The sequence below is a fragment of the Nostoc sp. NMS9 genome (assembly GCF_017114995.1).
GTDB lineage: Bacteria > Cyanobacteriota > Cyanobacteriia > Cyanobacteriales > Nostocaceae > Nostoc.
This window is the reverse complement of the sequence record NZ_JABXKL010000091.1, coordinates 57,672-115,342: the sequence shown is the minus strand read 5'-3', so window position 1 is coordinate 115,342 and position 57,671 is coordinate 57,672. Positions and strand designations below refer to the sequence as shown.

48 protein-coding genes, 27 tRNA genes and 2 pseudogenes (2 of these 77 cut by a window edge) are annotated in these 57,671 nt (G+C 42.8%); 21 read left to right on the top strand and 56 right to left on the bottom strand.

Translation table 11 applies throughout. The annotated features are described in order from the left end of the window. Positions 1-384: the final stretch of a (E)-4-hydroxy-3-methylbut-2-enyl-diphosphate synthase gene (ispG, locus tag HWQ40_RS29700; protein ID WP_292785278.1), read on the top strand. It extends 843 nt beyond the left edge of the window; the window shows 384 of its 1,227 coding nt (coding positions 844-1,227); its start codon lies off the left edge, out of view; its stop codon occupies positions 382-384. A gap of 268 nt (positions 385-652) precedes the next feature. Beyond that, the gene (ctpC, locus tag HWQ40_RS29695; RefSeq protein WP_292785276.1) at positions 653-1,936 is read left to right on the top strand and encodes a carboxyl-terminal processing protease CtpC; all 1,284 of its coding nucleotides are present in this window, start codon (positions 653-655) and stop codon (positions 1,934-1,936) included. 92 nt (positions 1,937-2,028) lie between these two features. Here the strand turns inward: ctpC and HWQ40_RS29690 are convergent, their stop codons facing one another. From HWQ40_RS29690 to HWQ40_RS29675, 4 genes are all read right to left on the bottom strand, one after another. After that, positions 2,029-2,214 carry a DDE transposase family protein gene (locus HWQ40_RS29690; protein WP_292785274.1) on the bottom strand — a complete coding sequence of 62 codons (186 nt, stop codon included), beginning with the start codon at positions 2,212-2,214 and terminating at the stop codon, positions 2,029-2,031. Between the two features lie 240 nt (positions 2,215-2,454). Continuing rightward, positions 2,455-2,664, bottom strand: coding sequence for a hypothetical protein (locus tag HWQ40_RS29685; RefSeq protein ID WP_292785272.1), 210 nt, complete (start codon positions 2,662-2,664; stop codon positions 2,455-2,457). A gap of 910 nt (positions 2,665-3,574) precedes the next feature. Continuing rightward, positions 3,575-5,302 (bottom strand): succinate dehydrogenase/fumarate reductase flavoprotein subunit, encoded by a 1,728-nt coding sequence (locus HWQ40_RS29680; RefSeq protein ID WP_292785270.1) that lies wholly within the window; start codon positions 5,300-5,302, stop codon positions 3,575-3,577. Positions 5,303-5,522: 220 nt separating this feature from the next. Beyond that, the gene (locus HWQ40_RS29675) at positions 5,523-5,840 is read right to left on the bottom strand and encodes a hypothetical protein (RefSeq protein ID WP_099102821.1); all 318 of its coding nucleotides are present in this window, start codon (positions 5,838-5,840) and stop codon (positions 5,523-5,525) included. Positions 5,841-6,365: 525 nt separating this feature from the next. Here HWQ40_RS29675 and HWQ40_RS29670 point away from each other — a divergent pair. Beyond that, positions 6,366-7,208 (top strand): hypothetical protein, encoded by an 843-nt coding sequence (locus HWQ40_RS29670; RefSeq protein ID WP_292785268.1) that lies wholly within the window; start codon positions 6,366-6,368, stop codon positions 7,206-7,208. Between the two features lie 69 nt (positions 7,209-7,277). On the opposite strand, the gene HWQ40_RS29665 is transcribed toward HWQ40_RS29670, so the two are convergent. The 5 genes from HWQ40_RS29665 to HWQ40_RS29645 form a co-directional block, all read right to left on the bottom strand. Continuing rightward, positions 7,278-8,600, bottom strand: a complete 1,323-nt coding sequence (locus tag HWQ40_RS29665; RefSeq protein ID WP_292785266.1) for an ABC transporter substrate-binding protein — start codon at positions 8,598-8,600, stop codon at positions 7,278-7,280. A 193-nt stretch (positions 8,601-8,793) separates the two neighbouring features. Further along, positions 8,794-8,885: transfer RNA gene (locus HWQ40_RS29660), tRNA-Ser, on the bottom strand. Between the two features lie 133 nt (positions 8,886-9,018). Next, the gene (gene crtB, locus HWQ40_RS29655; protein WP_292785264.1) at positions 9,019-9,951 is read right to left on the bottom strand and encodes a 15-cis-phytoene synthase CrtB; all 933 of its coding nucleotides are present in this window, start codon (positions 9,949-9,951) and stop codon (positions 9,019-9,021) included. Next, positions 9,935-11,374 carry a 15-cis-phytoene desaturase gene (gene pds / locus HWQ40_RS29650; protein ID WP_292785262.1) on the bottom strand — a complete coding sequence of 480 codons (1,440 nt, stop codon included), beginning with the start codon at positions 11,372-11,374 and terminating at the stop codon, positions 9,935-9,937. Before pds ends, crtB begins: the two co-directional genes overlap by 17 nt. Positions 11,375-11,438: 64 nt before the next feature. Continuing rightward, complete coding sequence (locus HWQ40_RS29645; RefSeq protein WP_292785260.1) at positions 11,439-11,564, bottom strand: hypothetical protein; 126 nt, start codon at positions 11,562-11,564, stop codon at positions 11,439-11,441. Between the two features lie 256 nt (positions 11,565-11,820). Here HWQ40_RS29645 and HWQ40_RS29640 point away from each other — a divergent pair, with 256 nt between their 5' ends. Beyond that, on the top strand, positions 11,821-12,909 hold the full coding sequence (locus tag HWQ40_RS29640) for a glycoside hydrolase family 3 protein (protein ID WP_292785258.1): 1,089 nt from the start codon (positions 11,821-11,823) through the stop codon (positions 12,907-12,909). Between the two features lie 101 nt (positions 12,910-13,010). Here HWQ40_RS29640 and HWQ40_RS29635 read toward each other — a convergent pair. From HWQ40_RS29635 to HWQ40_RS29515, 25 genes are all read right to left on the bottom strand, one after another. Beyond that, positions 13,011-13,081, bottom strand: a tRNA-Lys gene (locus HWQ40_RS29635). A 158-nt stretch (positions 13,082-13,239) separates the two neighbouring features. Continuing rightward, positions 13,240-13,322, bottom strand: a tRNA-OTHER gene (locus HWQ40_RS29630). A gap of 7 nt (positions 13,323-13,329) precedes the next feature. Continuing rightward, positions 13,330-13,403, bottom strand: a tRNA-His gene (locus tag HWQ40_RS29625). Positions 13,404-13,409: 6 nt separating this feature from the next. Next, a tRNA-Ala gene (locus HWQ40_RS29620) sits at positions 13,410-13,483 on the bottom strand. Positions 13,484-13,589: 106 nt separating this feature from the next. Further along, positions 13,590-13,663: transfer RNA gene (locus tag HWQ40_RS29615), tRNA-Arg, on the bottom strand. Positions 13,664-13,669: 6 nt separating this feature from the next. Next, positions 13,670-13,745, bottom strand: a tRNA-Val gene (locus tag HWQ40_RS29610). A gap of 108 nt (positions 13,746-13,853) precedes the next feature. Then, positions 13,854-13,924 (bottom strand) — tRNA-Gly (locus tag HWQ40_RS29605). 4 nt (positions 13,925-13,928) lie between these two features. Next, positions 13,929-14,001: transfer RNA gene (locus HWQ40_RS29600), tRNA-Thr, on the bottom strand. A 96-nt stretch (positions 14,002-14,097) separates the two neighbouring features. Next, positions 14,098-14,170: transfer RNA gene (locus HWQ40_RS29595), tRNA-Leu, on the bottom strand. Between the two features lie 26 nt (positions 14,171-14,196). Beyond that, positions 14,197-14,269: transfer RNA gene (locus tag HWQ40_RS29590), tRNA-Pro, on the bottom strand. A gap of 1 nt (position 14,270) precedes the next feature. Next, positions 14,271-14,348 (bottom strand) — tRNA-Leu (locus tag HWQ40_RS29585). Positions 14,349-14,357: 9 nt separating this feature from the next. After that, positions 14,358-14,431: transfer RNA gene (locus HWQ40_RS29580), tRNA-Leu, on the bottom strand. Between the two features lie 6 nt (positions 14,432-14,437). After that, positions 14,438-14,513, bottom strand: a tRNA-Gln gene (locus tag HWQ40_RS29575). A gap of 3 nt (positions 14,514-14,516) precedes the next feature. Continuing rightward, a tRNA-Gln gene (locus HWQ40_RS29570) sits at positions 14,517-14,589 on the bottom strand. Between the two features lie 5 nt (positions 14,590-14,594). Beyond that, positions 14,595-14,669 (bottom strand) — tRNA-Asn (locus HWQ40_RS29565). Positions 14,670-14,675: 6 nt separating this feature from the next. Then, positions 14,676-14,750: transfer RNA gene (locus tag HWQ40_RS29560), tRNA-Phe, on the bottom strand. Between the two features lie 81 nt (positions 14,751-14,831). Then, positions 14,832-14,906, bottom strand: a tRNA-Arg gene (locus tag HWQ40_RS29555). 4 nt (positions 14,907-14,910) lie between these two features. Then, positions 14,911-15,000, bottom strand: a tRNA-Ser gene (locus tag HWQ40_RS29550). Between the two features lie 4 nt (positions 15,001-15,004). Continuing rightward, a tRNA-Tyr gene (locus HWQ40_RS29545) sits at positions 15,005-15,087 on the bottom strand. A gap of 7 nt (positions 15,088-15,094) precedes the next feature. Then, positions 15,095-15,166 (bottom strand) — tRNA-Glu (locus tag HWQ40_RS29540). 9 nt (positions 15,167-15,175) lie between these two features. Then, positions 15,176-15,247 (bottom strand) — tRNA-Trp (locus HWQ40_RS29535). Positions 15,248-15,250: 3 nt separating this feature from the next. Next, positions 15,251-15,322, bottom strand: a tRNA-Met gene (locus HWQ40_RS29530). Positions 15,323-15,329: 7 nt separating this feature from the next. Beyond that, a tRNA-Cys gene (locus HWQ40_RS29525) sits at positions 15,330-15,402 on the bottom strand. 3 nt (positions 15,403-15,405) lie between these two features. Beyond that, positions 15,406-15,482, bottom strand: a tRNA-Glu gene (locus HWQ40_RS29520). Positions 15,483-15,486: 4 nt separating this feature from the next. Next, a tRNA-Asp gene (locus HWQ40_RS29515) sits at positions 15,487-15,560 on the bottom strand. A gap of 510 nt (positions 15,561-16,070) precedes the next feature. Between HWQ40_RS29515 and HWQ40_RS29510 the strand changes: the two genes are divergently transcribed. Next, positions 16,071-16,919, top strand: coding sequence for a polysaccharide deacetylase family protein (locus tag HWQ40_RS29510; RefSeq protein WP_292785256.1), 849 nt, complete (start codon positions 16,071-16,073; stop codon positions 16,917-16,919). A gap of 182 nt (positions 16,920-17,101) precedes the next feature. Here the strand turns inward: HWQ40_RS29510 and HWQ40_RS29505 are convergent, their stop codons facing one another. Next, positions 17,102-17,491, bottom strand: coding sequence for an alr0857 family protein (locus HWQ40_RS29505; RefSeq protein ID WP_292785254.1), 390 nt, complete (start codon positions 17,489-17,491; stop codon positions 17,102-17,104). Between the two features lie 16 nt (positions 17,492-17,507). Next, complete coding sequence (locus HWQ40_RS29500; protein WP_292785521.1) at positions 17,508-18,014, bottom strand: HNH endonuclease; 507 nt, start codon at positions 18,012-18,014, stop codon at positions 17,508-17,510. A gap of 437 nt (positions 18,015-18,451) precedes the next feature. Between HWQ40_RS29500 and HWQ40_RS29490 the strand changes: the two genes are divergently transcribed. From HWQ40_RS29490 to HWQ40_RS29480, 3 genes are all read left to right on the top strand, one after another. Next, on the top strand, positions 18,452-18,787 hold the full coding sequence (locus HWQ40_RS29490) for a hypothetical protein (protein ID WP_094347436.1): 336 nt from the start codon (positions 18,452-18,454) through the stop codon (positions 18,785-18,787). Between the two features lie 849 nt (positions 18,788-19,636). Then, positions 19,637-21,655, top strand: a complete 2,019-nt coding sequence (locus HWQ40_RS29485; protein WP_292785250.1) for a GAF domain-containing sensor histidine kinase — start codon at positions 19,637-19,639, stop codon at positions 21,653-21,655. Positions 21,656-21,663: 8 nt separating this feature from the next. Continuing rightward, the gene (locus tag HWQ40_RS29480; RefSeq protein WP_292785249.1) at positions 21,664-22,251 is read left to right on the top strand and encodes an SRPBCC family protein; all 588 of its coding nucleotides are present in this window, start codon (positions 21,664-21,666) and stop codon (positions 22,249-22,251) included. Between the two features lie 94 nt (positions 22,252-22,345). Here the strand turns inward: HWQ40_RS29480 and HWQ40_RS29475 are convergent. Further along, positions 22,346-22,418, bottom strand: a tRNA-Glu gene (locus HWQ40_RS29475). Between the two features lie 325 nt (positions 22,419-22,743). Between HWQ40_RS29475 and HWQ40_RS29470 the strand changes: the two genes are divergently transcribed. Then, on the top strand, positions 22,744-24,663 hold the full coding sequence (locus tag HWQ40_RS29470; RefSeq protein ID WP_292785247.1) for a cation:proton antiporter: 1,920 nt from the start codon (positions 22,744-22,746) through the stop codon (positions 24,661-24,663). A gap of 83 nt (positions 24,664-24,746) precedes the next feature. Here HWQ40_RS29470 and HWQ40_RS29465 read toward each other — a convergent pair whose 3' ends face one another. Together HWQ40_RS29465 and HWQ40_RS29460 are read right to left on the bottom strand one after the other, a co-directional pair. After that, the gene (locus tag HWQ40_RS29465) at positions 24,747-25,379 is read right to left on the bottom strand and encodes a cytochrome b N-terminal domain-containing protein (protein ID WP_292785245.1); all 633 of its coding nucleotides are present in this window, start codon (positions 25,377-25,379) and stop codon (positions 24,747-24,749) included. Positions 25,380-25,479: 100 nt separating this feature from the next. Beyond that, positions 25,480-26,175: a lipase gene (locus HWQ40_RS29460; protein WP_292785244.1), complete on the bottom strand. Its 696-nt coding sequence runs from the start codon at positions 26,173-26,175 to the stop codon at positions 25,480-25,482. Between the two features lie 613 nt (positions 26,176-26,788). On the opposite strand from HWQ40_RS29460, the gene HWQ40_RS29455 reads away from it, so the two are divergent. Next, positions 26,789-28,288 (top strand): hypothetical protein, encoded by a 1,500-nt coding sequence (locus HWQ40_RS29455; protein WP_292785242.1) that lies wholly within the window; start codon positions 26,789-26,791, stop codon positions 28,286-28,288. A gap of 463 nt (positions 28,289-28,751) precedes the next feature. Here the strand turns inward: HWQ40_RS29455 and petJ are convergent, their stop codons facing one another. The 6 genes from petJ to HWQ40_RS29425 form a co-directional block, all read right to left on the bottom strand. Continuing rightward, a complete protein-coding gene (gene petJ, locus HWQ40_RS29450; RefSeq protein WP_292785240.1) occupies positions 28,752-29,096 on the bottom strand; it encodes a cytochrome c6 PetJ in 345 nt (114 codons plus the stop codon). A 243-nt stretch (positions 29,097-29,339) separates the two neighbouring features. Next, positions 29,340-29,759 (bottom strand): plastocyanin, encoded by a 420-nt coding sequence (gene petE / locus HWQ40_RS29445; protein WP_292785238.1) that lies wholly within the window; start codon positions 29,757-29,759, stop codon positions 29,340-29,342. A 250-nt stretch (positions 29,760-30,009) separates the two neighbouring features. Further along, a complete protein-coding gene (gene psbV, locus HWQ40_RS29440; RefSeq protein ID WP_292785236.1) occupies positions 30,010-30,501 on the bottom strand; it encodes a photosystem II cytochrome c-550 in 492 nt (163 codons plus the stop codon). A gap of 133 nt (positions 30,502-30,634) precedes the next feature. Next, on the bottom strand, positions 30,635-30,850 hold the full coding sequence (locus HWQ40_RS29435) for a hypothetical protein (protein WP_099100724.1): 216 nt from the start codon (positions 30,848-30,850) through the stop codon (positions 30,635-30,637). Between the two features lie 203 nt (positions 30,851-31,053). Continuing rightward, positions 31,054-31,890, bottom strand: coding sequence for a carbohydrate ABC transporter permease (locus HWQ40_RS29430; RefSeq protein WP_292785235.1), 837 nt, complete (start codon positions 31,888-31,890; stop codon positions 31,054-31,056). Beyond that, complete coding sequence (locus HWQ40_RS29425) at positions 31,887-32,795, bottom strand: carbohydrate ABC transporter permease (protein WP_292785234.1); 909 nt, start codon at positions 32,793-32,795, stop codon at positions 31,887-31,889. The genes HWQ40_RS29430 and HWQ40_RS29425 overlap by 4 nt, the downstream gene beginning before the upstream one ends. A 246-nt stretch (positions 32,796-33,041) precedes the next feature. Between HWQ40_RS29425 and HWQ40_RS29420 the strand changes: the two genes are divergently transcribed. Then, entirely contained in the window at positions 33,042-35,486 is a 2,445-nt protein-coding gene (locus HWQ40_RS29420; protein WP_292785232.1) for an ATP-binding protein, read from the top strand. A 68-nt stretch (positions 35,487-35,554) separates the two neighbouring features. Here the strand turns inward: HWQ40_RS29420 and HWQ40_RS29415 are convergent, their stop codons facing one another. Then, on the bottom strand, positions 35,555-36,124 hold the full coding sequence (locus tag HWQ40_RS29415) for a restriction endonuclease subunit R (RefSeq protein WP_292785230.1): 570 nt from the start codon (positions 36,122-36,124) through the stop codon (positions 35,555-35,557). Between the two features lie 253 nt (positions 36,125-36,377). Beyond that, complete coding sequence (locus HWQ40_RS29410) at positions 36,378-37,598, bottom strand: ABC transporter substrate-binding protein (RefSeq protein ID WP_292785519.1); 1,221 nt, start codon at positions 37,596-37,598, stop codon at positions 36,378-36,380. A gap of 227 nt (positions 37,599-37,825) precedes the next feature. Here HWQ40_RS29410 and HWQ40_RS29405 point away from each other — a divergent pair, with 227 nt between their 5' ends. Then, positions 37,826-39,247, top strand: coding sequence for an MFS transporter (locus HWQ40_RS29405; protein WP_292785228.1), 1,422 nt, complete (start codon positions 37,826-37,828; stop codon positions 39,245-39,247). A gap of 213 nt (positions 39,248-39,460) precedes the next feature. Here HWQ40_RS29405 and accD read toward each other — a convergent pair whose 3' ends face one another. From accD to HWQ40_RS29375, 6 genes are all read right to left on the bottom strand, one after another. Continuing rightward, positions 39,461-40,411, bottom strand: a complete 951-nt coding sequence (gene accD, locus HWQ40_RS29400) for an acetyl-CoA carboxylase, carboxyltransferase subunit beta (protein WP_292785226.1) — start codon at positions 40,409-40,411, stop codon at positions 39,461-39,463. 580 nt (positions 40,412-40,991) lie between these two features. Further along, positions 40,992-41,819, bottom strand: coding sequence for an A24 family peptidase (locus HWQ40_RS29395; protein ID WP_292785224.1), 828 nt, complete (start codon positions 41,817-41,819; stop codon positions 40,992-40,994). A gap of 137 nt (positions 41,820-41,956) precedes the next feature. Then, positions 41,957-42,217, bottom strand: coding sequence for a hypothetical protein (locus tag HWQ40_RS29390; RefSeq protein WP_104908437.1), 261 nt, complete (start codon positions 42,215-42,217; stop codon positions 41,957-41,959). 90 nt (positions 42,218-42,307) lie between these two features. After that, complete coding sequence (gene leuB / locus HWQ40_RS29385; RefSeq protein ID WP_292785222.1) at positions 42,308-43,396, bottom strand: 3-isopropylmalate dehydrogenase; 1,089 nt, start codon at positions 43,394-43,396, stop codon at positions 42,308-42,310. A gap of 141 nt (positions 43,397-43,537) precedes the next feature. Beyond that, on the bottom strand, positions 43,538-46,285 hold the full coding sequence (locus tag HWQ40_RS29380; protein ID WP_292785220.1) for an HAD-IC family P-type ATPase: 2,748 nt from the start codon (positions 46,283-46,285) through the stop codon (positions 43,538-43,540). 90 nt (positions 46,286-46,375) lie between these two features. Continuing rightward, positions 46,376-46,918 carry a hypothetical protein gene (locus tag HWQ40_RS29375; protein ID WP_292785219.1) on the bottom strand — a complete coding sequence of 181 codons (543 nt, stop codon included), beginning with the start codon at positions 46,916-46,918 and terminating at the stop codon, positions 46,376-46,378. A gap of 291 nt (positions 46,919-47,209) precedes the next feature. Between HWQ40_RS29375 and HWQ40_RS29370 the strand changes: the two genes are divergently transcribed. The 3 genes from HWQ40_RS29370 to HWQ40_RS29360 all read left to right on the top strand — a co-directional run bounded on the left by HWQ40_RS29370 (position 47,210) and on the right by HWQ40_RS29360 (position 49,374). Next, positions 47,210-47,635, top strand: a complete 426-nt coding sequence (locus HWQ40_RS29370; RefSeq protein ID WP_292785217.1) for a universal stress protein — start codon at positions 47,210-47,212, stop codon at positions 47,633-47,635. Positions 47,636-47,936: 301 nt separating this feature from the next. Continuing rightward, positions 47,937-48,401: an SRPBCC domain-containing protein gene (locus HWQ40_RS29365; protein WP_292785215.1), complete on the top strand. Its 465-nt coding sequence runs from the start codon at positions 47,937-47,939 to the stop codon at positions 48,399-48,401. 88 nt (positions 48,402-48,489) lie between these two features. Next, positions 48,490-49,374: an aldo/keto reductase family oxidoreductase gene (locus HWQ40_RS29360; RefSeq protein ID WP_292785213.1), complete on the top strand. Its 885-nt coding sequence runs from the start codon at positions 48,490-48,492 to the stop codon at positions 49,372-49,374. Between the two features lie 59 nt (positions 49,375-49,433). On the opposite strand, the pseudogene HWQ40_RS29355 reads toward HWQ40_RS29360, so the two are convergent. Both HWQ40_RS29355 and HWQ40_RS29350 read right to left on the bottom strand, forming a co-directional pair. Then, positions 49,434-49,562, bottom strand: a pseudogene (locus HWQ40_RS29355) (IS630 family transposase); the annotation flags it as partial. Positions 49,563-49,603: 41 nt separating this feature from the next. After that, positions 49,604-49,990 (bottom strand): hypothetical protein, encoded by a 387-nt coding sequence (locus HWQ40_RS29350; RefSeq protein WP_292785211.1) that lies wholly within the window; start codon positions 49,988-49,990, stop codon positions 49,604-49,606. A gap of 141 nt (positions 49,991-50,131) precedes the next feature. Between HWQ40_RS29350 and rppA the strand changes: the two genes are divergently transcribed. Continuing rightward, positions 50,132-50,812, top strand: coding sequence for a two-component system response regulator RppA (gene rppA, locus HWQ40_RS29345; protein WP_292785209.1), 681 nt, complete (start codon positions 50,132-50,134; stop codon positions 50,810-50,812). A gap of 92 nt (positions 50,813-50,904) precedes the next feature. Continuing rightward, the gene (locus HWQ40_RS29340) at positions 50,905-52,185 is read left to right on the top strand and encodes a HAMP domain-containing sensor histidine kinase (RefSeq protein ID WP_292785207.1); all 1,281 of its coding nucleotides are present in this window, start codon (positions 50,905-50,907) and stop codon (positions 52,183-52,185) included. Positions 52,186-52,337: 152 nt separating this feature from the next. On the opposite strand, the gene HWQ40_RS29335 is transcribed toward HWQ40_RS29340, so the two are convergent. Next, positions 52,338-53,615 carry an APC family permease gene (locus HWQ40_RS29335; RefSeq protein WP_292785205.1) on the bottom strand — a complete coding sequence of 426 codons (1,278 nt, stop codon included), beginning with the start codon at positions 53,613-53,615 and terminating at the stop codon, positions 52,338-52,340. A gap of 609 nt (positions 53,616-54,224) precedes the next feature. Here HWQ40_RS29335 and HWQ40_RS29330 point away from each other — a divergent pair. From HWQ40_RS29330 to HWQ40_RS29315, 4 genes and pseudogenes are all read left to right on the top strand, one after another. Continuing rightward, positions 54,225-54,482: pseudogene (locus tag HWQ40_RS29330) on the top strand (mechanosensitive ion channel family protein); the annotation flags it as partial. Positions 54,483-54,706: 224 nt separating this feature from the next. After that, positions 54,707-55,657: an ABC transporter ATP-binding protein gene (locus HWQ40_RS29325; protein ID WP_292785203.1), complete on the top strand. Its 951-nt coding sequence runs from the start codon at positions 54,707-54,709 to the stop codon at positions 55,655-55,657. A 44-nt stretch (positions 55,658-55,701) separates the two neighbouring features. Then, positions 55,702-57,471 (top strand): ABC transporter permease subunit, encoded by a 1,770-nt coding sequence (locus HWQ40_RS29320; RefSeq protein WP_292785202.1) that lies wholly within the window; start codon positions 55,702-55,704, stop codon positions 57,469-57,471. 100 nt (positions 57,472-57,571) lie between these two features. Then, positions 57,572-57,671, top strand: the beginning of a protein-coding gene (locus HWQ40_RS29315; RefSeq protein WP_292785200.1) for a pentapeptide repeat-containing protein. Its footprint extends 383 nt past the window's final position; 100 of the gene's 483 nt are visible here — the first part of the coding sequence; it begins with the start codon at positions 57,572-57,574; its stop codon lies off the right edge, out of view.

Here is a 57,671-nt window from a genome sequence, read left to right as displayed (position 1 = left end):
ACAATTCGTGTCTCCCTTACAGAAGCACCAGAAAAAGAAATCCCCGTCTGCTATAGCATTCTCCAAGCTTTGGGATTGCGAAAAACGATGGTGGAATACGTCGCTTGTCCTTCCTGTGGACGCACTTTGTTTAATCTAGAGGAAGTGCTGCACAAAGTCCGGGAAGCCACTAAACACTTAACTGGGCTAGACATTGCAGTTATGGGTTGTATTGTCAATGGCCCCGGAGAAATGGCAGATGCCGACTATGGCTATGTTGGCAAAACACCTGGTTCTATTTCTTTGTATCGTGGTCGAGAAGAAATTAAAAAAGTCCCAGAAGATAAAGGCGTAGAGGAATTAATTAACCTCATTAAGGCAGATGAACGCTGGGTAGAACCATAAAAGGGAGCAGAGGGGCAGGGGAAGCAGGGGAGCAGGGGAAAATTGAAGTTGCAGTAAGTTTTTCCCCTCTGCCCCTCCGCACCTCTGCACCTCTGCCTCTTGTACCCACTGCCCCATTCCCAAAAACTTTGTATCTTTTAACTACCAAGATCGCCTGATTGTCAAGTATTTTGTTTAAATTAAGAATACATACTCGGTCTGTACAGTGGTAGCCTGTGTTAGATTGAGCATACTGACTATAAATTTTCCCTCTGACGCAGCTGTCATTATGGTGATTACAAAAAGTAGGCTTGTTTTGGGTGCTACGGCAGTTACACTCTCCACGATCGCTGTTACTAGCCTTGGCATTCATTCGCGAGGTCAGGCTTTATTTAAAGCAAGTCCTAAAGAATTAGTAGATGAAGTTTGGCAAATTGTTCAGCGCCAATATGTTGACGGTACTTTTAATCAGGTAGATTGGCAGGCTGTTCGTAAGGAATACTTGAGCAAGTCCTACAGTAATCCGCAGGATGCGTATAAGTCCATTCGGGAAATGCTGAAAAAGCTAGAAGACCCCTACACCCGATTTATGGACCCATCGGAATTCAAAAATATGCAGGTGGATACCTCTGGAGAATTGACAGGGATTGGGATCACCATTAGTCAGGATGAAAAAACCAAGCAATTGGTTGTAATTGCGCCAATCGAAGATACACCAGCCTTTAAAGCTGGTGTTTTGGCAAAAGATATCATTCTCAAAATTGACGGCAAAGATACTAAGGGGATGGATACTAATCAGGCAGTATCCTTGATTAGAGGTGAAGCAGGATCGAAAGTCAACTTGACTATTCAGCGCGATAATAAGGTAAAACAATTTGACATTACACGGGCGCGAATTGAAATCCATCCAGTTAAGTTTTCTGAAAAGAAAACCCCAGCAGGCAATCTTGGTTACATTCGCTTGAACCAGTTCAGCGCCAATGCCGGTAAAGAAATGCAAACCGCCATCAAAAATTTAGAAAGCAAAAAGGTAGCTGGATATATCCTTGATTTGCGTGGTAATCCAGGCGGCTTACTCTTCTCCAGCGTGGATATTGCCCGGATGTGGATAGATAAAGGTAAGATTGTCTCCACCGTTGAACGCCAAGGAGAGGCAGAAAAGGAAGAGGCAAATGGAAAAGCCTTAACAACTAAACCATTGGTGGTGTTGGTAGATAAAGGTTCAGCTAGTGCCAGTGAAATCCTCTCAGGGGCTTTGCAGGATAATAAGCGTGCTACTTTGGTCGGTACTCAAACCTTTGGTAAGGGATTAGTACAATCGGTGCGTCCCCTGGAAGATGGTTCAGGATTAGCGGTGACAATTGCTCATTACTATACCCCCAATGGTACAGATATCAATCACAAAGGCATTTCGCCAGATGTGAAGGTGGATTTGACCAAAAAGCAGATGGAGGAATTGTGGCTCCATGAACGTGACAAACTCGCTACTCTTGCAGACCCTCAATTCGCTAAAGCGGTGGAAGTGATAGGTAAAAAAATTGCTGCGAAGGGTACACCGACAGCAGAAAAATGAAGAGTTAGGAATAAAGTTAGGAGTGAATAGTGAGGAGTTAAGAATAAAAACTATCATTCTCAACTCATAACTTCTAACTCCTAACTCCTAACTTAAACTGGTTGGCACTTTCCAGCTCTAATAAGTCCAACCCGCCGAGCGATCGCTTCTTCTTGCGAACTAAAAGGCCCCCACTGTTCTATAATTTCTAGATTATCGTCGCTAACTTGGTCGCTGGGGATAATTTCACAGTTTCCAGCAGAACCCTTGACAATATACCAAGTTTGTGAGTCGTTCATATTTTAAATAAAAATCTTGTTTTTATAGTCAGAATTTTACGGTATTTCGCACTTACTGCTAAATCCTACATTCTGTAGGTGCGATTGTAGAACCCTGTAGATTTTTTACGAATCATATCTTGGATACTTGAGGATAGTTCCTGTTGCTCACCCTACCCTCAAAAGTTTTCCTTTGTCAATTTGCTACAAACTTACACAAAGCTGTACTAAGCCTCAATTTAAACTATGGGCGATAGGCAATCACTCAGTTCGATTGAGTTTCTCTTTTAAAAGAGCTTCTACTTCCCTTTCAGGATTGTCAAGATCGAAAGGATAAGGGTGTTGTTTAGCGGAGTCACAACGACTCATCAAAATTTGCAATGCAGCTCGAAACCCTTCTTCCTCATTTCTATGTTCTGAAAGATATCGTTTCAGTTCAGTATTGGTCATCTGGTTTAGGTTCTGCATCATACAACAAATTTCCAATTCCCATATTGATCAATTATGACTGCAATCTCATCGTTCAAACCAGCTTGAATATAAAGCGTTTTCAACTTTTGGTCGTAGCGGAAAACCTGGATGGACTGATACAGATTAGAAAGTAACTGACAAAGGAATATCGCTGTATCCGATTGTTTCTGTGTTGGCAAGTAAACAATTCCTGGAAACACACCAACCGTAGCTTATCAGAAAGGGTGCAGTGCGACACAAATACCAAGGCTGATAAGGTTAGGTTTCGCTGTTGCTTGAGTTAATCTACCGACTCTGTAGACTACAAGAAATGCGGAGTGAGGGAATTGAACCCCCATAGCGCCACTCAGGGTAAGAGGGTAAGAAACCTCTTTCAGACCTCACGATGCTCACAGTACACTTTAGAGTAAATCGCCGTTCGATCTCCGCAGTAACGCTACTCCGCATGAACCGACTATCACATAGACAACAGGTGCAATCATAAGATCCTCCTTAATGTTTACGAAGAACGAGGCCCAATCCTGCACTGTTGAGACACCCTTGAGTACCTCTAGAAGAACCCTAATACCCACGACCTTTGGAAGGCATAGACACCAGCCACCCACATATAAAAATTAGAAAATTATAGACTCAAAGTTAGGTTAGACGCAACTCCCAATTATTGATTTATAGTTTTTTATTGCCTGACAAAGCATTGCATGATTAAAGCTAATATTTGACCACACTTCTATAGCTTGTTGAGTTATATTTTCATCAAAATTAACTGAGACTCCATACTTCTCCATATCATCTTGGTCTAGCCATAGATAATCACCAATATCAGTCCTTTCCCAGTTATGTCCTTGCTCTAGAGAATTTGATTTGTAAAGTTATAAAGGATGAAATTTTTTATTTCACCCTTAGCTAAAGTTTAATACCTTCTCTCTTTCGGCTCAAACATGGTAATCGCCACCGGTCGATATTGAATATCAATTCCTGCTGGTGAGTAGTAAGCCATTGTGTGTTTGAGAAAGTTTGTATCATCTCGCTGAGAATAATCTTCGCGGAAATGAGCGCCACGACTTTCTTGACGATTTAGGGCTGATGCCAAAATGGTCTGCCCTACTACCATCAAACTTCGTAATTCTAAGGCTTCTACGAGTTCCGTATTCCAGCAATTACCTTTGTCATCTAAATAAATTTGAGGGTATTTTTGTTGTATTTCTTCTAGTTTCTGCAAACCTTCAGTCATTAATACCTCAGTGCGGAAAACACCACAGTACTCAGTCATACAATCCTGAAAAGCTTCACGGACTTGGTTGATGCGGTACTGTCCTGGTTGTTCTAGCAAAGCTTGAATTTGTTGCTGGGCTTGCGTTACATAATGTTGCTCATCTACAGAGGGTAACTTACGTTTTTGCACAAATTTAGCGATCGCAGCCCCAGTCCGCTTACCATAAACGACACACTCCAGTAGTGAATTACTCCCCAAGCGATTTGCACCATGTACGGAAACACAAGATGTTTCACCCGCAGCAAAGAAAGCGTCAACTAAACCATCGCCACTACCACGAACTTGACCATCAGTGTTAACTGGTATACCACCCATACAATAGTGAATTGTCGGGCGAACTGGCATCGGTTGAGTTACTGCGTCAACACCTACTAAACGATGGGCTTCTTCCCAACAAAAGGGAACGCGACTCATAATTTTTTCTTTACCCAGATGGCGTAGATCCAGATAGACAAAGGGGCCGCCAGCACTTCCATCAAGATGAATACCACGTCCAGCGCGAATTTCGTAAGCAATCGCTCGTGAGGTAATATCACGAGGAGCTAGTTCCATACGGCTGGGTGCATAATTCGCCATAAAGCGATCACCTTCACTATTAATCAGATACGCCCCTTCTCCCCGTACCGCTTCTGAAATCAGTACCCCTACCGGATATAAACCAGTGGGATGAAACTGGACAAATTCCATATCTTCCAGGGGTAAACCTGCGATCGCAGTCATTGCCAAACCATCACCCGAAGAAGCGTAATCATTAGAGGTGGTGTTATAAACGCGACCATAACCCCCTGTGGCAAACATCACCGCCTTAGCCCGCACCACCTCTATATGTCCATCCAAAAGATGGAACATTACCACACCCTTCGCCTCATTTTCTTCTAAAATAAGACGCATCACGTACCACTCTTCGTAAACTTGCACCCCATAACGCCGCAAATTGTTAACCAATTCGTGCAAAATCGCATGACCAGTTTTGTCAGCGGCGTAACAAGTGCGGTTGTGGGAATGTCCGCCAAAAGCCCTTTGTGCAATGCGCCCATCGGGTAAGCGAGAAAACAAAACGCCCATGTGTTCCAAGTCAATCACTACATCTGGCGCTTCTTGAGCGAGAATTGCTACAGCATCTTGGTCTGCCAAGTAGTCAGAACCCTTGACAGTATCAAAAGCATGTGCTTCCCAACTATCTTCGGAATCAACATTTTTCAGCGATGCAGCCATACCACCTTGAGCTGCAACCGAGTGAGAACGAATTGGGTGGGTTTTGGCAACCACAGCAATATTTAAACTAGGGTCAGTGCGGGCAATTTCTACAGCAGCGCGACATCCCGCTAATCCACCGCCGACAATAATCACATCGTGTTCCAGCATAATTAGCCCCCTGATTGCAAACCACTGCTGTTCTATTGTAGAGACGTGATTAATCACCTAGTGCGTTGTAACAGTCGCATCTCTACAAAAAAATCCCTGCTTATAGACAGGGAGGTTATAAAAAATTTTGAAATTAGGAGTGAAAAGTTAAAAACAAAGAGTTATGGCACAGATAGAATGACTTATAACTCATAACTCATAACTCATAACTCCTAAATCTTTAGCTAGTTGCTTGTACAGGTTGTTGCTGAGACACATTACCTGGTATGGGTTCCATTTTGGTTCCCGGCCCTACAGGACTGACTTCAATATGATTTAACAAGGTAGTAACAAACGCAAACAACAAGAAAGGTAGCGATAGCAGAACGACGAGACCGGCTGTTGCTAAAGCGTACACGGGCCGCTTGGCACCCATCAGCGCTAAAGCTGATGCCAAACTTAGGGTAATTGTAATCAACCAAACAATTATTTGACCGTAGATATCACCGAAAGTCAGGGTACAGACAAACCGATACTTTTGAATATTATTTTCGCTCATCACATTTGCCTCAAGTCTCTCCTAATAGGTTCTACGTTAGAGCTATGTTTGCCTTGTAGGCAATTTCTAAATATTTTTGCAAGCTTTGTAATATCACTTCACAATCTAGCTGCCTTTGGCGGCAAGGCAGTTATCCTAAAAAACTTCTTCACTTCATAGGAGAGGTCGCAATTGCGATCGCCTCCTTAACAAATACTATCTTAGTTTTAGGTAAAGAGACTATTTGTCATCTGTCAAATTCAGGATATTCAAAATAAATATATAGCAATTCTATTTAATTTGTGAAAATTGCAACCCACAGATTCCCGACTTTGTAAAACTTGTCAGGGATCTTGTTTCTCACGAATGATTCAAGATTGCTATAGTGTTTAATTTTTTGCTAGTAAATATTAACTAGAGATGTCAAGTAAAGTCAGGATGCAAAAACCGATTTTTTGATGTTAAATTTTGAGTATTGCCCGAATTTGTTGACTTAAATCAATAAAAACCTTTATTTTTCGTGGCAACATTGTTTTAGGAGTGAATGTGAATACTATTTTTCTTCGTAAAGGTGTTTTTTGGTTCCCAAGTTTAGCTGCTCTTGCATTCCTGAGTAGCGGTTTATCTGCAAGCGCCCAGACAGTAGACAAGGTGAGCAGTCAGCCATTAACTGAACCTTCTGCAACCGTAGCGTCTCCGAACGAGTTTAGTCTAGAACTAGACACTGAAAGCCAAAATCTCTCTACAGAAATAACTAAGATTTTTACAGTCACAAATTTAACTAAGGTAGAGCAGTTACCTAACACGGTGATGCAGGAAAACTCTAGTGTAACACCCACACCCGTTCCAGGCACAGTGGCAACTTCATCTGCAACGCTCACCTCTGAGTTTGTACAACCAACTTCTCAAACTACTTCTCACCCATCTGCTTCCAAAGTGGCGCAATCGGATATTGATTTAGGTAGAACTACCAGTGGTGGTAGTAGCTATCTTGGTATCGCTGCTAACATTGGTTTGAGTGGTGGTGACACATCTTTGGGCGACGGTAACTTTGCGGTAGTCAGCAAAATCGGACTGACAAATTCTATATCAGTGCGACCCTCAGCCGTATTTGGGGACAACACCACAATTTTACTTCCTATCACCTACGATTTTACCTTCAAATCAGCAGATGCTTTTAGCGAACCATTAGCGATCGCACCTTACATCGGAGTGGGTGCAGCTTATAAAACTGGTGATGATTCGCAATTTGCCTTTTTGGCATCTGCTGGCATTGACGTGCCTCTAACTTCTCAATTTACAGCAACGGCTGCTATAAATGCCGGATTTTTCGATGAAACTGATGTGGGCTTGTTGTTAGGAGTTGGTTACAACTTCAGTGGGCTTTAAAAGTTAAGAGTTAGGAGTTAGGAGTTGGCAATGTTTCACTCATAACTCATCACTCCTAACTCCTAACTTCTATTTAGGGGTAACTTTGTCAATCACCTTGATTGTGCCATCGTCTCCTACTGTCCAAACATCGTATACACCGACGACATCGCCGTTAGCATCAACATCTACGTTGCCGCTGGCTCCTTGGTAGTTAATCTTTTTACCATCTTGAAGTAACTTTAGTCCCTCGCAGACATCAGTAACTTCTGTGCCAGGCCCATCAGCAACTTCCCGAATTTTACTGGCTATACCAACGCCTGTATTTTCTTTAGCAGCTTGCGCCGCCAATGTCAATAAAGCTGCTGCATCCCAAGCTTGAGGAGCGTATTCCCCTGGCGCCCCACCCTTTTTATCCTTCCACAGCTTGTTGAAAGCTTCTAATGCTTTACCATCGGAACCCGGTACTGTACCGATCGCTCCTGTTAAAATATATTTACCATCACCGCCTTTGCCAACTTGTTCGGGAAAAGTCGGTGATTTTACCCCATCTGTCAACAGAATCTGTACTCCCTTTGCCACACCTTGTTGATAGGCGGCTTTCAGGAACAGACTACCAGTTTCCGCATAGAGTACGGCCAGGACTGCATCTGGCTTACCAGCAAAAGCAGCAGCCGCTTCTGTATCAAATGTTTGGGCTTTCGGGTCGTAACGGACAGGCTTATCTTTATTAACTATAGTTCCACCCAATTTTTCAAAAGTTTGCACGAATGCTTTTTCAAACCCTACGCCATAGTCATTATTAATCACGACTGTAGAAACTCGCTTGAAACCTTTTTTTCTGGCAAGTTGGGCTAAAGCTAGTGCTTGGTATGTATCGGGGGGAGCTGTACGTGCCCAAAAGCCTTTATAGTCGCCTTTTTGAGCTTTTTCGGTAAATACGGGACTGGTACTACCAGGAGAAACCAGCATGACTTTATTTGGTGTGGCAATGGAGACTGCTGCACTAGAAACGCTACTGGCAAAGGAACCAACTACACCTGCAACTTTATCCAAAGTTGCTAGTTTGGTCATACCGGCGGCTCCAGCTTTCGGGTCGGTTTGGTCATCTACTTGTACCAAGGTAACAGGTTCACCATTTACCCCACCGCAAGCGTTGACCGTATCGACTAGTAAAGGGACGGAACCTAGCATCTGCTGTCCTACAGAAGCCAAGTCGCCTGTTGTCGGTAGCAGGGAACCAATTTTTAGTCCTTTAGCACCGCTTGTTGTAGTTGAGTTTGCCGCTGGGGTAGCAGTACTTCCGTTGTTAGCTGTACCGCTGGGGGTACCGTTATCACCACAAGCCCCAACTAAAAACCCAGTTGCTAGGATAGTTATACTGAAGGCTAAGGCGGTGCTAATTTTTTTCATAAATTACTCTCACTCCTCAAAATATTTAGGAGCTTAAAAACAAGATCCCAACTATATTTTTAACTTAGCTGGATCTTATCAAGACTCCAAAAGATAAATCATATCATCCATCTTTGGGAGTAGGAGTATTTACCCTGACATTAATATTTATTTTTCTACACAGAATATACTCAGTGTATCAAAGGCTGAAAAACGGAGAGGGAGGGATTCGAACCCTCGGTACGGAGTTGCCTGCCGTACAACAGATTAGCAATCTGCCGCTTTCGACCACTCAGCCACCTCTCCTGACTCACGAATATCAATGTTACCAGACTTGCCAGTAAGAGTCAATAGTTATTTGTCATTGGTCATTTGTCATTGGTCATTGGTTATTTATAAAACACTGATGACTAAAGACTAGGGACAAATGACTAATTTTTTAAAGGACTTGCGATCGCATCCAAGCTATGGGCAAGGTGCGTAACTTTTTCCACTGGGGAACAAAAGCCCGCTGACTGAATACATCGTAATCGTTGCGTTCAATCACCTCCAAAATTTGACCGTACAGCATTGATGCTGCCCACACAGGCCAACGGGCATCGGATGCTAAATAAGTAATTCCCTGGTCGGATGTGGTGTAAAATTGGCGGGCGCGGTCAATTTGAAAGCGCATCAATGCCCGCCAACGCTCATCTACCACGCCTTTGAAGAAGTCTTGCTCGGTATAGTTGAATTTTGCCAAGTCTTCAAGGGGAATGTAGATCCGTCCTCGTTTGGCATCTTCCCCCACATCCCGCAGGATGTTGGTGAGTTGATTGGCAATTCCGAGAGCGATCGCTTCTTCTGTGGGAACATAAGGTTGTTTGTTTTGCCGCCACGGTGCTGCATATATGGTGTTATCCACACCCATAACTGATGTTGACATTAAGCCAACAGTACCAGCAACACGGTAACAGTAGAGGTATAACTCCTCAAAGGTTTCATAACGACTGCGATATAAGTCCATGCGCTGACCGGCAATCATATCCCGAAATGGCTGAATGTCCATCGGAAAGCGCTGGAGGGTATCAACTAAAGCTACATCGTAATTTTCTAATGGGCGTCCCGCAAAAATCGATTCCAGCTGCTGTTCCCATAGGTCTAGGGTTTCTGGCGTGGTAATAGCAGATGCGGGGCCATCCACCAATTCATCTGTACGGCGACACCAAGCGTAAATTGACCAAATAGATTGACGTTTTACCGGACTCATCAGCAAAGTACCCAGGTAAAAAGTCTTGGCATACTTTGCTGTGAGATGCCGACAAAGTTTATATGACTCGTCTACAGAGACCAGCGTTTTCATGCGCGGCGGGGAATCAGGCAGTTGCAGCATTCGTTGCGGGCGGTCGGGTGAGCGTTTGCAGGTTTGAGGAATTTGCTACCGGGAGGGCCTCAGAAATCGCCTGCGCTGTCAGCTTACCAGAAAGTACGGCACCTTCCATACTTGCTAAGTAGCGTTGCATGGTGTAATCCCCGCTGAGATAGAAGTTACTAATGGGGGTTGTTTGCGAGGGACGGTACTGTTGACGACCAGGGGTCGCTTTGTAAACTGAACGGGGCGTTTTCACCACATGAGATTTCAGCAATGTTGCTGGATTGTCTCCCCCAAAGTGGTCGGGGAAGAGTTTTTCTAACTCAGCAATAGTTGCAGCCACAATCTCCTCATCGGATTTGGCAATCCAATCTTTTGCCGGGGCTAGAACTAATTCCAGCATCGAGCGATTGGGGTTGGCGTATTCACGGCAGGTATTGCTCATATCAGCATAAACGCTTAGGAGGGGCGATCGCGAGAATAGCAAGTGATCAATTTGTGTAAGTTTACGATCAAACCACAAATGCACGTTTATCACAGGCACGCCTTCCAATCCTTCTAGCTTTTGGAAAAACTCCATTTCTTTCCAAGGTGCTGGCAAAATCACCTTCAGAGGGTCAACCGGCATGGCAGATACATACAAATCCGCCGTGAAAACTTCATCTTCGTCCCCATTCAACCCCCGAATCAAGTATCCTTTCACGCTACCATCGGCGTTTAGCAAAATCTCTTTTAAAGGGGCATTCAAGCGGACTTTTCCACCACGTTCGGTGATGTAATCCACTAGGGGCTGACACAATCGTTCTGTTGGCGAACCATCCAGAAAGGCCATTTTCGAGCCTTTTTTTTCCTGGAGGAAACGATTGAGGGCAGTTAAAAGAATGGTTGCTGAAATTTCATCTGGGCCGATGAAGTTCAGCGACTTGGCCATGGCAATAAAAACTTCTTTATTGACCCGTTCTGGAATGTTGTGTTTACGCAACCAATCTGTCCAGGAGTATTTGTCCATTTCTTCAACGTACTTTTGCCCCTGAATCATGGCTGGCAATAACCCGATGCCAAAGCGGATTTTTTCTGGCCATGTCAGCATGTCGTTGTTTCGCAGAATTGCCACTATACCATTAATCGGTGCCGGCAAATCTGGGAAATCAAAGCGACTGTAAGTACCTGGTGCATCAGGCTGGTTGAAGATCATTGTGTGTTCTTTCCACTGCAATCGATCTTCAATGTCCAGTTCTTTGAATAACTGCAACATATTTGGATATGCACCAAAGAAGATGTGCAGACCTGTTTCGTACCAGTCTCCATCAGCATCTTTCCACGCGGCCACTTTACCGCCTAGAACGTCTCGACGTTCCAAGACAATGGGTGTGTGACCTGCGTCTGTAAGATATTTCGCGCAGGAAAGTCCTGCTAGTCCCGCTCCCGCGATCGCTACTCGCATGTAACCCTACTGCTCTTCAATATTTCTTAACCGTTTTATCGTTCTCATTATACGTTGCAATCCGTTACATTTGGCAGTTATTGTGCGATCGCTTCCCCAAAAAACTTTTGCTAAAGGGAATTTTACCTACGTGTGCCTGCCCAAATAAATTGCCAATACCATTATTGGTAATAGCTTTGCGGCGTTGCACTTTATCTATATTTACATGCAAGTGATTTAGGGAAACAAAAGTATTTCCTTTGACTGAAAATAGCTAATTTCAAAAATTGTCTTAAAGTAGTTGATTTCTTTGCTAATTTATGTATTTGCTCTGAGGAAATATTTGGGGCATTACTTAAAGACTACTTTGAAAACTTTCCTTTCCCTATAAGGGTGTAGGATAAATGTTTATGTCCTCTAGGTTGAACAACTAAGTTGTTTACCTCACAACTTATAGGTAAAAGATTATGAGTGTATCGCAGGAGCTAAGGCGCTTTGGACATCACCTGATTCTAGGTATTTCCAGCACTACATTAAGCGATGACGATAAACGCGCACTCAATGAATTAAAGCCGATTGGGGTGATATTTTTTGCTAAGAACTTTTTGGATGGCACTCCATATCAGGTTTGGCTGGAAAGCTTCAAGGATTTAAACAGGCAGATACGAGAATACACTGAACGTGATTCCATGTTCATCACTCTTGATCATGAAGGAGGTCGTGTAATTCGTACACCACCGCCAATTACCCGCTTTCCTCATGCCTTATTGCTGCGATCGCACGCTTATGAAGTAGCAAAAGCTACTGCGGTAGAACTAAAATCACTGGGAATCAATTTATCTTGGGCACCTATCGCAGATATTTTTTCCCATCCCGACAACCCCGTGATTGGACCTCGCGCCTTTGGTAACACTCCCGAAACTGCTACTCAAGGTGCCCGTGACTATTACCTTGGAATTCGAGATTCAGGAATTTTGGGATGCGCTAAACACTTCCCCGGACATGGAGACACCAGCAAGGACTCTCACATTGAGCTACCAATACTGAACTTAACTTTAGAAAACCTGCGACTTCGAGAACTTATACCCTTCAGAGCTTTAATCGAACTACAGATTCCTTTGATTATGACTGTCCATATCTTATTTCCCAAGATAGATCCTGAAGTGCCAGCAACCCTTTCCCAGGCTATCCTCAAAACCATACTTAGAGAGGAACTTGGCTTTGAGGGAGTAGTTGTATCTGATGATTTGGATATGAAAGCTATCTCAGATATGTTTATGAAAGCTGGTACTGTGGCACGGTCATTTAATGCAGGCTGCGATCTGTTTATTGTGTCGCGTAATATTAATTCATCATCTATTGAAAGAACTTATCGGATTGCTGAAGATTTTGCTGATTCGCTCAGTAACGGTAGCTTAGATGAAGCAGTGGTAGAAGCAGCTAGAGATAGAATAGACAAACTACTGGCAGTAACACCGCAATATCCCATACATACTTTGGATAAAGATGTATTATTGCAACATGCTCAACTAGCGATCGCTAGTTCCTATTCATAACCCAACGCGCATTCAAGTTGCATATTAGCAATTGCCAACAGGCTAACTAAGATTGCATTTCTTAATTTTGAATTTTAAATTTTGAATTTTAAATTGTTTAGTGGGTGGTATAGGGGTCGAACCTATTTCTGCGGGTTAAAAGCCCGCTGCACAGCCGGTATGCCAACCACCCTAGTTAATTTGAAAAAGAAATGAGCAAGTGCGATTGGATACTTACATCGCAAGCTTTGTAATACCAACACTAGATATATAATCCACCAGGGAGGTACTGCCCCTCCTATTTCTGTGTTATCAGCACAGCGCCTCGCTTTTCGGCTTCAGGTGGATAGGCGGAAGATGGAGGAATTGAACCCCTACAGTTGCCCATACCCTGGTTTTCAAGACCAGTTGCCGTCCATTCAGCGGCATCTTCCATTCAGGGGTGTCTGACGGGACTTGAACCCGCTTTGACTGGTTCCACAAACCAGCGCCTCGACCACTTTGGCTTCAGACACCATCAGTGGAATCAATGGGACTTGAACCCATGACCTCCTGCTTGCAAGGCAGGCGCTCTAGCCAACTGAGCTATGACCCCATCAAATAAGTAAAAAGAGCAAAGTAAAAACTAAAAAGAAAGAGAAATAATTAAATTCATTCTTTTGACTTTTGACTTTTGACTTTTAACTTTTTACTTGTTTAGGCGGGAGTGGTAGGACTTGAACCCACAACTTTCGAGGTAGAAGCTCGAAGCTCTATTCCATTGAGCTACACTCCCAATATTTGGTAGTCCTGGCAGGAATTGAACCCGCGACATTCTTCTTGTAAGGAAGACACTCTACCAATTGAGCTACAGGACTACGCAAGCGAGTGGAGGGACTTGTTCGCGCAGCGTTCTCGAAGAGTACCCACGCACTGAGTATGGCGCACTTAGATGTTACCGATTACATCACACCTGCAAGTTTCAGAGCGGACGGCGAGATTTGAACTCGCACGAAGACGTTGGAAGCGTCTCATGCTGCCGTTACATCACACCCGCATCAAGCTGGTAACAGGAATTGAACCTGCAACCTACTGATTACAAGTCAGTTGCTCTGCCAATTGAGCTACACCAGCACTAATTTTGGTGATGGGGGCAGGAGTCGAACCTGCCGATGTTCAGGTTATGCAGCCCAATGAGCCACCATTGCTCCATCCCCGCATATTCACCAATACCCTTGACTGGATTTGAACCAGCAACCTCTTCGTTCTAAGCGAAGCGCCTCTTCCGTTGGGCTACAAGGGCAAAGTCTGTTCCGTCACAGGAGCATATCGGGATGGCAGGACTCGAACCTGCGACTCCATGCTCCCAAAGCATGGCTTCTCGCCGCTGAATTACATCCCGTTGGTACTCCTGGTGGGAGTCGAACCCACAACGAAACAGATTTTAAGTCTGCCACCTCTTCCAGTTGGGCTACAGGAGCAAATTTTGTTACTCTTGGTGGGAATCGCACCCACAAGATACCGTTTTTGAGACGGCAGCCTCTTCCAGTTGGGCTACAAGAGCAAAGTTTGGCAGCCCCACCAGGGGTCGAACCTGGAATCTTCGCCTTCAAAGGGCGCTATGTTGCCAATTACACCACAGGGCTTTATTGCCAGGGCAGGGTTTGAACCTGCAACCTCATCGTTCAGAGCGATGCGACTTCCCAATTCGTCCACCCGGCAATGAATGGCTGCCTCAGTAGGACTCGAACCTACAACCGCGCGGTTAACAGCCGCTTGCTCTGCCATTGAGCTATGAGGCAACGAAGCCCCCCAGGTCGGAATCGAACCGACGACCTCCTGTTCTTCAGACAGGCGCTAACTACCAACTGAGCTACCAGGGGATAAGGAGGAAAGATGGGTTTTATCCAGTGGACTGGTTTAATTCAACTCGAATCAGCCACTCCATCATCTCTCCCATGTAACGAGAGCGGAGGGATTTGAACCCTCAAATCTTCAGTTTCGTAAACTGAGATGTTATCCAGTTACACCACACTCTCAAGGCGGAGAGGACAGGATTTGAACCTGCGACGGGTATTAAGTACCCGCTTCCTCTTAGCAGGAGGACGCTTTGAGCCACTCAGCCACCTCTCCACAGTGGGTCGAGCAGGATTTGAACCTGCGTGCAAAAAAGAACAGTTTTACAGACTGTCGCCTTCAACCAGACTCGGCCATCGACCCATAATGATTCCCCTGACGGGACTTGAACCCGCAATTTCTGCTTTGAAAGAACAGCGACTTAACCATTCGTCCACAGGGGCATGATTGACGCAGGGACTAGGATTTGAACCCAGAACATCGGATTTGGAGTCACGAGGTGTTACCGTTACACCATCCCTGCATTTGGTGGCAGCGGCGGGATTTGCACCCGCACCAGGGTATGAACCTGGGGCTTTGCTGGTTAAGCTACACTGCGGCACCAGAGGCTGAGGTGAGATTTGAACTCACGATGTCGGTTTTGCTGACCGACGCCTTCGACCGCTTGGCTACTCAGCCATTTGGGAGTCCTGACGAGATTCGCACTCGCAATCTTCAGCTTGAGAGGCTGACGGCTTAAACTATTCGCCTACAGGACTACAACCAGGGTGACGGGACTTGAACCCGCAACATTTCCGCAGACAACGGAACGCTCTAGCCAATTGAGCTACACCCCGATTTTTGGGAATCTGTGCCTAAACTTTGAAGTTTTTAGGCACAGATTTTGTTGGTGAACTTGCCCATTTCTTATTTAGTTTTCAAGGTTCAGATAATTGACTTTTTACTGTTAGAAACTGTTAAGAAAACAACCGAAATTCTAGGTAGCAAGCCTGTTGTGTATTACGGATGTATTCAGTGGTTTTAATGAGTGCAAACTTAGAACTTTTTTCGTTTGTTGCCTCTACTGCCGATGGTTTGCAAGTAAAAGCAGCCTTGTTGATTGGGGACTCTGGTTTATTCCAACGCCTGTCCTTTAGTTGTATGTAAAACATAACTTTGACTCTTGAGAAGCTTTGTCTTTCGCTTCACTACATATATACTACAAAATACTACAAGAGGTGTCAAGGGGTTTCAGAAAAAATTTCTGAAATTGTCTAGAAAAGTTTCTGCACTTATATTTGAGCTTGCTAAACCCTTTGAAAAGTCAAACTACAGCTTATGATTGGGTGAATCTTTAAAAGCCTGACGTGAAAGACAACTACCTCAAGCGACAAAAGATAATTAGTCTTGTCGTGATCGCCTCTAGTATTACAGCTTGTAGTATTGCTCCAGGCACCTCCCCACAATCGGGGTTGAACCAGCCAGTAAGCAAAATCCATATTGCACAAGTTCAAGATCCAGCAAAGAGTCAAATTAATGCCCAATTACCGCCATCAGCCAAAGTAGAAAACCCTACCTTTACAGTCCCAGCGAAATTTCAGGGAAAAACTGTTTATAAGGTGCAACCCAGCAGCAACGAAAAGGTTATTGCTCTCAGCATTGATGATGGGCCTTGGCCAAAGACAACCCTAGAAATGCTGGATATCCTGAAGCAAAATGATGTTAAAGCAACATTCTTTTGGGTAGGACAAGCTTTACAAGCAAATCCAGACTTAGCCAAGCGTGAAGTAGCCGAGGGACACGCCATCGGCAACCATACTTGGCATCATTGGTATCGGCGAATGGATGAAGCCACAGCCAAGAGTGAAATCGATCGCACAGCTGATTTGATATACAAAACTACAGGAGTCAAAACTTTTCTGTTTCGTCCTCCTGGAGGATTTTTAAATAACGGACTTGCCGCTTACGCCAAAAGCCAGAAAGATGCTGTAATTATGTGGTCGCTAACTTCTGCTGATACCGATCCTCACGCCAAACCGCAGGCATTTGTAAATAATGTCCTGAAAGGGGCGAAACCTGGTTTTATTGTTTTAATGCATGATGGTGGTGGCGATCGCCAAAGAACTGTACAAGCTTTGCCACAAATCATCAGCGGACTCAAACAGCAAGGCTACCGATTTGTGACAATTCCTGAACTACTAAAAATGGCGCAATAAAGGGTGAGAAATTCTCTTCATCTGATTTTAGATTTTAAATTTGGGATTTTGGATTACTCAATCCAAAATCCCAAAATGTTTGTTCTCGCAGCATCTCCAAGAGTTACCCCCGAATTTAAACGTGAGAACAAATCTAAAATCCAAAATCCACAATCCAAAATTGAGTCACCCAACTATTTCGTTTATTCACTCATCACAGAAGCACAAGATTGAGCTTCCTGCCAAAGTTTGTGCAAAAAGAACTCAGCGCGATCGCTCATAGTGGTGACAAACACACCAACAGAATCCTTAGAACAAGCTGATAGCCAAGAACCCCGCAGGGTGACTTCCATATATTCGGCATCGCATGCACAGAGGGCAATAATTTCTCTGTCATCTCTTTTTACCTCAGACCTCAGTACTTCTACTCCTGGCAAATCAACAGGAAGCAAAAAGGAAGCGGTAGTGGGTTCAATGCACAAACTTTGCCCAACTCGCAGGGCTAAAATCACTCGCTGCGCTACCCATTCTTCTAGCGACAGAGTGATACATTCCAAATCAAAACTGCTTTCAGTGTACGTTAATTTCAGCATTCCTTATGCTCTCCTGTTATTCCAGGTTTGCTTGCATATCTATCCAAAACTGTTCAGCAAAAGAAATCGCGGGGTGAATTGGCGCTTTTGGTTTGGTACGCAGTTGCATACCAGCTTCAAACAGAGTGCGATCGCCTTTACAGGAGTTACATCTTTCACAAGCTGCGACTACGTTATCCCAAGTGTGAGAACCGCCTTTAGAACGCGGCATCACATGATCTAGCGTTAGATGTTTGCTGCTGCCGCAATATTGGCAACTGTGATGATCTCGTCGCAATACTTCTCGCCGATTGACTGGCGGAACTTTCCACATCCGCTCATTAGAAGTGATTGTCAAGCGAATATGTTTTGGCACATCAATTACCAAACTGGGTGAGTGAACTTGCCATCCGCTTTCTGTGGTAAAACCCAGCGGTTGCGCCTTGTTGGTCACTAACAGCACAATCGCCCGCTTGATATTGACCCGACATAGTGGCAAGTAATTTTGAGAAAACACCACCACAGATTGCTCTAACACTTGCATTGCGTTCGCGCCGCGCATGGAAGATATCGTCACAGCTTAACTCCTTATAAAAAAACCCCCGCTTCAAGTTTTCGGTGAAGCGGGGGTTAGAATTGACCGGAAAATTTTCTGGTCTCATATCGGTACAGGATTCCTTCGCCTGTACCCCCCGCTTTTTTGATTTAGTTGTGGTTTTGCAATTAGTGCACTAATGCCTACATACTTATAATCATCATTACCCTCTGTGATTTGCCCATGATTTCGGCTACCATCGCCCATAAATAAATACTCCACTTCCATAGCAGCTGATTCCCAATTGGTTCCGCAATTGGTAGCGCACAAAATTGAAGTAGAGATGGGGTAAATGGATTTCACAGAAAATTTCACCTATTGAACATTCCTTTAAACATACTACACTTGTATTACTATCCTGTCTATACCTTTAAGGAGAAAAACTGATGCATACGATCGCTCGCACCCCAACCACCGATATGGAAGTTACCAGCATTCGCCTAGAGCGGGAACTCAAAGATAAGCTCAAAGAAATAGCTGGGAATCAGGGATATCAAGCTCTGATCCGAGATATCCTTTGGAATTATGTCCAGCAAAAATCAGGTGAGTGGAAACCTCGATTTTCGCGATCCGACATTCGAGCTAGCATAGCTGCCACAGCTCAGCAAGAAGAACGCTGTGTACTTACAGGTCAACTAATTCAACCCCAAGAACCGATGTTGTTAGGACTGACGAGGAATGGCGATATGGTTCCTCTGAGTGTCGAGAGCTTGGCTGGATAAACCTCGTCCATTTTCAAACCTGGGGTAGGGCGGGCATCTAGCCCGCCACTACCAGTAGCGACTACAAAATGCTCTTACTACTTTAAAAAATATAGTTCTGAAAATAGATGTGGTTTAGTTTTATATTCAGACGAATGCAGCCTAGTTATTTTTACTAATAACTGGGCTGCATTCAAAATTTAGCCAGAACTGCCGCAACCTCTAATGAGCAAGAATTTATTTAAATTTAAGCTCTACTCCAAATTTCTGCCACAGGTTGAGAGCAAGACGCTCACGAACTCGCTACCACAGTTACGCTATCAGTGTAGGTTTGAACACGAGTGTGTCTCGTTGGCGCAGCCTCTCGTAGAGAAGAGAAGCCTACACTGCAAGAGCAACCTCCTCGTGCCTCCTTTGATATTTTACTGAGAGTTACGGAGATATAAAGAGTAGCTTGTTAAACCTATTAGTTTTTTCAAGAAATGTAATAAAGCTTTATAAAGCAAGTTACGTAATTTTACGCGCTCAAAAGGGTAATTTTGCTGTAATTCTAGAGAAATTACGGTTTATGTATACTTACAGACAGGATAAAGTTAGTAAATTATTTCAAGATAGAGCAGTTAAAAATAAGCTAACTTAAGCATTTATAGGATATCTTAAGTATTTTATTACTTATGTAACAATGTAGCAATTTGCTTGATGTAGTGGAAATTTGGTCATCTGAGATAGAAAAGGGCTATAACAGGTGAGAGAAAGTATTCACACAAAATTTGTTAATTATCAGGGTGTAGCAACACAACTAAAGGTGAAGAATATGCCAAGAGGTTGGGTGCAAGAACAATGGGGTTATTATCCGAGGGCGTGCCAAAAATGAAAAAGCCTCTATCATCGCCGCCACATTACGTAGATAACATAGATCGACTACAACCTTACCAAGTCAAGCTGATGCAGCATCAGGAAGAACCTGCCCGCGAGTTGGTACAAAAGATTAACCAAATCATCGCTAATAGCTCTGCTACGGCTTTGATGCTGCGAGAGATTGCCCAATTGCTAGGAGTTGCTTTTCAAGTAGATTGCTGCTGCTTGGTTTCTGTGGCGGATGAGACATCTGACGAAGCAACTACTACTAATTGGTGTGCTGATGAGTATCTAGGGTTGCCACACCCAGAAGAAATGTTTTCGATGGAACAGTTGCTTATGCACTCGCCAGTGCTGCAATGTGCTGCCCAACCATTGACTATTGAAGACATTTCGATCGTTCAAAATAGTTTGGTAATTGGGTGTCAATATTTGCCACTACCGATAAAAGCGGTTTTGGCAATTCCCACTCGGTTTGGTGGCAATAATAATGGAGTGATTAATCTGATTAAATTCCAACCTTATGAATGGAGTGAATCAGAAAAACAATTACTCAAAGAAGTGGAGTCGGCTTGCGCGATCGCTTTTTCTGGAGTTGCACAAGCTCAACAAATTACTCATCAAGAGCAGTCCCTGCAAAAAAGCAACCAGCATCAAAGCTTGATCAAGCAATTAACTATATTGAGTCGCAGCAACTTGGAGCTGAATCAAATGCTCCAGTTAGTTATCGCCTCGACAGCCGAATCTCTACAGGCAGATCGGGGTTTGCTCATATTACTGAAATATACAGATCCACTATTTAAGACTCAAGCTAAAAAACAAATTCCCAAAGCGAAAGCTAGTGTAATCGCTGAATGGGCTAGAGAAACACAAAATTCCGGCACTAGTAAACTAGACACCTTAGCTCAGTCTTTCTTGATTTCAGACTGTGGTTTATGCCAGCGTGCCTTCATGGATTCTGGAAAACCAGTAATCTTCGATGACTATACAGACCAAAACGAGACCTTGACAGCTACTCCATTATTTGCAATAGAAGAATTACCTGCGGTACTTTTAGTGCCATTGGAGAGTCAAGGTAAAATTTTAGGATTCTTGGTGCTACAGCAATCTGTGATTCGCAATTGGCAACCAGCAGAATTAAATCTTGTGGAAATGGTTTGCGCTCAAGTGAGTAACGCCATAATTCAGTCACAGACATTGCGCCAAGTGCAAACCTTGGTAGATGAACGGACGGCGAAACTCCAGAGTAGTCTGGAACTCCAAGCGAAATTGCATGAAAGAACACGGCAGTATGTCGAGCAGCTACGGAAACTCAATGAACTCAAAGATGAATTTTTGAGTAACATGAGCGATCGCCTACGCTATCCTTTGACAAATATGCTGATGTCAATAAAAAACTTGCGTTTGCCAGGAGTAGCGCCAGAGCGTCAGGGTAGATATCTAGATATTCTTGAGCAGGAATGTTCAAAGGAAATCAACTTGATTAATGACTTGTTGACACTCCAAAAGCTAGAGTCGCCTCACGAAGCGCCGCAATTAGAATCTATAGATTTAAATACTAGAATTCAGGATATAGCAGCATCTTTTGAGAAAAAACTTGGCGAAAAAGGATTAAAGATTTCTGTAGATTTGCCGGAGGAATCGCTCAAACTGCAAACTGAACTGGAGAGTTTTGACCGCATCCTGCAAGAATTGTTAACGAATGCCTGTAAATACTCAGAACCTGATACAATAGTCCGCCTTGAAGCGGCTCACCGAGTCGAGCAACAAATCGATCAAGTTATCATGAAGGTGACGAATACAGGACGTGCCATCTCTGAAGAAGAAGCGACCTACATCTTTGATAAGTTCCGTCGTGGAAAAGGGCGCTGGACTCCAGGGACTGGCTTGGGACTTGCTTTAGTCAAGTCTTTAGTGCAGCATCTGAATGGAGTGATCGCTGTTGAAAGTCTCCCAATTTCGGATTCTGAACAGAGCGAAATTTGCTTCACCTTGACTCTGCCCCAATTTTCTGACGAAAGCAAACCATAATTCTGAAAGTGACTAAAAAACAGAACACAACAGAGAACCCTGATTTGCAATCTTCCACTGATGACACCAACCTAGAAGGGGATCTGTCTACTCAGGTAGAAGTTCAAATTGAGAAAATAGCAGAGCGACAGCGGCAAATCAGTGCTAAAGTCCAAATTCCCCACCCAGTGGAGCAAATCTGGAAGGTTCTGACAAATTATGAAGCCTTACCTGACTTCCTCCCCAACCTCGCCAAGAGTTGTCTAATTGAGCATCCCGATGGTGGAATTCGGCTGGAGCAAGTAGGCTCCCAACGCTTACTGAATTTCAACTTTTGTGCGCGGGTAGTTCTAGATTTGGAAGAATGCTTTCCTAAAGCAATTAATTTTCGCATGGTAGAGGGAGATTTTAAAGGCTTTTCTGGTAGCTGGTGCTTAGAGCCTTATTCTTTCGGTGAGTATCTAGGAACAAATCTGTCCTACACAATTCAAGTTTGGCCTAAACTCACTATGCCAGTGGGAATTATTGAAAATCGCCTGAGCAAAGATTTGCGGTTAAATCTTTTGGCTATTCACCAACGTGTAGAAGAACTAGCCAGCAAAGAGCCGTATGCATAACAACAATTAAACCATCATTCAGGTGTATTCCTGGATGATGGTTTTTATTGCTAGATTTCAAACAAAAAAGCTTTTGCTTTTTATTGCTTTCAAGTACCCCCAGGGGAATTCGAATCCCCGTTACCTCCGTGAAAGGGAGGTGTCCTAGGCCTCTAGACGATGGGGGCATTGGACTCAGACCTTTTATAAGTTAACCAATTTCCTTGCCGTTGTCAACAGGTTTTGCCAAAAAAAGTTTCTGGCAGCTAAACTGGGTGGAAGCAAAAGCTTAAAGAGGATACAAAGATATGGATACAGATAAAAAGTCCGTAGATGCTTCTGCGGTCAGCCGCAGGGTGCGTCAGCATTGGGCGCTGGGAATTTCGGGGTATACACATATCTAAAAAACGCTGAAGATAGCAAGGAACAAAGGGTATGATGTTGTACTTTGTAGAGTTAATATCTACGGTTTTTTACAAGAGATTTTGAAATAAATCGCTCAAAATCTACAACATGGAAGCATCTTTTGAAATCACCATACAGATGGCGATCGCTGTCTTTGCAGGCATTAGTGCCCAAGTGCTGGCTGCATACCTTCGTGTACCCAGCATCGTCTTGTTATTGCTGTTGGGCATTTTGTTTGGCTCCGATGGCATAGGGCTTTTGCATCCCCATTCGCTAGGCACTGGACTGGAAGTTATAGTCGCCCTAGCAACGGCAATCATTTTGTTTGAAGGCGGACTTAACTTGGATCTGCGTGAGTTAGGTAGAGTTTCAGTCAGCCTACAATTGCTCGTCACTCAAGGAACGCTGATCACATTGCTTGGTGGGAGTATGGCTGCTCACTGGCTGGGTGAATTTCCCTGGAACATAGCTTTTCTTTATGCTTCCATAGTCGTGGTGACAGGCCCAACCGTCGTTGGCCCATTGCTCAAACAAATCAATGTAGATCGACAAGTGGCCACACTTTTGGAAGGAGAAGGGGTTTTAATTGACCCTGTAGGGGCTATCCTCGCCTTCGTTGTCCTCGATACGATTTTGAACGGCGATGCTGACCCGATCAATGCGATCGTCGGTTTACTTATACGCCTGGGTGTGGGAGCAGCAATTGGTGGTGCTGGCGGTTATCTGATGAGTTTGATTTTCAAACGCGCCAGTTTTCTGTCATTTGAGCTAAAAAACTTAGTGGTGTTGGCGATACTTTGGAGCTTGTTTACCTTATCGCAGATGATCCGCAGTGAATCGGGAGTCATGACAACAGTAGTTGCAGGAGCAGTTTTTGCTAACTCCTCAGTCCCGGAAGAACGTCTGTTACGCAGCTTTAAAGGTCAGCTGACAATCCTCAGCGTTTCGGTGCTATTTATCTTATTAGCTGCTGACCTATCCATTGCCAGTGTGTTTGCTTTGGGTTGGGGCAGTTTATTCACCGTTTTGGTACTAATGTTCGTCGTTCGCCCGATTAATATCCTCTTGTGTACCTGGAACAGTGACCTAAACTGGCGACAGAAACTGTTTTTAAGCTGGGTTGCTCCGAGAGGAATTGTTGCCGCCTCTGTAGCTTCTTTTTTTGCGATTTCGTTGACACAGCGAGGCATTAACGGCGGTGATTCCATCAAAGCTTTAGTTTTCCTCACAATTATCATGACTGTTGTGTGCCAAGGGCTAACAGCTGGCTGGGTTGCCAAATGGCTGCAAATCACCTCCAAGGACGTAACTGGGGCAGTGATTGTGGGTTGTAATCCCTTAAGTCTTGTGATTGCTCGTTTCTTTCAAGAACGGGGAGAAAACGTGGTGATGATTGATACTGACCCCGAATGTCTTGTGCAAGCCGAGGCGCAAAATCTCCGGGTTATTGCCAGCAGTGCGCTGGATGCTGCTGTTTTGGAAGAGGCAGGACTTGGCTCTATAGGTACTTTTTTGGCTATGACAAGTAATGGTGAGGTGAATTTTGTTTTGGCTCAAAGAGCAGCTGAAGAGTTTAAACCCCCGCGCGTCTTAGCTGTTTTTCCCCGCGATCCGCAAGCGAGTACCTCGGCTAGTAATAAAGTTAATCAAGCTTTTATTCCAGACTTAGCGATTAAAACTTGGAATGAATATTTGAATGATGGGCGAGTTAAGTTGGGGACAACTACGCTAGATGAGTTGGAGTTTTCGACTCAATGCGATCGCATCCAAGAAAAGATTCGGACTGGGGTTTTGATACCGCTGTTGGTAGAACGAGCTGAACGCTTACAAGTAATGCCAGCGAACCAAGATTGGGAAATTGGCGATCGGATTATTTATCTGTTACATGACCCCAGACCTAGCCTTTTAAAACGTTTATCTGGTGCCACCCAATCCACTCCTCTCTCTCTAGAAAAGTTACCAGAGGTTGAAGACCTATCCCTCGCCCAATTATCTCAACTTTCTACTAGTGAGGCTTCTGGAGGATGAGGGGGATGGGGCAGAGGAGCAGAGGAGCAGGGCAGCAGAGGAGCAGGGCAGCAGGGGAGAAATTCCTAACTCTTGACTCTTTATTAGCCTTGGGAAGGAATAAATTCGCTTTCTAGTTTTGCCGCTTCTTGATACATTTGCCATTCCTGCCAGAGTAAAGCAGACAAATGTACTATGGCGAGAATTAGCGTCGCTACCGAAATCAGATAACTGTGGATTGTGTAAAGGTGTTCGACGGTAATTGTGTTAATGGCTCCACCACCAGTTAGGATGTCGCGCAGTTGCCCACCAATCAAAGGAATGGCTTCGATGGTTCCTAGCTCAATGCTAAAACGCCAGTAACCTTCCTGAGTCCAATCTAAAATCATCGCTGTCCAATCCAGCCCGATCGCACTTAGGGTTAGCAAAATCACACTAATCCAAGCGGCCAGCCAACTCTTACGAAATTGCCGACCTAAAAACATCACCACAATTTGAATTAGAGCGATCGCAATTATCGCATTACCAGCAATATCATGCGCTCTCCAAAACAACCAACCGTATGGCAGTTGTGTATTAATCATCTTCAATGAGTTATAAGCTCCGCCTGCTGTCGGTTCATAGTAAAAAGACAGCAAAACTCCGGTAGAGATATAAATTAAACACAGAGTCAAAATCACGACTGATAATATCGTCGCTATTCGTCGCAAAATCTTATCGAACTGGGTGCTTTGCATGGCTCACCCCTCCTGTTCTTAACTAAGTATTTATTCTTATTACAATTTTAGCTAAGAAATTTTAATAAATTTTACTTTTCTTATATAAAAATAAAGTTTTTTAAATCAAATATTGCACCCAAGCTTTTAAGGGGTCTGGTGAGCCATACCAAATTCCAGGACTTCTGGGAGAATGCTTGACACCTTCAATCACCAGATTTTCCGCTCCCTCCAAATGAGCAGCTTCAATGGGCGTAATGCCATCTCCCCAAGTGTTACCCTTACCACAGGTTAATTGGTAACTACTGTAAGCTAACCAACTACCAGGCCGCCTTTTTCCAAAGATAGTTTTGCCAGCCACACAAACGTAACGAACGTTTTTGTAAAACGCTCCTGGGTAGTTATTGGTGACAAAATCTAGATTGGAACGTGTCCAGCGTTCTTGGCTAATATGGGGTGTACCCAAGGTGATGAAAGTAGCAACCAAGGGATGCCCTTGCCAGAGAAATGGTTTGACATCACCGCGTGCTAAATAGGGCTTTTCTCCCATGTAAATGCGGGATATCCAACCTCCGGCTGAGTGACCAATTAAGTTAATTTGAGTAGCATTATGTTGACGTAATATATGCTTGATCGTGTAATCGAGTTGTTGCAGAATCAGGGTTACGGGTCTTACTCCCAGAGTGGGGAGCCAGTCACGCCGTCGCAGTGGCACTGTAACCGTGGGAAAATCTAAGTTTTGTAGGGATTGTTCTAGTTGGCGATAAGCGATCGCACTTTCTAGATATCCAGGCAAAATAACTGTCGGTAAGGGCATTTGAAATTTTGGATGCAATATTGAGGGTTTAAACTTTTTTGATGAAGAAGTAGTCATATTCAGGAACTAGAATTGCGATCGTCTGACTCACTCCTTGGAGAAAAAACCAATAGCTTTGGTGGGATTTAGCGCTAGAATGTCAAGAAAATTGTACAATTTGCAACAGTTTGAGAAGCTACCGATGTGGTAATATTTTCAAATAAGGGCCAATCCTAGATAAGCACGTGTGTCATCTGTTACAGAAGTGTCGTTGACGAAAAACAGTTGAAAAAATAAGGCAACTTCGGCAGATGTTTTGATGTATTCAAACTTGTGCGTTTACTTAAACTTTATAAAACTCCCAGATATTAATTTTAATTGTGTGCGTCATAACAATAAAAAATCAAAAGTAGTAATTTTTCAAATATCTCTTTAGCAAGCTCGAATTTTGAAGATATGATACAGCGTCATTAAATTAATTAAAAACTTGAATAAATGGCAATTTTGGCGTTTTGATTGCCAACTGAGGAAGTTATTATTTCCTTATGAGGAACGCATCTCTTGCAAGATATTGCAATATCGAAAAGAGAAAATCGCTAGTAAACTGCAACTGAGTGAGTGAACGATAACAGCTATGTCTTACGTCTCCCTGCTGAAAAATATACCAGAAATTTTAAGCCAGCCAATTGGGATAGCAGCTATAGCCTCCCTTGGTATCCACGGTGCGATCGCTATGATCGTACCATTGATGCCGATGGAGTCTAACAAGCCCAAAGAAACAGCATCATCCAAGACAGTCGGACTTTTGGAATTGAGCCAAGCCGACCAAAACCGTTTGCCGCAAAGCACAAGCACACCCCAAATTGGTTTACAACAATTACCTCCAGTCGCCCCACTTGCTGCTCCAAACTTTAGCGTCCAACCGGGATTAACCCCATTAGCGCCATCACCATCCAGTCAGCTGGTATTACCTCCGCTACCGGCATCATCGAATAACTATAGAGTCTCTTCCTTGCCTACAAGGCAGTCTTTGCGGATGATTCCTAGTGATAATTTGCGGTTTGACGCGTCTAAATTTGATAGTTCTAAATTTAATACCAGTACCAGATTCTCTCGACCAGTTCCTCGTGTGAATGTGAATGAGAGCGTCGCCAAATACGAGTCACCTAAGCCGCTGGCTGTAAATAGGTTGCCAGAATTGCAGTCGCAGCAAATACCTGCTGATATTCTGCGGAATGCCCAGCCCCCAATCTTATCTGACAGTACACCCGTTGCAACAGCACAGGTAAATACGACTTCGCAACCAATTCCTAATGCGTCGTCTACAATTGCTCAAAACCCGCTGATAAATTCTTTAAAACAAGCTCCAAGGAATGGGGATACTTTAATTGGAACTAGGGGAAGCACGCTACAAACAGCAGATTTATCGGCGAAGGGAACTCAACAGGCAATTGCACAGCTAGACTCCTACGCCAACCTGAGAAAGGAAGTCCAGCAACAATACCCCAACGCTGAACAAAAACCAGTCATCCGCCAAACATTATCCACGAATAAGTCAAATCTTGAAGGTGCTGTTTTGGGTGTATTGGTTGTAGATCCTGATGGTAAGGTATTAGATATCAAATTTCAAGACAAGTTAATTTCCCCGGAATTGCAATTAAAAGCAAGGCAATACTTCAACAAGCAATCCCCCAAGGGCGATAAACAGATTAGTTCCTATCCATTCAACCTACGTTTCCAAAACAGCACGAGCAATCTTACTGGGACTACTCAAGAGCAAAACCCGTCGTCATTATCTGCACCGGGAATCAATAACAATCAGATTACTCCCTCACCAGCAGCTACTTTTAAACCATTACCTAATTTACAAATCAGAAATAACCCGCCTACGTCCTCACCAACAGGTACTCTCAAACCATTAACTGCACCAGCAGCTACTCCCAAACCATTATCTGAACTGCAAATTAAAAATAACCAGCCTACGCCTTCATCGGCAGCTACTACTTCTGAACCGTTATTGTTGCCGAAAATCAATCAGGGCCAGTCTACATCTGCTGCTGAATCGGATAAAAAATTAGTAGAACGGTTGCGCGAAGTCAAGGAAAACAGACAAAAGTCTAATCCAGAAAAATAATCACCTGCTGATGATTTTGGATTCAGGTAAGGGTAATTTATCTAGACGCATTCGCAGTGTCTGATAAACAAGCGGCTACTCTGCGAGTTCTTAATTGGAGTACCCGCAGGTTATTGTCCTTACCTGAAAATCATTCTTTTCGACTATTGTTTGATAAGTCCTGTTTAAAATACAATCCGTTTGGGTTAAAGGTTATTGGTGTAGTTTCAAGACGCGATAAATCGCGTCTCTACATCATGGTTTTGGGTTTAAAATATTCTTTTTAGTAGTTGACGAATTAGCGATCGCTAGTTCGTCATCCATAATATTTAACTTAGAAGTTCGTTAAAAGGTTCCAAGAAGGAAATGCACTGAGGGATTTCCAATAAATAAATTCTCCTATGTTGTGGGATGAGCGTCTAGCTGGCTATTAACTAAAGATAGATAAACGCTCACCCTACAAAAACTAGACGGTATAGCTACTTTACCAGCCTTGTTCTGCATTTTGAAAAACGTAATCAGCTACCTCTAAAATCTCCTCAGGACTTAACTTACTTTTAAAGGCAGGCATGGCATTTTTACCATTTTGCACTTGGTGGATAATCGCCTGGATTGAGTCTTGATTGTAATTTTCTAGGTACTTTGACAATGCTTCCTTTTTCAAGGTTTTCTGGCTGATAAGGATGTTACCGCCACCTATATGGCAAGAAGCGCAGTTAGCCTCGAAAATTTTAGCACCGTTGGATGTTTCGGCAGCTAGTGCTGGACTAATGAATGTGAATTTGAATAGGGCGATCGCCGACAGTAGAATTAATAAAAGTATTCTCAACAGAATTTCCTCGCAACAAGCCTCCAGCAAGAGTATAAACGCGATTAATCCCTGATTAAGTCAAATTTGATCAAAATTGGCGGTAACGAGTTCACTCCTTGATCGCTACAGATTGTTTAGCATCTTAGGGAAGGATAGAACTAGTTACCGCCATCTGTGTATTTTGTGCGTCACTCTAGGAGTGTGGCGTGTTGCTATGAGCTAATTTCACTGAGTAATCTCTTGTGTGAAACGCTGGTGTTTCTAGCCTTGGACAGTAATTGTACCAACCATGCCAGCACCACGGTGAGGTTCACAGTAGAAGGTGTAGTCACCAGCAGGTGCGTCTGCTGCAAAGGTGGTTGTTTCCTTTTGACCAGGACTCATGAGCAACTTCTTGTGAGACAGAGATTTAGCTAAATCGGCGCTCTTAGTGGGGTTTTTGGCAGCATCAAACACAACATTATGGGGAGGAACTTTATTGTTCACCCATTCAATAGTGTCACCTGGTTTAATTGTCAACTTTTTCGGTTCAAATGCCAGCATTCCTTTATCGCTACCCAATTTCACCTTGTAGGTTTCAGCTGAAGCACTGGGAGTAAAAACAGCAAAGCTGCTAACAACTAAAAGGATTGTCAACACAGCTAAACTAAGGCGTCGCCAGCTTGCCGAAATTAATTTCATAGCTCTCTCCTAACAAACAATTTTTTTCCCTTTCTCATTTTAAATAAAATCAACACCAAAGTATGACAATCTGTCATAGATCCATTTTTTTTTTAATAATGGAGAGCAATTTATTGCAAAAAGCTGTCCAATCAGTAGTAAATGGGGAATAGGTAATGGGGAATAAGGAATGGGGAATGGGGACTAAATTCTTCCCAATGCCCTATTCCCAATGCCCAATGCCCTATTCCCAATGACTTAGTTCCGGGATTTAGTAATAGATTTTTCCGCCTCCCCACTTAGTACCAACGATTTTGGGTTGTAAGAGAATATGACCGGCGATCGCCTCCAAATCATCATCCGTCAGATTTCGCACTGCTGTGAAAATATCTGCGCTTTTGAGACTGGGGTGTATTTCGGAAATCTCTTCTTCTCCGTCGTAAGTAGTGGGATTTTTCAGGTAATCTACTAAACCTTCAATGTTGTTACGGTTAGGTGTTGCCAGTGCCAAGTCGTCTGGAGTGAGTCCCACGTTTTGGTTTGTCTTGGTAACTCCACCAGCATGACATTGGGCGCAAGCGTAATTAAATAAGCGTTTGCCTTCTTTGACTTGTTTAAGGCTGAGTACAACGGTATCACCCTGAGTATTTAATGGCACTGTTCGGGTAGCTTCGTCTAGTTCCACTGCTGTCGCGCTACCGACAATCAACTGAAACGAGAGTAAAACAGTAGCCACAACAACGCCAATTAGTTTTATAAACATGTTTCCCCTTAAAGATTTTGACGCTCAACACAGCTAAGAACGCGATTCTCAATCTCCAAGCTGCTAATTGCTAATGATTCATTGTTTTTTATCATTAGCTATCAGTTATTAGCCAAAGTTCTGAGATAACCCTTCAGGTGACTTCGTGATCACCCACCAAGTCGTTAGTACCATTGGGGCGTATTTCAGATGATATTTGGGAAATAATTGCCTTTGCATCTTCTAACGCCAAACGGGTCTTTTGGTGTTTGTAGGCGATTCCCAGTTGGTTGCACAGAGAAAACACTTGTTCTACAGGAATACTGTAGTCGGCTGCTATCTCTGCGATCGATAGGTCTGCAAAACCCATAATGCTTGTTTACTGATAGATAGAGATTGAGTCGCTGTAATACCAATATCACGTTAGGAGTGCAATTTGTTGCCCAAAATACTGTTTGAGGAATGGGGCATGGGGCATAGGGCATGGAGAATGGGTTCTGGGGTCTAAGGAATCGGGCATGGGGAACAGAGAGAGCAAAGGAGAATAATTAACGCCCAATGCCCTAATACCTATTAACCTTTTCCCCCGGTAAAGGTGACGCTTTGAATAAAGTAACGATTAAAAAAGGCATAAATACCTAAAGCTGGCAGGGTAAAGACCATAGAAGCCGCCATAATGTAATTCCAATAGCTGATGTATTGACCTTTGAAGGTGTTCAGCCCCAAAGGAAGGGTAAACATTTCTGGGTCAAATAGGATAACTATAGGCAGTAAAAAATTATTCCAACTCCCCATGAACACAAAAACTGCCTGTGCTGCTAGTGCTGGTTTTGCCAAAGGTAAGACAATATGTCGAAAAATTCCAAAGGTATTCAAGCCATCTAGTTGCGCTGCTTCTTCTAGTTCTTTAGGAAAATTAACGAAAAATTGCCGCATCATGAAGATAAAAGTGGCATTAACCATGCTAGGTACAATCATGCCTTGATAAGAATTCAGCCAGCCGATCGCTTTCAAAATCAAAAATGTGGGAATCAGGGTGATTTGCGTCGGTACTGCTAGTACTGCCAAAATTAGGAATAACCAAAAGTGCTTGCCCACAAAGCGCAGTCTTGCCAAGGCATAACCAGCCATTGAATTTAACAACAAGTTTAAAAGCGTAATGCTGACGGCGATCGCTATACTGTTGAACAACCAGCGCCAAAATAGCGGTTCTTGGAGAAAGATTTGCCTGTAGTTGTCAAGAGTAAAATTCTTGGGGAGAAAGTTGGGTTCACCACTGACAATCTCTGTTAGTGGCTTAAATGATGCTGAAAGTGCCCAGAGAAAGGGAATTAGGGTAATGATGGCATAAAGTGTCAGCAAGATGTACAACAGGGCTTTGAGCCAGGATAAGCCAGAGGTGTTAGTCAAATTCGTTCGCCTCCGAAAAGTCGCCGCTGAATCAAAGTGATGGCAATGATCACTGCTGTTAACAAAAATGCGATCGCAGCTGCATATCCCATTTGTAAATTCCGAAATACAGCTTGATAAATCAGCAGCACCACAGTTAAGGTAGCGTTGTTTGGTCCGCCAGTACCGCCAGAGAAGATGTAAGACTGGTCAAAAAGTTGAAAAGTCCCAATTACCCCCACTGTCGCCACAAAGAAGGTTACAGGCTTAAGCAAGGGAAGAGTAACGTGGATAAATTGCTGCCATCCATTTGCGCCATCAAGTTCCGCGGCCTCGTAAAGTGTTTGGGGTATATCTTGCAACGCAGCCAGATAAATCACCATAAAAAACGGCGCAGTTGACCAAATGTTCATGATCATAATTCCTTTGAGCGCAACTGCTGGATCGCCCAACCAGTTATAAGTAGGTAGCCCCACAAAGGCGAGAAAATCGTTTAGTAGCCCATCAGTGTTATAAATCCATATAAAGATGAGTGTCAGCACTGCTGAAGAAGTGACTGTTGGCAAAAAATAGAGGATGCGCCACCAGTTTTTACCGCAAATCCCAGAATTTAGAGTTACTGCCAGAATTAAAGCCAGAATAGTTTGAGTTGGCACAACAATGGCTACATATTCGGCTGTGTTTCTCAAAGCAATCCAAACCCTTTCATCTTCAGCTAATCGTGTGAAGTTGCGAAAACCAATGAATTCGTACTCAATACCGCCAAGAAGTTGGACTTTTTGCAAGGAAAGAAAAACGGCGTAGAGAATAGGTAAGACTACAAAAGTTCCCAAAACTAGAATTGTGGGCATCATGAACATATACCCAGCCAAGTCTTCGGTGATGTTCCATCTCGAGTTACTCCGCCGCCTGTTGATTTCAAACACTACTGAACCTCCGCTTAATCCCGCACTAATCCGACTGTTGCGATGGGTCGTGCATGATTATTTATCGTACTCCTGTACAAAAATATTTAGTCTCATCAAATGAGTCTCTACCTTTGGAAAGCGTAGATCGAAGCAGCAAGTCAAAAGACATCGCTTGTGTGAGTTAGCTGGATATGCAACTTAGGGAACTATATATTTAGTTTCCTTGAGATGCTAATTAACCCGATTCAAGTAATAGGACACAAAATGTCATATACAGCCTACTTACGTTCGATTAAAAATAAACTTCAGAGAACTGGTAAAACTCAAAAAAGCCTACGGGTCAAAACTATCATAGAACAGTTTGGCTATCAGCGTAGAAGTCAATCATTCATAGATGATTTTAATACTGCTCTTGATGAATTGGGACTTTGTGCAAATCCTCGGTTGGATTTGCATATTCCGTTAGATACAAAAATAGCTATTTCTCTTAAAGGTGTAAAACCAACAAATGAAGTTGCTGAGTCTCAATCAATTTCAGACAAACTAAAAGAGGCAATTTCAGTCAAACATGATTTTTTCTACTACTTGTTTGATTTTGGCTCTGAACAAGAATATGAACGATTTCAAGCATGTTTAGATTCTCACCAGCCAGTAGGTATCTTTTTGATTCCGCAAGTAGAAGATTTCTTCTGTGATATTGTTGTCAAAATATTTAATTATGAATTGATTAGAAAATATCAATATGGAGGGTACAATAGTATCCCTAAAGCTGCCACTAGGAAAATTCCTATAAATATTGCCTCAGATCGAGATTGTGAAGATGAACAAGAAAAGCCTATCTCTGATGCTAACATTTTTCAGTTTCATCGCTCAACTATGACCAGTATTATACTTGGTAACACTGGTTTAGAGTTGCTTGATTCTGAAAAATTCGACCAGCAGTTTGAACAGATATCCCTATATGGCAATAAATATAATTCTGAACAATTTTTTATTTTATTTCATTGTCCATCAGCATTAGAAATCCAAGCTCACCAACAAGAAGATGCTTTAGGATACTTGGTAGATAGAGTTGCTAGTAAAATTCCTTTTACTTTTACTCTTAGGTGTAAATATCCAAATGAAGCGTCTATTGAATATCAAGAGGAAGTGTACGCCCATTTCCGTCTATTACTGGAACTTCCATATTATGAAATAGAGGAAGATGATGTATCTTTACAAGATTACTTTGTCGAATTACAAAAAGCTCAAATACAGGCTGAATCACAGTTGCTATTAAAGATGAAAGCTGAACACTTTTACACTCTAAAATGGCAGCAGGAAAGTAAAGAATATATCTATCTTAAGTATTTTGCTATTAAAACTTTGGAAAGCCTAGGGTATGGATTGTCTAATATCGGCTGTGAAGTTGAGTTAACTTCTAGAGATGAAGAAACAATCGATGAAGATACATCAGATGATGAAGAGTACCAAAATGAAATCATAGAAGTCTATGTAGAAAATCAGGTAGTGGTTGAGATAGAAACTCTCAAATACCAAGAATTTCAGGATAACAATCTCTTTTTAGATTCAATTAAAAGAGTTTTGAGGAAATCAAAAGTATGGCCAAATAAACTAGAAAGTCTTTGGTTGGTAATTCCCGGTTTTGAGATAGCGCGCAACTATTACCAACTGAAAAAAGCTAAGGAAATATTAGAATATAAGTTTTCTGGATATTATGGCGATCGCTTCCAAGTTGTAATCATGGCTCCTGATTATGAAAAACACCAATTAGTTCCAGTATCCTTTGACTCTATCGACTATCCATCTTTTAATTATGGAGCTAAAAAACCTAGTTTAGTACAAGCATATCCAATTACTAACCGCGTCAAAGAATTTAAACTTGACTTTAGCCAAGTGCAAGGGCTGAATGAAGAAAAAGAGAAACTAACTAGACTCCTGAAGCTGCAATCTAAAGGATACAAGAGTTCAATTGGTGGAATTCTTTTCTATGGCTTACCAGGATGTGGTAAAACTTTACTAGCAAATGCCTTTGCTAATGAGTCTGGGAGATATTTCTTTAAGTTCTCTCCTGCCGATATTGTCAGTATTTGGATAGGGCAAAGTCAAAAGAATATTCGAGATATCTTTGCTCAAGCTAAGAAAAAAGCTCCTTCACTTTTATTCATTGATGAGTTAGACAGTATTGGGTTTAATCGCAATGAAGACAACGCACACACAGACCAAAAAGCGACCATTAACCAATTACTCATAGAACTAAATAATCTGCAAAATAGTGATGTAATTGTCATTGCTGCTACTAATTATTTGAGTGGTATTGATAGTGCTTTGAAGCGTTCTGGTAGATTAGATTGGAAGATTCCTGTTTTCCCGCCCGATCAAATAGAGAGAAAAAATTTATTCCAATACTATTTGTCAAGAATTGATATTAATCAGCTAGTAAACTTTGAAATTCTGGCAGATAAAAGTGGGAGATTTACTTCATCAGATATTGAGTTGGTTTGCCGGGAAGTTAAAAATGCTATTCTTCTAGAAGAAATAAATTCGTCTTTAACAACTTCAGACGTGATTACTTACATCAATAATCTACAAGATGGTGGTTTAAGTCTTAATGAAGGACAAGTTAAGGAATTTTTAGAAGAGTGTCAGAGAATGAGTGTAAAGAATCCTAAGTTAGAAACTCTGAAATTAGAATGGGGATTGTATTAGCAATAGGCTGAGAAAAATGGCGATCGCTACTTTTGGCAGTTTGGGAAAATAATTTTAGGAAGACTCTCCTAACTGCCATTTCTCGCTAATTGACCCAGACACTTCAACACACTCAAAACTGTATACAATTCATTACCTGGATTGAAAATGTAGAACAAGCGAGATAATATATATTTTGGTGTTTCTTGTTTAATTAATTTAACAAAAAGAAAACTACTGCCATTAGAGATTAGTCCATATACTGGTTTATCCGAGTTAGAACTTGCCAGCATATAAGCTAGCATCTGTGGTTTGCCCACCTCAACGGAAAAAGCTGCTTGTTTGGACTCTATAACTACTACTACTAGCTGTTCAAACAAAACTAAGATATCAATCTGCCCTTTGATTTTTACGCCTTCATCAACAGCCGAAACTTCTACAGATTTTTCTGATTTAACATGAAACGGAGATAGATAAAAGTCTGCTAAATCCAACAAGGGAGATAACAGCACCATCTTGACAGTGTTTTCCAGCAGGGGAGGGTACTTGAGCAAATTAGCATAACTTGCCTTAACTCGGTCAAGCTGTTGTTTTTGAGAGTTAGTGATTTCTGGTAAGTTATCTTGCCACTCTCTAAAAAATTGCTCATCCTCAACCAATTGGAGTCCAAACCAGACCTTGACTTTGCTAGCAAAGCAGAGTCGTACAGAATCTGGAAGATTGATTCGAGACCTAATTTTTTACAATAATAGGTCAATTGATTTTCTTCAAGAGATTTATCAAGGCTATGGCAATAGACAGCTTGTTTTTGAGTTAAAGAACGTCAAGTCAATCGAGCGTGAACACATTAACCAACTTAATAGATATCTTGATTCTGGTCTTGGTAAGTTTGGTAGAGGTAAGAAAGATTACTTACTCCATCGTCTTAATTTGCTGATTAGCTTCATTCTGTGCCTTCAGCATCGCTTGCTTTAATGGTTGTTGTCCCAATAAGGCGCTGACAAACTGGTTATCAAAATTATTGACGATCGCAGCTGGATACTGACCTACCTGCCAAGGTGTAGCATAATTAACTCCTGCCACTAATGGCGATCGCAACAGGTCTTGGTCATAACCCAAATTCTTTGCCACTGATTTACGTGTTGGCAAAGCAAACCCTGTTCCTGTCCACTTTTGCATTCCTTCTTTACCTGTGAGATAAGAAATCAACTCCCAGGCTTCGGCTTTGTGTTGTGCTTGCTTATTCATTACGTAGGCAACTGTAAACACCATCGTGCCTTTTTTGTCATTAATAGTAGGCACTGGTGCAGTACCAAACTCTAATTGCGGAAAGGTTTCAGTTAAATAGGGAATTGCCCAGTTACCTTCAATCACCATTGCCACTTTACTTTGACCAAACATTTCACTACCTGAATTTGTCCCTACATCAGATTTTTGGGCAGAGGAGCGGTCTTTTTGATACTGGTTTACTACCAACTCTAAACCCTGTAAACCTGGTGCACTCGCAAAATTAGCATAACCATTTTGATCAACAAGTTGTCCACCAAAGGCTTTAATTTTATAAGCTTGACGTGCTAATTCTGGAATTTCCCCAAAGCCATATTTGTTAAGTTTGCCTGTTAATTGTTGCGAGTAGTTACGTAATTCATCCCAAGTCGCTGGCGGATTACTCAAGCCTGCAAAGGCGAAGGCTTTTTTGTTATAAAACAAAGCAAGGGTAGAATAGTCTTTAGGAAGACCGTAAATCTGGTTCTGATATTTAAAACTGTTGAGTAGGGTATCCTCGAAGTCTACTAAGTCAAATTTGGGAGTGATATAACTATCTAACGGTTCCAGAACATTTTGACTCATCAAGAAAGGAGCTTCCAGTGCATCTAGATAAAAAACATCGGGTGCAGCTTCCCCAACTAAACGAGTTTTGATTACATCCATGTATTGGTCGGAAATTACCTCATATTTGACCTTAATAGTTGGATGTTGTGCTTCAAAGTCTTGCAGTACTTGTCTCAAGAGTTTTTGCTCAACGGGAGAACCTCCCCAACCACTAAGTTTGATGGTGACTGCGGTAGATGCTAACGGTTTGCTTGACAATTGTAGGCTTTGACAAGCAATAATAGCGATCGCGATCGCCATCACCAATGCCAAAAAATTAAATAATCCTTTATTGTTCACAAACAAATAATATTCTCTTTCCTGGCTTATACCTTGTGTTATTAAGGAATGATATTTTACTTATTTGAAATTTTGGTTGAAAATTGCAAGCTAAAATAACGAAAAATTATCAGCAATGCTAATTAAAGCATACTGAGTTCCTGTGCAACCTGATTTATCCGAGGATACTTCACCCATAATCTATGTTTATGGATTCTGTTCAGATTGAAACAACTGTGCCATTGACTCTGGAATTTACCCAAATTGCCTCACCACCAACAGCAATCTCTTCAAACTCTCGAATTTCCAAGGATACTATTCGCACTAGTTTAAAAGCCTCTACTGCGGATTCTGTCTTAGCATCGGTTTACTCTCTTGGAACTGGCGGGATTTTACTCAGCAATTTATTAGTGGAGTTGGGTGCTAGTTCAGTGGTATTTGGGATGCTGTCTTCTATTCCCATGTTGGTCAATCTCATTCAGCCGTTGGGTGCTTACTTGTCTGAACGTAGCACCAGCCGCTTTCAATATTCGCTTCGGACACACGGAATTGGTCGGCTGCTATGGCTGATTTTAGTAATTGGTATTGTAAGTGCCAGCTTGGGAGTGATTGATGCTCACCAGTTAGTCATATTGACACTCTTGATTGTTCTATTCAGCAATCTTTTGGGAGGACTAGGAACTGCATCGTGGCTAAGTTGGGTGGCAATGATAGTTCCCCGGCGATTACGAGGCAGGTATTTTGGGACACGCAATAGTGCTGCTAGTCTAACTAATTTGGTTTGCGTACCAATGGCTGGTCTAGTTGTATCACATTGGTATGGCGGAACTTTACAAGGTTATGGGATAGTTCTACTGATAAGCATTGTCTTTGGGATTGTGGGATTGGGGTGTCAGTCTTTCCAGGTGGATATGAATCCGCAATCGCAAAACACTTATTATGGCAAGTCATCACAAACAAGTGAGATTCAATCAGAGGTTGCAAAAGATGAATCTTCTGAAGTGCTTCAATCAATTCATCCACCACAAGACCAGTCAACTAACAGCATCTGGAAAAACTCTAACTTTTTGGTATTTCTGCTGTATTTCAGCTTCTGGACGCTTGCTGTTAACCTCAGCAGTCCTTTTTTTAACCTCTATATGCTTGACACGCTGGATTTAGATGTCAGCTATGTGACTATTTACAACAGCCTTCAGGCGGGGGCGACTTTGCTGATGCTTATCTTGTGGGGAAAATTAGCAGACAAGATAGGCAATCGTCCCATCCTCATCTGTATTGGGATTTTGGTTGCAGCTACACCATTGCTGTGGCTAGGGATTAGTGTTAATCGCCTTGACATCTGGCTGTGGTTGCCACTGTTACACATCTTGACTGGAGGGACTTGGGCGGCAATTGACTTGTGCAACAACAATATACAATTGGCGATCGCACCAACTAAAAATCAGTCTATCTATTTTGCGATTGCAGCTGCCGTTGCTGGAGTAAGTGGTGCTTTGGGCACAACTATAGGCAGTTTCATCGTCCAATTTGCCCAGTCTGGAGGTTTACTAAGCTTGTTTGTCCTCTCTGGTTTATTCCGACTAGTAGCCCTTGTTCCACTCATGTTTCTCCAAGAGCCGCAAAGAGGTTAGGGAACTCCAAAAAATAAATTATCCCAATTTATGGACTCAACACGACAGTTCCTCCCCCCTGCTCCCTGTCCCCTGCCCTAAATGCGATGGGATATTTTTTTAGTTGGAAGTTCCTTAGGGAGTGCGGAGTAAGGAGTTAAAAGTCAGGAGTGAGAAGTTATAAATTTTTCACTCATAATTCCTCACTCCTGACTCTTCACTTTTGACTTTTGACTATTCTGCGGCAGTAGAAGTCAAGGACATTGTTTCCCACAACACCATGTGAGGTGTTGTTAGTACAGGCTGGTGTAGAGCAATCAGCTGGGCTAGGGTGTTCTTTAATTGGGTACGGGGTACGATATCATCAACAAAACCATGCTGGAGCAAATCTTCAGCAGTTTGGAAATTCTCAGGTAGTTTTTCCCGCAGGGTTTGCTCAATCACTCGCCGACCAGCAAAACCAATGGTTGCCTTGGGTTCTGCCAAAATTATATCACCCAACATTGCAAAACTAGCGGTAACGCCGCCCGTTGTCGGATTGGTCAAAACAGGAATATATAATAGTCGGGCGTCTTTATGGCGCTGTAAGGCTGCGGAGATTTTTGCCATCTGCATCAAAGAGAGCATACCTTCTTGCATTCTCGCGCCACCGGAGGTACAGATGATAACTACAGGATAGCGTCGTTGAGTGGCTTGCTCAATCATCCGGGTGAGTCTTTCTCCCACGACCGAACCCATACTACCACCCATGAAGCGGAAGTCCATAACTCCAAGGGCAATGGGCAAACCATTGATTTGACCTAAACCAGTTCTAACCGCGTCTATTAAGCCAATTTTATCTTGTGTTTCCCGTAAGCGATCGCTGTAGAGTTTGCGATCGCGAAATTCTAGCGGGTCGGTTGGACGCAAATGCTCATCCAGCGGTTTCCAGGTATTGTTATCTATCAATTGACGGATGCGCTCATCACTATCTACCCGATTGTGATGACCACATTCGACACAAACCATCTGATTGGCTTTCAGGTCTTTTGTATATGCCAACACGCCACACTTGGAACATTTATGCCACAAACCATCAGCAATTTCACGTTCTTGGCGTTCGAGGCTGGTAGATCCTGACTTCCTTCGATTTGCAAACCAATCAAATAGAGACTTTAAACCACGTGATTCTTCGTTGTTAGCCATTTTTTATTTTATTTTAAGTGGGTATGAGGTCAAAAACATGTCAAATCGTATTGGGTTGTCCTTAGTCATTAGTCATTTTTCTTTATTTAAGACTAATGGCTACATCGTCAAACTAAGCTTTTAAGCAATTCAGACCTTAATTTTCATCTTTGGTTGCCAGCTTAACGAAAATACTTATACCAATACAAGTCTCTTGCTCTTTTTTTCAGCAGACTTAATTATATGGACGTAGTGACAAAGCCATGAGAATACCAACCTCCAAATAAGATGCTCTCCCCCTCCCACCCAAATCAATTATTCGTATTGCTAGGTTCTGAACAATCAGCATCTGTTGTACTAGTTGCGCTTGCCAACGGTTAATCGTCGTTAAGAGGGTAATACAAGTCACAAGCTGAATATTATCAAAATGTGAAAGGTAGATGGGGTAATGTTGGTTACAGTCACGAATTATAAATATTTCTTATGAAAGGGCATTGACTATGGGTATAGGGCATTGGGCATTGTGTATTGGGAATGGAGAAGAGACAAGGGAGAGACTTGTCCTCCTTGTCCCCTTATCTTGCCTGCTCGCTACTCCAATTCAAGAGGCTGGAAAAAATAACCGCAGGTAGCTAGACAAAATGGCTTCGCCGCTAAACAGGGTAATCACAGATCCTAAAGCCAGAAAAGGGCCAAAAGGTATCTTTTGTCCTAATTTTTGTCGCGATCGCTGCATAATCAAAACACCGATACCAATTAATGCTCCCAGTGCACAGGCAATAAAACTAGCCAAGAGCAAATATTTCCAGCCTAACCAGGCTCCCATCATGGCTGCTAACTTGGCGTCACCTGCACCCATTGCAGTTTTACCAAAGGCAATTGAACTCAATAGGGCGATCGCATCAAACAGCCATAAGCCTAATACTGCACCAACTATCGCCATTATCAGGTGATTTACCAATGCCACAAAACTACCCTCTGGTAGAAAACCAACTACCATTTGAAACAAAATCCCCACCACTAAACCCGACTGAGTAAGTGGATTGGGTAGGGTCATTGTATCTAAGTCGATGAGTGATAGCGCCAATAACCAACTGCAAAAAGCCCAATAGCCTATTGTTAAAGTCGAAACTTGAAAGACCAAAAAAATTAGTAAAAAAATTATGCCCGTTACCCCTTCTACCACAGGATAACGGACAGAAATTTTGCTTTTGCAATATCGACACCGCCCTCTTAAGGAAATCCAGCCAAATACTGGTACGTTGTCGTAAGCTTTTAGCTGGTTTAAGCATTTAGGACAACGAGAAGGCGGCCAAAGAATTGACAACCCAGCAGGTAGGCGATAAACAATAACATTGAGAAAACTACCAATAGATGCACCTAAAGCAAAGACCATTACACTCGCCGGGATGGCGAACAAAATGTCCATATAGTCATTTGTCCTTTGTCATTTGTCCTGTGTCATTTGTGCTATGTCATTTGTCCTTTGTCAATAACTAATGACCAACGACCAATGACCAATGACCAATGACTAATGACCAACGACCAATGACCAATGACCAATGACTAATACATGTGCGATTCAATTTGACTTAAGGGCACAAAACACTCTTGAGGTAAAAGAACTGGTTGGTTAGTAAAAATAACCTTACCTCGATGAGTCACACGATTAATTGCTACACCAGAAGGTTGCCCAGCTATTTCGGGATGGACTTCACAGTGAGTATAGTAGATCTGCCCAGCAGCTCTGATTACAGCAGGATCAATCAAAGGCGATTGGTTCTTTGGGGCGGTAAAATTTACTTGACCTTGTCGTAATGCGTACACTATCGACTGTTATTTGATTGCTAGATTTCCCTTTAGTCTACCCGAAACTTATGGCAAAGGTTGCCATATTGCCCAAGTTGCTCTATAAAATTATTTTTGTTCGATAGCTTTGATAAGTGAGTCTCCCATAGCGCGGCAACCCAGGAGATTTTTACCTGGAGAAATTATATCCCCTGTGCGATCGCCTTGTTCTAAAACTTGCAATACAGCTTGTTCGATGCGGTCTGCCGCTTTTGGTTGGTCTAAACCGTAACGTAACATCATCGCCACACTCAAAACCTGTGCTAGAGGATTTGCCTTATCAAGTCCGGCGATATCTGGGGCGGAACCATGAACGGGTTCAAATACACCAGGCCCAGAAGCACCCAAACTAGCAGAAGGTAACATCCCAATACTACCCGTGAGCATGGCAGCCGCATCAGAGAGAATATCACCGAACAAGTTGCCTGTAACTATGGTGTCGAACTGCTTGGGAGTGCGTACTAACTGCATAGCAGCATTATCTACATATAAATGAGAGAGTTCGATATCTGGATACTCTTTAGAAAGTTGGGTGATCCGATCGCGCCACAACTGAGATACTTCTAATACATTAGCCTTATCCACGGAACAAAGTTTTCCACCGCGTTTTTTTGCTGCTTCAAACGCCACTCGCCCGATACGCTCAATTTCCGATTCGGTGTAAACCATTGTATTTACACCGCGTTTTTCGCCAGTTTCTGTAGCAAAAATACCTTTAGGTTTACCGAAGTAAATCCCACCAGTGAGTTCACGCACCACCATAATATCTACGCCTTCTACAATTTCGCGTTTCAAGGTCGAAGCGTCGATTAGCTGGGGCAAAATTTTCGCTGGGCGCAAATTGGCAAATAATCCCAAACCAGCACGTAGTCCTAACAAACCTGCTTCTGGGCGTAAATTAGATGGCAGAGAATCCCACTTATAACCACCAATCGCAGCGAGTAATACAGCATCACTGTTACGGCAGGTATCTAGAGTGGCAGATGGTAGAGGTTCACCTGTAGCGTCAATTGCTGCACCACCGATGAGGGCTTCTTGGTATTCAAACTTCAGATCAAATTGCTTCCCTACGACTTTCAGCACATCTACCGCCACTGCCATAATTTCAGGGCCAATGCCATCGCCGGGGAGTAGAGTAATGCGGTAGTTCTGGGTCATAGCTGATTATTACTAGGTAAATGCTTACAGATTAAATATCATACCTAGCAAAATGTACTGATGGAGTTTTTAATTTATTTGGGTGCGGCTCCAACGTAATCATTTGGCATTGGATAAAACCACTATCGGACTTTTATATCCCTAGTTGAGCGGATCGAAACGCTGCAAGATGAGGGCTATAAACACCACTGGCAAACCTACACCCATGCAAATGAAAGCTTGGATAAATGTTAAAGGTGTGGTGTCAAACACTTGATTCATCATGCTCCACTGACTGAACAGACATTGTAAAATCACCACAACCACAATTCCGATCGCAGGTGCATAGGCTACGGGTGTGCGTTTACCTTGGATTCTCACGATTAGAGATGGTAAAAACTGGCTAATGCTTAACAGGTAAAAGACTTCTGCTGCCACCAGCCCATTAATTGCCATCGTTCGCGCCAATGGTTCATTGCCTGTAGTTTGAAGTATCCATTGAAACATCCCAAAAATTACCAGCCAATTGAAGACGGAAATCGCGATGATGCGTTGGAGTAACCCACCCGACAAAAGTCTTTCTCTAGGGTTGCGCGGTGATTGTTGCATCACCTGTCCAGATTTTGGCTCAAAGGCAAGGGGAGCAATCAATGCTATTGAACTGACCATATTGAGCCAGAGAATTTGGATTGGTAAGATGGGAAGCACAGTTGCTAGGAGAATGGCAATCAAAATCGTCATGGATTCTCCCACGTTGATCGGCAGCAAGAAGGCGATCGCTTTTCGCAAGTTGCGGTAAACACCACGTCCTTCCTCCACAGCAGCTTCTATTGAAGCGAAGTTATCGTCAGTTAGAAGCATATCCGCCGATTCTTTGGCAACCTCTGCCCCGGCTATGCCCATCGCTACACCAATATCCGCCTGTTTGAGAGCGGGAGCATCATTGACACCATCTCCAGTCATGGCAACAATTTCACCCTGAGACTGCAATGCTTTTACCAGATGCAATTTTTGTTCTGGGGCAACTCGCGCAAATACCATACCTTGTTCAGCCGCTTGGGCAAATTCTTTTTCATCCATCTGAGCTAATTGCCGTCCAGTGAAAACTTGTGCTTCATTCGAGCAAATTCCCATTTGACGGGCGATCGCAGCTGCTGTTAGTGCATGGTCGCCTGTAATCATTTTTACCTGAATCCCAGCAGATTGACAGGCTTTTACTGCGGCGATCGCTTCCTCACGAGGCGGATCGATTATGCCTTGAAGTCCCAGAAACACCAGTCCTTGATCGATATCATTACGATCCAAGGATCGCTTAGTGGCAACTTCTTTGCTGGCAAAAGCTAGCACTCGTAACCCTTGGTTTGCCATGGCAGCAACTTCCTCTTCCACTGCGGCAGGATTGAGACGAGCGAGTTGTCCTTGAGCATCGAGCAGGCGATCGCATCGTTGGAGAATTGCCTCTACAGAACCTTTGAGATAAATGACATTGAGCGATCGCTTTGCATCCAATTCATGCAAAGTCGCCATGTACTGAAATTGGGACTCAAAGGGAATGGTGTCTATTCTAGGTAATTGCTCTAGATTCGCTTGCGTCAATCCCGCTTTATTGGCAGCCGTAATCAATGCTCCCTCGGTTGGGGTTCCTACTAAGTTCCACTGTCCATCTCCCCATTCGATGTGAGAATCATTGCAGAGCAATCCTGCTTCCAGGGATTCCCAAAGAGCAATATGTCCATCTGCATTGAAATCAACAGGCTGTTGATTCATCAGGATTTCACCGTCTGGGGCATAACCAATACCGCTAACGGTGTAGTATTGCCCACCTGCATAAATCTTTTGAACCGTCATCTGATTTTCAGTTAACGTCCCCGTTTTGTCAGAGCAGATAACAGTGGTACTTCCCAAGGTTTCCACAGCGGGTAGCTTGCGAATAATTGCCTTACGTCGTGCCATTCGGGAAACTCCGATCGCTAAAGTGACGGTAACAATTGCAGGCAATCCTTCGGGAATCGCGCTGACTACCAGAGCTACACTCGCTTTGAAAACATCAATCCAAGATTCACCCTGTCCTAATCCGACTGCAAATGTCAGGGCAGCTAAACATAAAATGACATACAACAAGGTTTTACTAAACTTGTCAATATTTCGCGTCAACGGTGTTTTCAGATTTGTGCTGCTTTCAATTAACTGTGAGATGCGACCGGTTTCAGTGGCATCTGCGATCGCTACTACAATCCCTTCTGCCTGTCCAAAGCTGACGAAACTTCCTGCATACACCATATTGCTTCGTTCGGCTAACGGTGTTTCGACAGCCAGCGATGCCGTTGCTTTCTCAACCGGAACGGATTCGCCTGTTAAGGCAGACTCGTCAACTTGCAATCCACGCACACTTAATAGCCGCAGATCCGCAGGTACTTTATCCCCAGATGCCAGCAATACCAAATCACCCAGAACAAGTTCAGTCGAAGCCAGACGGGTTTTTTGACCATCGCGAATCAAAGTTGCTTCGGTAGTGACAGCTTTGGATAGAGCAGCGATCGCGCCTTCTGCTTTCGATTCTTGAATGTAGCCAATGATGACATTAATTAGGGTGACACCAAAAATTACTCCCGCATCTATCCAATCTCGCAGCAGCAGCGTCACCACTCCCGCCGTCAGCAAAATATATAGTAGTGGTTGATTAAATTGCTCTAAAAATCGTAGCCAAGAACTTTTTCCACTTTTACCAGTCAGTTGATTTGCACCCATCTGCTGGTGTCGTTTGGTAGCTTCTTCATGGGTCAAACCTGCTTCCGGATGGCTGGCTAACGTTTGCACAACCTTTTGTTCACCCAGAGTATGCCATTCATAGTTGAGTAAATCTTTTGTTGTCTCAGCAAAAGTATTTGTAGCGATCGTATCTGCTGTCATCTCAGTCTCCAAAAACTAATTCGTAATTAACAGATTTCATCTGGATTTATCTGTTTGAATCTGTACTTTTCTTTTTTCAAATTGGTGTTATTACGAGAATCTTTTGCTAAGTTCATAAATATGCCATTCCCGCACACCCCAATAACGGAGAATCGATTCTGCTTGCCAGATTTCATATGTTGTTCCCTCTACCTTCACCAAAAATTTTTCTTGGCAGGTGGTTGGCTCACAGAGTCTAGGTTGCCTTTCGGGAGCAAACCAACCTTGAAATGCACCATAAATACTGCCAAAAATTGCACTCGCTCCACCCGCAAGCAGTGTACTCACCACAGATTCAACCGCTAATGCCGGCCCAAAACCGGGAATAACTAATACGCCAAGTCCGGCTGTTAGTGCCAGAAAGCCCCCGGCTGTTCCTCCTGTAATTGCGCCTGCTTTAGCACCTTCGATCGGAGTTATGGGATGTTTACCCGCATTAGCATCCTCGTGCAACTTTTCGTCTTCAGAGTCTAAAGTGAACACAGAAATTTTATGCATGGGAAAGTCAATCGCTCTGAGTTCATCAAGCACCTGTGTTGCAGCCTGACGGGTAGAAATGATGCCGATTGCATTTTTAACTGCACTGAGATTCATAACAACATCTCCTATAAAAATCAGTAAGTTTAAAACGAAGCTTTCTTAATCTCCAAATAGTAAAAAACTATAGTTTTCTAGTGTGAGCGTGAACCGTATTAGTTCGGGTATTCGTTTTAAACCTCAGTTGGGTTAGTTTCGTTTCTCTGCTTCTTTTCCAGGATTGCTGATGAATGTGAACGAAAAGTGAATAAATCGTTTATGGTACTTAATTTCACTTTTAAATCACATTTGTCCCTCAAGCTAAAAGAGAATACAAGTAAATGAAGTAATTGATTATTGGAGCTAGATATGAGCTTTAAGAAGATTTTGGTGGCAATCGATGATTCACCTGCTACTGCAACAGTGTTTGCAAAAGCGCTGGAGTTAGCCCAAAAAGATGCTGCTCAGTTAATGATTGGTCACAGCATTGAGCTACCAGCTTCTAGTCAACTCACTGTGAACTTAGTAGACCTGGAAATAGAAACACGACAGGCACAAAGTTTACTCCAGTTCTACTATCAGAAAGCGAAAACACAAGGCATTATGGCAGAATCCAGTTGTCAAACAGGAGATCCTGGTACTAACATCTGTGATTTAGGCCGGAGTTGGGGAGCAGATTTGATTGTGCTTGGTCGTAGAGGACTTAAAGGATTTGCCGAACTTTTAGCAGGAAGTGTGAGCAATCACGTCGTTCATCACGCTCCATGTTCCGTCCTGATTGTTCAAGGTCAGTAGTTCCTTCACAACTATCTACCAACCGCCATAATTTTGCTGTTCAAACGTGAGTTTTTCACGAATAGTATTCATTATGCTTTACAAGAAACAATCTAGTTTCCTCGGAGTCCACCAAATAAACTTTTTGGGATTTATTTTATGGTAAGAAAATCAAGTTATTTTCTCCCCCTGCTTCCCCTGCTTTATCTGCCTACCTTCACTCGTAAATTTTGGGTTAATCGATTACTAGGACGACAATACATTGGGTTATTTTTAGCAGGAATAACCCTTTTAATTCTGGTTTTTCTATCAACTCATACCCATGAAAATCTACACTGAAATTGAAATTCAGGCATCCGATAAGCAAGTGTGGAACTTACTCACTGATTTTGCGAGTTTTCCACATTGGAATCTGTTTATTCGTCAAATTAGTGGTTCGCTGAGTGAAGGGGCACAGCTAACCGTTCACTTTCAGCCTCCGGGTACAGATATTATGATCTTTCGACCTACTGTGATTACGATAGAACCTAATCGCAAATTGCGCTGGTTAGGGCACTTTTTGATCCCAGGATTATTTGACGGTGAACACAGCTTTATCATTGAACCGTTAGGAAGCGATCGCGTCCGCTTCATTCAGCAAGAATCTTTCCAGGGCTTACTAGTACCTCTGCTGGCTCGTCGATTAAATATTGACGTTCGTCAAGGGTTTGAAGCGATGAACCAAACATTGAAAACCAAGGCAGAACGCATTGAAAATAAAAGTCAGGAGGTTAGAAAGTTTATATGATCAGCTTTTATAACTTTTTTCAATTATAGTTAATTTCCGCTGTACTGTACTAGTAGTCTGTTAAGGGAACTTTACTGGGTAAAGCAAGATGACTGATCAAACGAAGCTCGGTGGCAATTTCATACTCCCAGGGACTTCACTAACCTTGAACCGCATCGGGTATGGTGCTATGCAACTCGCTGGACCCAATGTATGGGGACCGCCGCGCGATGTCGATGGAGCGATCGCCGTCTTGCGCGAGGCGGTTGCGTTCGGAATCAACCACATTGACACAGCCGACTTTTACGGTCCGCACATCACCAACCAACTCATTCGACAGGCGCTCCACCCCTATCCAGAGGAGTTGGTCATTGTGACCAAGGTAGGCGCTAGTCGGGGAGAGGACCAGTCTTGGAATCCTGCTCTTTCAGCCGAAGAACTGAAAGCCGCCGTAGACGATAACCTGCACAACCTCGGTCTGGAGTCTCTCCACGTCGTCAACCTGCGCGTAGGAGGCACCGAGAGACCCTCTGAAGGCTCTATCGAAGAACCGCTCGCCACACTCGCTGACCTCAAACGTCAGGGTCTCATCCGTCATATCGGCCTCAGTAACATCACTTCCCAACAGTTCACGCAGGCGGAGTCAATCACCGAAATCGTCTGTGTTCAGAACCACTACAACCTGGCTCATCGCGAGGATGATGTTTTTATCGACGAACTTGCAGCCAAGGGCATTGCGTTCACGCCGTTCTTTCCCCTCGGCGGGTTCACACCGCTACAATCTTCGGCACTTGAGGGTGCCGCGAAGTCTCTGAACACAACGCCGATGCAGGTTGCACTCGCCTGGCTTCTACAGCGCTCTCCGAACATCTTGCTAATTCCCGGCACGTCATCCGTCGACCACCTCCGCGAGAACCTCAAAGCCGCAACGTTGCAGCTTCCTCCTCAAACGGTCAACGATTTGAACGAGATCGCCGCAAACGTCGGTCAGTAAAAGCGACAGCACAAATCACACTCTCGGCTTTACCTGATTACGGTTGATAAAGATTTGTACTCAGAAATCGAATCAACGATACCAACTTCTATTAAATGGTCTGCCAAAAGTTGCATTGTCCATCTTACACGTCCAGACGGTGGGTCAGAACAAGCTGTAGCAATCAAAAATGCTTCTGATTTTCCTTCAAAGTTACCTTGGCAGACTATTAGCTGAAATCAGGTCAATGTTATTCCACAAGTTCATAGCGTACTAACTTTCTAACATCCTCACGGGGTAGACCTAGTTCTTGGGCAATTGTCGCTTCTATTTGGCTGAATTCTATTGTTGGAAGTTCTAATTCCAGTCGCTTCAAGATGGGGTCTGCTGTTTCCACTTTTACCTGGGTAATTCTTTTAGTTCGGTTGACGGCAGCGTTAATGAGCAACACATTGACTGATACCCGTGCTTCAAGTTGAGTATCTGACTGAAGTTTTTTCTTCGTAGAGTAGGGTCGGTTTAACTCTTGAGCAGCTAGGAAATTACAGCCAAGCCAAAACACAACCGCTACCAGTGGTAGAGGCAACCAAAACTCTAATCCCAGCCCTTGCAGCCAACGCTTACTAATACGCCACACACTACACCTGCTTCTGTTTTTGCTAGGTCACACTTCATGTATATCCTAATGAGGTAGACAATCCTCTGAAATCTCACTGATGAAAGACGTTGAGATTGCTTCAATGGATTATTCTAAACAAGCACAACTGTATAAAAGGTGATGAAAATCTTACTGGTAGAGGATGATCCAAAACAATTAATGCCGTTACAAATGGTTCTCTCTCAGGCTGGACACAGCGTCGATGGTGTCAAGGATGGTGAAACCGCTCAATGGCTTTTGGCTGAAAAAGAATATGACCTGCTGATTTTGGATTGGATGTTACCTCGGATTAGTGGAGTAAGTTTGTGTCAACAGTATCGGGCGGCAGGAAAAACAGCTCCTGTATTAATGATCACGGCAAAAGATACCACACCCGATAAAGTCATAGGATTAGATGCCGGAGCTGATGATTACCTCGTCAAACCGATTGATATCGTGGAGTTCATGGCACGGGTGCGGGCATTGAGGAGGCGATCGCCCCTCTGGCAAGGAGACACCCTCTGCTTGGCAGACTTGCAACTTCATCTCGATACACTAATTTTGGAGCGACAAGGAGCGATCGTATCCCTTTCCAGCCAAGAATTTCAGTTGCTAGAGTACTTCATGCGTCATCCTAAGCAAGTTTTGACTCGCAACCAAATTGAGCAAGCCGTATGGGAGTGGGGTAGTGAGCCAGAAAGCAATGCAATCACCGTTCTAGTTCGTAAACTTCGCCAACGTTTGCAAATATTAGCAGCAGCCGATTGGATTGAAACTGTTTACGGCATGGGCTATCGCCTGAACCCTCCAAAACCATCTTGAAATTTGACAATGCCTGAGACGGAGAGTAAGGGGTAGTGTAGTTCAATTACTTGAAAAGTGTTGTAATTACGAATTACGAATTAGCATGAGTTGTGTTTAACCGCAGTCGTCGTAACTTAGCTCGTTGGTTTACCCTTTCAATGGGGTGCATTCTCATTCTCTTTGCTGGAGTCATTTATCATCTTGAGGTAAAAGACAAGCTCAAAGCATTAGATCAACTGCTTTATAAAAGAGCAGAGCTAATGGCAGCCAGTTCGCAGTATCGGCTGTATCAAGGACAAAAAGAAGTCGATCTGAGCAATATACCGCTATTGGGTAGTGGTTCTCACCCGGCTGATATTGAATTGGTGTATGTTCGCTGGTATGACCCCAATGGCAAACTCAATCGGTTTTTTGGTACTCCACCTTCAGAAGAGTTAGAAATAGCATCTGAGTTTCTCACAATTAAGTCTGTTGACCAGTTTACAGGTAAGACGCTTTGGCTTCGTCAAGTCACGCTACCTGTTCAAGGAGGAAATTCGGTCATCGGTTATCTGCAAGTTGCTATCCCGCTGACAGAAACTCAAAACGAACTCAGAGAATTTCAGTTAATATTGACCCTTGCTGTGCCTGTAGCACTGGGGTTAATTGGACTCACAGGTTGGGTACTTAGTGGCATAGCTATGCAGCCTGTTCAGCTAGCCTATAATCAACTGCAACGCTTCACATCAGATGCTTCTCATGAGTTGCGATCGCCCCTTTCTGCGATTTTGACCAATGCCCAAGTTGGGTTACTAATGGCAGCAGACCATCCCCAAATCCATCCCTCAGTGGAGAACATCATCGATAGCGCTAAGTCGATGAGTACCTTGGTCAACAACCTACTGCTGTTGGCTCGGCATCAGGGAAAATTAACTCCGGAATCTCTCAAAAAGGTTAATCTTAATAGCTTGCTAGAGAATTTAACTATTTATTACAATACTGTTGCTGCAAAAGCGTCGATCAAGTTGATCAGCCATTTACCAGAACAACCCATTAAGTTGTGGGCTGACCCCGATTTGCTGCGGCTAGCTGTTGAAAACTTGCTCAACAACGCCTGCAATTACACTCCGTCTGGTGGAACTGTCTGGTTACGCTTAGAACCTCACCCAGATCGGGCAGTAATTCAGGTCATCGATACTGGAATTGGAATTCCAGAGGCAGATTTACCTTACATTTTCGATCGCTTTTACCGAGTTGACACAGAACGTGCCAGAGAAAGCGGCGGATTTGGGTTGGGATTAGCGATCGCTCAACAAATTATCCAGGCTCACGGCGGTCACATTCATGTGATGAGCAATGAGGGTAAAGGCTCGACGTTCCAGATAAAGTTACCGCTGATGAGCCATTCCTAAATCACCTTTAAGAAATGATTCATAATGAAAATCTAAAACAAAGAGCTATATTTAACGACCCGCTAACAGAGAAGGCACTGTTAGCGAATTCAAGTTAAATTAATCCAAACGTGGACTATTACAAATACATTTTAGAGTTGAGCAAAGCTTCTTCAAAGATGTAGCTGTCGGTTTTTTGAGAGGTAGTAGATTACTTCGATGCCTATGGCTACTCCTACCATAAACACTAAAACCCAGACGGTTTGTGGATCTGTTTGCAAAGCAAACCAAATTAACATTCCTAGTGCCACCAAACATATTCCAGTACCTAGAAGTGAAATCCACTGCTTGCTTTTCGTATAACGATACATACGAGCATTAGCTAAATTAACCGCAGCAAATATCAGGAGAAACCCAGCACTACCCATCGTTGAGATCCGACTTATATCAAAAAAATTGGCGATTATGAGAGTAATACCACTAGTAATAAATAAGCCAATTGAAGATTGATCTATGCCATTTATTTGGCTGCCAAAGTCAAACCCCCTAGATTTAGCAATCACAGAGCTAAAACGAGCTGAACCATAGAGTGTTGCGTTACTAGCCGAGATCGTTGAGAAAAGAGCAGCAATCGTAATCAAAACAGATCCAAATTGTCCCATAATTGGTTTAGCAACTTCAGCCAAAGCATAGTCTTTTGCTGCCAAAATCTGTTCTATTGGTTCTGCTCCCAATGTAACCAGTGCTATTAAAACGTAAAGCAAAATAACGAACCCGATTACAGAGTAATAAATTCGTGGCAAAGTATGCTTGGGATTGACAAGATCCTCTGCTGCATTGGCAATTAGCTCAAAGCCTTCATAAGACAAGAAGATTACCATTGCTCCTGCGAAAATTGACTGTAGCGACGATACTGAGACTGGTTCTAGACGGGAAATGTCGATATGACTACTTCCCATAATAATGAATAGTATCAAAATCCCCAGTTTGAAGCTGACAATCCAGATTTGAGATTTACCAATATGATTGGCAGTTAGTAGATTTAATCCAGTTGTCCCTAAAATTGCCAAGCTAATCAGTAAATGCTTCCAAATAGGTTGAGTAGACTCTGTGAACAAGCTAACTCCATAACTACCAAAAGCCTGTAAATAAAAGGAAAGCATGACTACATAGCTAAACCATAGTAGAAGATTCAGTGTCCCACTAAACAACCCTGAACCAAAAGCCTGGTTTAAGAAGGTTACTGTCCCGCCTCGACATGGATGAGCTACCGAAAGTTTTGCATAAGCATAAGTAGTTATCAAAGCTATTGTCCCGGCGATCGCAAATGCTAGTGGTGCGCCTGCATCAGCTATTTGAATTACAACTCCCAGCGCTGGAAAAAGTCCACCGACAATGCCGCCTACGCCCAATGCCCACACAGACCAAAAACCGATTTTTTTGCTTGACACCTGTAACCTCTTTAGGAATAGATAGTCTTATAGTCATTGACCAGCACGCACATAATCAAGCTGAGATTAGGCGATTGGGAATGTAGCGGTTCTCGATCAAATGAGGCACATCCTCAAAGTTGAAAGGGTTTATATATAAAGTCTAGCTATACTTCACCAGCATAGGAAGCGTTATAAAAGCCTTGACTAAAGAACTTGGCCCTGCTGGCATGGCGCGATTAATGTCGCAATTTGAGATCGGGAGCAAAAATTATACGCCAGACTAGGATTAAATCTTGGGAAATCCCAGTATCAATGACATCTTTGCTCGAATTGAGGAGCGAAAAAAACAGCAACAAGCCAAAAAGTAGATAACCCCACAAGAAAACATTTATATTTGATCAAAACTGTTCAGATATCCTTCGAGAACAGTTTGCTATCTGCTGGACATTACAGCAAAAATTAAAAAAAAAGTATTTATATATCATTTTGATTTAATTTCTTGTATGTTTATTGTGTTTAACAATTTACAGACAAAAAGTTATGGATTTCAAACAAATTAGCCTAGTTGCTAGTCAACTTTTAACTCTTTTTGGACTGAAAATTTTAGGTGCGTAGGCGTAGCCCGCCGCACTTTTGAAAGCGAAAATCAGCCAAATTCCTAATGTTCTCCAAAATCCAGCACCAGATATAGAAATTCTGGATTTCAATTTTGCCGGGACTGTACTAGCAGTACGTCCTTATTGCAATAATGACCATTACTGGCAGGTTTACTTCGACGCTAATAAAACTATCCGGGAAACCTTTGGTGAGGCTGGATATCCAGTTCCCGAATACCGTTATGCAATTAGCGGTTTATCTAGTAATGGGATTAATAACGTCATTCCACCACTGTCGGAAATACTTGACACTAGAGCAAAAAGTCAAGTTTTCATTTGTAAATATTTCTTAAATAGCAAAATACGAATTAAAAAGTAGATAGGGTATATGCCTTACCTACTTTTTTGTGTCGCCAATTTTCTGAAAGCCAGTTTCAATTTCCGAAACCAGCCTGACAAAAGCTGTAGAAAAAGGTTAGGTTAACTGTTAATCACAAGCCGCACCCAGCAGCGATGGTAAAAGAATTAGCAATTTGCACCCGTGGACTAACTAAGCAATTTGACCGGCACGTTGCTGTCAATGATGTTGATTTAGAAATCCAGGCGGGGGAAGTATATGGACTGATTGGCCCCAATGGCGCGGGTAAAACAACTCTCATCCGAATGTTGGCAACTGCTGAGGAACCAACTACGGGTGAGATTTATATTAATGGCGATCGCCTACTCCGTGACAAGAGTAATCCCAAACTTAAGCGTCGTCTAGGTTACTTACCCGATGACTACCCACTGTATGAAGATTTGACAGTCTGGGACTATTTAGATTATTTTGCGCGTCTGTATCGTTTGCGAGAACCACGCCGCACTCAACGCCTGCATGAAGTTTTAGAACTCATCCAACTTGGTAATAAACGCAATAGTCAGATTTCTACTCTGTCTCGGGGGATGAAACAGCGCTTAAGTTTGGCGCGAACCATTATCCACGAACCAATTTTACTGCTACTAGATGAGCCTGTTTCTGGTCTTGACCCCATTGCTAGAATGCACTTTCGCGAAATTATTAAGGCATTACAAGAAGCTGGGATGACCGTAATCATTTCTTCGCACGTTCTCAGTGATTTAGCTGAACTCTGTACTTCTGTGGGAATTATGGAACTCGGCTTCTTGGTAGAAAGTACTTCCTTACAGCAACTTTACCAACGTCTTGCCCATCAGCAAATTGTGTTATCAACTCTGGGGAACTTAGAGACACTTTTGAGTGAACTAAAACATCATTCTTTGGTAGAAGAGTGGGAGGTGATAACAGGAAAAAACAGTGTGCGGGTGAATTTTTCGGGCAAAGATGAAGATAGTGCTGAGTTGTTGCGATCGCTCATCAAAGCAGGCATTCCCCTGACTGATTTTCACTGCACGCAAGAAGACTTAGAAAGTATTTTCCTAAAATTAGGTCACAAACAAGCATCTTGATACGTCAATAAATATCACTCCCCATTTTTGGAGAATTTTTTGCGATGATGGCCAATTTAATAGACAAAATCGGCGATTGGAATCCGCAACTATTGCGGGAACTCAAAGGACGACTTAAACTTTTTAATGTAGCGATCGCAGTTGCAACATCTCTACTGGTGCAATTAGTAGCTTTTTTATATCAGTTACGCGAATTTCCTGGTGATAGATACTCGCTAACTGCCACATACTGTAATCTGCGTCAAGTATATCAACAGCAACAAAACCGGCTTTATCAGCAATCAGATCAATCTATAATTGCTGAATTCAATAATTTCCTATCAAATAATTTTTGTCCCCAAAATGAAATTAATTTGCAGTTGTGGTGGCGAGACCATTGGGAATATATATTCATCACATTTAGTGTAATTTTTATATTTACACTATTAGTTGCAGGAACTTATTTGCTAATCAACGATTTAGCCAAAGAAGAAACTCGTGGTACACTGAATTTTATCCGTCTTAGTCCCCAGTCAGAAACAAGTATATTGACTGGCAAGTTACTAGGAGTTCCGAGTTTAATTTATCTCGTAGTCTTAGCAGCAGTTCCTTTACATTTGTGGGCTGGGCATTCTGCCAAAATTGCCTTTAGTTACATTTTAAGCTATTACGCGATTCTTGCTGCTAGCTGTATTTTCTTCTACAGTGCTGCACTACTGTTTGGCTTAATTAGTCGTTGGTTTAGCGGTTTTCAACCTTGGTTAGGTAGTGGTACAGTTTTCCTTTTCTTGTTGATAACGTTTCAGATAGTATCATCTGATAATTCAGGCGCTTGGTATAATTCAACGACTTGGTTGAGGCTCTTCGCTCCTTGGGATGCAACAAATTATCTATTTCCTAACTTGTTCCATTTATACAAGGGTTCTCCACTGAAAAACTTGCAGTTTTCCTATTTACCATTAGGGACAAGTTTTGTTAGTGTTGTTGGCTTCCATTTGTTAAACTTTGGATTGTGCAGTTACGGTATTTTGCAAGCTCTTAAACGTTGCTTTCGTAATCCTCAAGCCTCAATAATCAGCAAGAAGCAAAGTTATTTACTAGTAGGTTTTTGCCAGTTGATGATCTGGGGATTTGCTCTACAAAATGGCAATGATAATCACACATGGGATGAACAGGTTGCGGGAAATTTCGTTTTGCTGGCAGTGTACAACTTGGTGTTGATTTTAAGTTTAATTGCGGTTCTTTCCCCTCACCGTCAAGATGTGCAAGATTGGGCAAGATATCGACATCAGGGAGTGTCTAACCACAAGAGTGTTTGGCAGGATCTAATTTGGTCTGAAAAAAGCCCTGCACTTGTAGCGATCGCTATTAATTTAACAATTGCTGCTATTCCTTGGTTAGTTTGGCTTTTACTTACATCTGTTGTTGACGCAAACAATGGCCGAACTGAAATTGTTAATGAGATTGACAGGTTTAAAGTACTTTTAACTATAGCTTTGTCCATCAGCTTAATGATGATTTACGCTACCATCGCCCAATTGATACTTTTGCTGAAAACTCCTAAGCGTTCTTTCTGGGCAATTGGGACTTTAGGTGCTGTAATGTTTTTACCACCGATGATTCTAGAATTTATTGGTATCTCGTCATGGAAATATTCTACTGTATGGATGTTTACAACTTTTCCTTGGGCAGCTATAGAATCCGCTGGGGTAACAACAGTTTTTATGGCACTCTTAGCTGATTTGACTGTTTTAGCGTTGTTGAACTTCCAGTTGACAAGGCAGGTGAGATTAGCAGGCGAATCTGCTACGAAAGCATTGTTGGCAGGACGTTAGGTAAGTAGTTGAGACACGTTAGATCCCTGACTTCTTTGAGAAGTCGGGGATCTTGTTTTTCATGTAGCATTGGTATAAGTATCACAACAATCGGAGAATCATGTTAAATATCCCTACTCAAAACCTACGCAACACAGTCATCCAATTTTTAGAAGAAAATCCTCCACAGCGTCTACAAATTCTTAGGCAAATGGGCATAG

Excerpts from the sequence above, each read along its gene's own strand:
- ctpC (WP_292785276.1), top strand. The coding sequence starts at position 653 with ATGGTGATTACAAAAAGTAGGCTTGTTTTGGGTGCTACGGCAGTTACA.
- HWQ40_RS29690 (WP_292785274.1), bottom strand. The coding sequence starts at position 2,214 with ATGAACGACTCACAAACTTGGTATATTGTCAAGGGTTCTGCTGGAAAC.
- HWQ40_RS29685 (WP_292785272.1), bottom strand. The coding sequence starts at position 2,664 with ATGATGCAGAACCTAAACCAGATGACCAATACTGAACTGAAACGATAT.
- HWQ40_RS29680 (WP_292785270.1), bottom strand. The coding sequence starts at position 5,302 with ATGCTGGAACACGATGTGATTATTGTCGGCGGTGGATTAGCGGGATGT.
- HWQ40_RS29675 (WP_099102821.1), bottom strand. The coding sequence starts at position 5,840 with ATGAGCGAAAATAATATTCAAAAGTATCGGTTTGTCTGTACCCTGACT.
- HWQ40_RS29665 (WP_292785266.1), bottom strand. The coding sequence starts at position 8,600 with ATGAAAAAAATTAGCACCGCCTTAGCCTTCAGTATAACTATCCTAGCA.
- crtB (WP_292785264.1), bottom strand. The coding sequence starts at position 9,951 with ATGCTGCAACTGCCTGATTCCCCGCCGCGCATGAAAACGCTGGTCTCT.
- pds (WP_292785262.1), bottom strand. The coding sequence starts at position 11,374 with ATGCGAGTAGCGATCGCGGGAGCGGGACTAGCAGGACTTTCCTGCGCG.
- HWQ40_RS29640 (WP_292785258.1), top strand. The coding sequence starts at position 11,821 with ATGAGTGTATCGCAGGAGCTAAGGCGCTTTGGACATCACCTGATTCTA.
- HWQ40_RS29505 (WP_292785254.1), bottom strand. The coding sequence starts at position 17,491 with ATGCTGAAATTAACGTACACTGAAAGCAGTTTTGATTTGGAATGTATC.
- HWQ40_RS29500 (WP_292785521.1), bottom strand. The coding sequence starts at position 18,014 with ATGCAAGTGTTAGAGCAATCTGTGGTGGTGTTTTCTCAAAATTACTTG.
- HWQ40_RS29490 (WP_094347436.1), top strand. The coding sequence starts at position 18,452 with ATGCATACGATCGCTCGCACCCCAACCACCGATATGGAAGTTACCAGC.
- HWQ40_RS29485 (WP_292785250.1), top strand. The coding sequence starts at position 19,637 with ATGAAAAAGCCTCTATCATCGCCGCCACATTACGTAGATAACATAGAT.
- HWQ40_RS29470 (WP_292785247.1), top strand. The coding sequence starts at position 22,744 with ATGGAAGCATCTTTTGAAATCACCATACAGATGGCGATCGCTGTCTTT.
- HWQ40_RS29465 (WP_292785245.1), bottom strand. The coding sequence starts at position 25,379 with ATGCAAAGCACCCAGTTCGATAAGATTTTGCGACGAATAGCGACGATA.
- HWQ40_RS29460 (WP_292785244.1), bottom strand. The coding sequence starts at position 26,175 with ATGCCCTTACCGACAGTTATTTTGCCTGGATATCTAGAAAGTGCGATC.
- HWQ40_RS29455 (WP_292785242.1), top strand. The coding sequence starts at position 26,789 with ATGTCTTACGTCTCCCTGCTGAAAAATATACCAGAAATTTTAAGCCAG.
- petE (WP_292785238.1), bottom strand. The coding sequence starts at position 29,759 with ATGAAATTAATTTCGGCAAGCTGGCGACGCCTTAGTTTAGCTGTGTTG.
- psbV (WP_292785236.1), bottom strand. The coding sequence starts at position 30,501 with ATGTTTATAAAACTAATTGGCGTTGTTGTGGCTACTGTTTTACTCTCG.
- HWQ40_RS29435 (WP_099100724.1), bottom strand. The coding sequence starts at position 30,850 with ATGGGTTTTGCAGACCTATCGATCGCAGAGATAGCAGCCGACTACAGT.
- HWQ40_RS29420 (WP_292785232.1), top strand. The coding sequence starts at position 33,042 with ATGTCATATACAGCCTACTTACGTTCGATTAAAAATAAACTTCAGAGA.
- HWQ40_RS29410 (WP_292785519.1), bottom strand. The coding sequence starts at position 37,598 with ATGGCGATCGCGATCGCTATTATTGCTTGTCAAAGCCTACAATTGTCA.
- HWQ40_RS29405 (WP_292785228.1), top strand. The coding sequence starts at position 37,826 with ATGGATTCTGTTCAGATTGAAACAACTGTGCCATTGACTCTGGAATTT.
- accD (WP_292785226.1), bottom strand. The coding sequence starts at position 40,411 with ATGGCTAACAACGAAGAATCACGTGGTTTAAAGTCTCTATTTGATTGG.
- HWQ40_RS29395 (WP_292785224.1), bottom strand. The coding sequence starts at position 41,819 with ATGGACATTTTGTTCGCCATCCCGGCGAGTGTAATGGTCTTTGCTTTA.
- leuB (WP_292785222.1), bottom strand. The coding sequence starts at position 43,396 with ATGACCCAGAACTACCGCATTACTCTACTCCCCGGCGATGGCATTGGC.
- HWQ40_RS29380 (WP_292785220.1), bottom strand. The coding sequence starts at position 46,285 with ATGACAGCAGATACGATCGCTACAAATACTTTTGCTGAGACAACAAAA.
- HWQ40_RS29375 (WP_292785219.1), bottom strand. The coding sequence starts at position 46,918 with ATGAATCTCAGTGCAGTTAAAAATGCAATCGGCATCATTTCTACCCGT.
- HWQ40_RS29370 (WP_292785217.1), top strand. The coding sequence starts at position 47,210 with ATGAGCTTTAAGAAGATTTTGGTGGCAATCGATGATTCACCTGCTACT.
- HWQ40_RS29365 (WP_292785215.1), top strand. The coding sequence starts at position 47,937 with ATGAAAATCTACACTGAAATTGAAATTCAGGCATCCGATAAGCAAGTG.
- HWQ40_RS29360 (WP_292785213.1), top strand. The coding sequence starts at position 48,490 with ATGACTGATCAAACGAAGCTCGGTGGCAATTTCATACTCCCAGGGACT.
- rppA (WP_292785209.1), top strand. The coding sequence starts at position 50,132 with ATGAAAATCTTACTGGTAGAGGATGATCCAAAACAATTAATGCCGTTA.
- HWQ40_RS29325 (WP_292785203.1), top strand. The coding sequence starts at position 54,707 with ATGGTAAAAGAATTAGCAATTTGCACCCGTGGACTAACTAAGCAATTT.
- HWQ40_RS29320 (WP_292785202.1), top strand. The coding sequence starts at position 55,702 with ATGATGGCCAATTTAATAGACAAAATCGGCGATTGGAATCCGCAACTA.